This is a genomic window from Candidatus Aminicenantes bacterium (assembly GCA_026393855.1).
Classification (GTDB): Bacteria; Acidobacteriota; Aminicenantia; order Aminicenantales; family UBA4085; genus UBA4085.
Genome location: JAPKZJ010000037.1, coordinates 1 through 41533, shown reverse-complemented (window position 1 = coordinate 41533; position 41533 = coordinate 1). Strand labels below are relative to the sequence as shown.

At 63.4% G+C, this 41533-nt stretch carries 41 protein-coding genes and 1 tRNA gene; 12 read left to right on the top strand and 30 right to left on the bottom strand.

The genetic code is table 11. The features are described from left to right. The coding region (locus tag NTZ26_04960; GenBank protein MCX6559845.1) for a M14 family metallopeptidase at positions 1 to 1718 on the bottom strand (1718 nt) is incomplete at its 3' end. 193 nt (positions 1719 to 1911) lie between these two features. Between NTZ26_04960 and NTZ26_04955 the strand changes: the two genes are divergently transcribed. Further along, complete coding sequence (locus NTZ26_04955) at positions 1912 to 2097, top strand: hypothetical protein (GenBank protein ID MCX6559844.1); 186 nt, start codon at positions 1912 to 1914, stop codon at positions 2095 to 2097. A gap of 154 nt (positions 2098 to 2251) precedes the next feature. Here the strand turns inward: NTZ26_04955 and ispF are convergent, their stop codons facing one another. From ispF to NTZ26_04885, 14 genes are all read right to left on the bottom strand, one after another. Then, positions 2252 to 2767: a 2-C-methyl-D-erythritol 2,4-cyclodiphosphate synthase gene (ispF, locus tag NTZ26_04950; protein MCX6559843.1), complete on the bottom strand. Its 516-nt coding sequence runs from the start codon at positions 2765 to 2767 to the stop codon at positions 2252 to 2254. Between the two features lie 174 nt (positions 2768 to 2941). After that, positions 2942 to 3607: a 2-C-methyl-D-erythritol 4-phosphate cytidylyltransferase gene (ispD, locus tag NTZ26_04945; GenBank protein ID MCX6559842.1), complete on the bottom strand. Its 666-nt coding sequence runs from the start codon at positions 3605 to 3607 to the stop codon at positions 2942 to 2944. Between the two features lie 2 nt (positions 3608 to 3609). Further along, the gene (locus NTZ26_04940; GenBank protein ID MCX6559841.1) at positions 3610 to 4596 is read right to left on the bottom strand and encodes a TRAM domain-containing protein; all 987 of its coding nucleotides are present in this window, start codon (positions 4594 to 4596) and stop codon (positions 3610 to 3612) included. Positions 4597 to 4638: 42 nt separating this feature from the next. After that, a complete protein-coding gene (radA, locus tag NTZ26_04935) occupies positions 4639 to 6003 on the bottom strand; it encodes a DNA repair protein RadA (protein ID MCX6559840.1) in 1365 nt (454 codons plus the stop codon). 3 nt (positions 6004 to 6006) lie between these two features. Further along, positions 6007 to 7410 (bottom strand): replicative DNA helicase, encoded by a 1404-nt coding sequence (dnaB, locus tag NTZ26_04930; GenBank protein ID MCX6559839.1) that lies wholly within the window; start codon positions 7408 to 7410, stop codon positions 6007 to 6009. Between the two features lie 86 nt (positions 7411 to 7496). Continuing rightward, positions 7497 to 8075 (bottom strand): 50S ribosomal protein L9, encoded by a 579-nt coding sequence (gene rplI, locus NTZ26_04925; protein ID MCX6559838.1) that lies wholly within the window; start codon positions 8073 to 8075, stop codon positions 7497 to 7499. A gap of 11 nt (positions 8076 to 8086) precedes the next feature. Beyond that, positions 8087 to 8377, bottom strand: coding sequence for a 30S ribosomal protein S18 (gene rpsR, locus NTZ26_04920; GenBank protein ID MCX6559837.1), 291 nt, complete (start codon positions 8375 to 8377; stop codon positions 8087 to 8089). 1 nt (position 8378) lies between these two features. Then, positions 8379 to 8777: a 30S ribosomal protein S6 gene (gene rpsF / locus NTZ26_04915; protein ID MCX6559836.1), complete on the bottom strand. Its 399-nt coding sequence runs from the start codon at positions 8775 to 8777 to the stop codon at positions 8379 to 8381. Between the two features lie 78 nt (positions 8778 to 8855). Continuing rightward, complete coding sequence (gene pth / locus NTZ26_04910; protein MCX6559835.1) at positions 8856 to 9413, bottom strand: aminoacyl-tRNA hydrolase; 558 nt, start codon at positions 9411 to 9413, stop codon at positions 8856 to 8858. Positions 9414 to 9416: 3 nt separating this feature from the next. Continuing rightward, entirely contained in the window at positions 9417 to 10091 is a 675-nt protein-coding gene (locus NTZ26_04905; protein MCX6559834.1) for a 50S ribosomal protein L25, read from the bottom strand. A 12-nt stretch (positions 10092 to 10103) separates the two neighbouring features. Further along, on the bottom strand, positions 10104 to 11033 hold the full coding sequence (locus tag NTZ26_04900) for a ribose-phosphate pyrophosphokinase (protein ID MCX6559833.1): 930 nt from the start codon (positions 11031 to 11033) through the stop codon (positions 10104 to 10106). 42 nt (positions 11034 to 11075) lie between these two features. Continuing rightward, positions 11076 to 11147: transfer RNA gene (locus NTZ26_04895), tRNA-Gln, on the bottom strand. A gap of 855 nt (positions 11148 to 12002) precedes the next feature. Further along, positions 12003 to 12680, bottom strand: coding sequence for a hypothetical protein (locus tag NTZ26_04890; protein ID MCX6559832.1), 678 nt, complete (start codon positions 12678 to 12680; stop codon positions 12003 to 12005). 29 nt (positions 12681 to 12709) lie between these two features. Continuing rightward, complete coding sequence (locus NTZ26_04885; GenBank protein MCX6559831.1) at positions 12710 to 12997, bottom strand: hypothetical protein; 288 nt, start codon at positions 12995 to 12997, stop codon at positions 12710 to 12712. Positions 12998 to 13723: 726 nt separating this feature from the next. Between NTZ26_04885 and amrB the strand changes: the two genes are divergently transcribed. The 5 genes from amrB to NTZ26_04860 all read left to right on the top strand — a co-directional run bounded on the left by amrB (position 13724) and on the right by NTZ26_04860 (position 19424). Further along, positions 13724 to 15214, top strand: a complete 1491-nt coding sequence (gene amrB / locus NTZ26_04880; protein ID MCX6559830.1) for an AmmeMemoRadiSam system protein B — start codon at positions 13724 to 13726, stop codon at positions 15212 to 15214. Between the two features lie 69 nt (positions 15215 to 15283). Beyond that, positions 15284 to 15682, top strand: coding sequence for a zinc ribbon domain-containing protein (locus NTZ26_04875; GenBank protein ID MCX6559829.1), 399 nt, complete (start codon positions 15284 to 15286; stop codon positions 15680 to 15682). A 19-nt stretch (positions 15683 to 15701) separates the two neighbouring features. Continuing rightward, on the top strand, positions 15702 to 16712 hold the full coding sequence (gene waaF / locus NTZ26_04870; protein MCX6559828.1) for a lipopolysaccharide heptosyltransferase II: 1011 nt from the start codon (positions 15702 to 15704) through the stop codon (positions 16710 to 16712). A 7-nt stretch (positions 16713 to 16719) separates the two neighbouring features. Beyond that, a complete protein-coding gene (gmhB, locus tag NTZ26_04865; protein MCX6559827.1) occupies positions 16720 to 17304 on the top strand; it encodes a D-glycero-beta-D-manno-heptose 1,7-bisphosphate 7-phosphatase in 585 nt (194 codons plus the stop codon). After that, a complete protein-coding gene (locus NTZ26_04860) occupies positions 17268 to 19424 on the top strand; it encodes a bifunctional (p)ppGpp synthetase/guanosine-3',5'-bis(diphosphate) 3'-pyrophosphohydrolase (GenBank protein MCX6559826.1) in 2157 nt (718 codons plus the stop codon). The genes gmhB and NTZ26_04860 overlap by 37 nt, the downstream gene beginning before the upstream one ends. A gap of 15 nt (positions 19425 to 19439) precedes the next feature. Here the strand turns inward: NTZ26_04860 and rpmB are convergent, their stop codons facing one another. Next, positions 19440 to 19631: a 50S ribosomal protein L28 gene (rpmB, locus tag NTZ26_04855; GenBank protein MCX6559825.1), complete on the bottom strand. Its 192-nt coding sequence runs from the start codon at positions 19629 to 19631 to the stop codon at positions 19440 to 19442. A gap of 76 nt (positions 19632 to 19707) precedes the next feature. Continuing rightward, a complete protein-coding gene (locus tag NTZ26_04850) occupies positions 19708 to 20625 on the bottom strand; it encodes a bifunctional 5,10-methylenetetrahydrofolate dehydrogenase/5,10-methenyltetrahydrofolate cyclohydrolase (protein MCX6559824.1) in 918 nt (305 codons plus the stop codon). A gap of 948 nt (positions 20626 to 21573) precedes the next feature. Between NTZ26_04850 and NTZ26_04845 the strand changes: the two genes are divergently transcribed. From NTZ26_04845 to dnaN, 5 genes are all read left to right on the top strand, one after another. Further along, positions 21574 to 21951, top strand: coding sequence for a tetratricopeptide repeat protein (locus tag NTZ26_04845; GenBank protein MCX6559823.1), 378 nt, complete (start codon positions 21574 to 21576; stop codon positions 21949 to 21951). After that, complete coding sequence (locus tag NTZ26_04840; protein ID MCX6559822.1) at positions 21938 to 22597, top strand: hypothetical protein; 660 nt, start codon at positions 21938 to 21940, stop codon at positions 22595 to 22597. The genes NTZ26_04845 and NTZ26_04840 overlap by 14 nt, the downstream gene beginning before the upstream one ends. Positions 22598 to 22607: 10 nt before the next feature. Continuing rightward, complete coding sequence (locus NTZ26_04835) at positions 22608 to 25568, top strand: BamA/TamA family outer membrane protein (GenBank protein ID MCX6559821.1); 2961 nt, start codon at positions 22608 to 22610, stop codon at positions 25566 to 25568. Between the two features lie 350 nt (positions 25569 to 25918). After that, the gene (gene dnaA / locus NTZ26_04830; GenBank protein ID MCX6559820.1) at positions 25919 to 27244 is read left to right on the top strand and encodes a chromosomal replication initiator protein DnaA; all 1326 of its coding nucleotides are present in this window, start codon (positions 25919 to 25921) and stop codon (positions 27242 to 27244) included. Between the two features lie 129 nt (positions 27245 to 27373). After that, positions 27374 to 28474 carry a DNA polymerase III subunit beta gene (gene dnaN / locus NTZ26_04825; protein MCX6559819.1) on the top strand — a complete coding sequence of 367 codons (1101 nt, stop codon included), beginning with the start codon at positions 27374 to 27376 and terminating at the stop codon, positions 28472 to 28474. Between the two features lie 439 nt (positions 28475 to 28913). Here dnaN and NTZ26_04820 read toward each other — a convergent pair whose 3' ends face one another. From NTZ26_04820 to NTZ26_04760, 13 genes are all read right to left on the bottom strand, one after another. Then, positions 28914 to 29417: a hydrogenase 3 maturation endopeptidase HyCI gene (locus tag NTZ26_04820; GenBank protein MCX6559818.1), complete on the bottom strand. Its 504-nt coding sequence runs from the start codon at positions 29415 to 29417 to the stop codon at positions 28914 to 28916. Positions 29418 to 29678: 261 nt separating this feature from the next. Beyond that, a complete protein-coding gene (locus NTZ26_04815; protein ID MCX6559817.1) occupies positions 29679 to 31184 on the bottom strand; it encodes an alpha/beta hydrolase in 1506 nt (501 codons plus the stop codon). A 129-nt stretch (positions 31185 to 31313) separates the two neighbouring features. Next, positions 31314 to 31754, bottom strand: a complete 441-nt coding sequence (locus tag NTZ26_04810; GenBank protein ID MCX6559816.1) for a 4Fe-4S dicluster domain-containing protein — start codon at positions 31752 to 31754, stop codon at positions 31314 to 31316. After that, entirely contained in the window at positions 31751 to 32722 is a 972-nt protein-coding gene (locus NTZ26_04805; protein MCX6559815.1) for an NADH-quinone oxidoreductase subunit H, read from the bottom strand. Before NTZ26_04805 ends, NTZ26_04810 begins: the two co-directional genes overlap by 4 nt. After that, entirely contained in the window at positions 32710 to 33909 is a 1200-nt protein-coding gene (locus NTZ26_04800) for a nickel-dependent hydrogenase large subunit (GenBank protein ID MCX6559814.1), read from the bottom strand. The genes NTZ26_04805 and NTZ26_04800 overlap by 13 nt, the downstream gene beginning before the upstream one ends. Continuing rightward, positions 33906 to 34379 carry an NADH-quinone oxidoreductase subunit C gene (locus tag NTZ26_04795; GenBank protein MCX6559813.1) on the bottom strand — a complete coding sequence of 158 codons (474 nt, stop codon included), beginning with the start codon at positions 34377 to 34379 and terminating at the stop codon, positions 33906 to 33908. The genes NTZ26_04800 and NTZ26_04795 overlap by 4 nt, the downstream gene beginning before the upstream one ends. A gap of 10 nt (positions 34380 to 34389) precedes the next feature. Beyond that, on the bottom strand, positions 34390 to 34809 hold the full coding sequence (locus NTZ26_04790; GenBank protein MCX6559812.1) for an NADH-quinone oxidoreductase subunit B family protein: 420 nt from the start codon (positions 34807 to 34809) through the stop codon (positions 34390 to 34392). 12 nt (positions 34810 to 34821) lie between these two features. Further along, positions 34822 to 35154, bottom strand: coding sequence for a hypothetical protein (locus tag NTZ26_04785; GenBank protein ID MCX6559811.1), 333 nt, complete (start codon positions 35152 to 35154; stop codon positions 34822 to 34824). A gap of 4 nt (positions 35155 to 35158) precedes the next feature. Continuing rightward, positions 35159 to 35467 carry an NADH-quinone oxidoreductase subunit K gene (locus NTZ26_04780; protein ID MCX6559810.1) on the bottom strand — a complete coding sequence of 103 codons (309 nt, stop codon included), beginning with the start codon at positions 35465 to 35467 and terminating at the stop codon, positions 35159 to 35161. Then, complete coding sequence (locus NTZ26_04775; GenBank protein ID MCX6559809.1) at positions 35460 to 35942, bottom strand: NADH-quinone oxidoreductase subunit J; 483 nt, start codon at positions 35940 to 35942, stop codon at positions 35460 to 35462. Before NTZ26_04775 ends, NTZ26_04780 begins: the two co-directional genes overlap by 8 nt. 2 nt (positions 35943 to 35944) lie before the next feature. Further along, on the bottom strand, positions 35945 to 37405 hold the full coding sequence (locus NTZ26_04770) for an NADH-quinone oxidoreductase subunit M (protein MCX6559808.1): 1461 nt from the start codon (positions 37403 to 37405) through the stop codon (positions 35945 to 35947). Positions 37406 to 37432: 27 nt separating this feature from the next. Beyond that, complete coding sequence (locus NTZ26_04765; protein MCX6559807.1) at positions 37433 to 39292, bottom strand: proton-conducting transporter membrane subunit; 1860 nt, start codon at positions 39290 to 39292, stop codon at positions 37433 to 37435. An 8-nt stretch (positions 39293 to 39300) separates the two neighbouring features. Further along, positions 39301 to 40590, bottom strand: a complete 1290-nt coding sequence (locus tag NTZ26_04760) for an NADH-quinone oxidoreductase subunit L (protein ID MCX6559806.1) — start codon at positions 40588 to 40590, stop codon at positions 39301 to 39303. A gap of 736 nt (positions 40591 to 41326) precedes the next feature. Between NTZ26_04760 and NTZ26_04755 the strand changes: the two genes are divergently transcribed. After that, positions 41327 to 41533, top strand: a 207-nt coding sequence (locus NTZ26_04755; protein MCX6559805.1) for a hypothetical protein, incomplete at its 3' end; no start/stop codon positions are given.

The window sequence follows — 41533 nt, the reverse complement described above, 5'->3', positions numbered from 1 at the left end:
ACGGCAACGCTGTCCGGCCGCACGATCTTGACCCGATCGGCCATCTTAAGGGCGGTCGGCAGATACCCCTGATTGGCCACCGTTACGGTCAGCTCGAAGACGTCCTTTTCTTTCTTGAGCGGCTTGAGCCCGCCCCCCATGACCTTGAGCAGGGGCAGGGATTTGTACATAAACAGGTTGAACTTGGCTTCCTTGACGATCCAATCCTCGAGCAGCTCCACGGGCGGGTTCTGGCTCCAGAACTTGGGGTTGAAGCCGCCGATTTCGACCTCGCCCAGAACGGGATGGTTGAACTTGGTCCAGGGCTTGAAATAGCGGCCGCCGAGCGTTTCGTCGATGAACCGGAGCTGTTCGAGGGTCGTGACCCGGCCGTCGCCGTCGTAATCCTGCAAACGGCCTCCGTTCCAAAGCTCGTCGCCGTACCATACGGCGCCGTAATAGAGATAGCCGAAATCGGGCGAATGGCCGAAGAGGGGAGACCCTCGAGGGGGCTCGGGCTCCTCGCCGGCCGCGGCGCCGGGCCGGCCGCCCATCCCGCCGCCGCGCTCGCCGCCGGTGGAGTAGTCGAAGTAGGTGTCGCCGGCCCGGGAGTAGCCGGTCAGCTTCTTGCCTTCCTGATCGAAGAACTTATAGATCTTCAGATCCTCGGGGAACATAGCCTCGTCCATTTTGCTCGTGGACGGCCCGTGCAGAAGCATCGGCACGCTCGTATCCATGGTCTGAACGACCGAGACATTGGGGTGCTCGAGGAGGAATAGGACGACATAGCGCGTCTCCACCTCGGACAGCGGGTAGTCCCCGGCCCCGCCCTGCGTCCAGCCGCGGCCGGTCAGGTCCAGGCCGGGCATGGGCCGCCAGTTCTCGGGATAGTTGCGGTGCAAGTCCAGGCCGCCGATGCCGTCTTCGTTGACCCGGCCGTCGCCGTCGTTGTCGATCCCCTCGCTCTGGACGATATAGTCACCCTTGCCGTCGGTGGCCCGGATCATGGCCCGGCCGCTCTTGTCGGCCGGATCGATGATCATCGTGCCCTTGCCCGGCTCGACCTTTTTGCGGACCTGCAGGATGAACCCATCGCCGTCGAGGTCCTCGGGCGGGTCTTCGTCCAGCAGTCCGTCGCGGTCGTCATCATAAGGCTTGACGGTGCTGCGCAGGGACTGGGCCGTCTGAAGGTAGAGCTCGGATCCGTCGGGGTTGTTTTTGACCCTGACATAGAGGGCCCGGGTGTCCACCAGCGCGGTGATTTCGGGGTCCTTGCCGTATTGGGTCAGGACGTGGTGGGCCAGCCAGAGGGCGGACTCGGCCGCCGTGACTTCGCCCGAATGGCGGTTGCCCTCGACGAACATGGCCGGCTTGTCGGTGTCCTTGCCGGTCGCCTTGTTGGTGATCGTGATCTGCCAGATGTCGCGCCCTTCGAAGCTTTTGCCGACCGAGTAGAGATCAACCAAGCCCGGGTAGTCCTTGGCCCATTGCTGCAGGAAGGCCGTGATCTCGTCGTAAGTATGGTAGTGGAGAAAGTCCATCGTCCCCGGCGTCTTGGGCTTGACGAAGACATAGTTGGCCCTGGGGAAGAAGCTGGCCCCGTGGCGGACGCCGCCGACGATGTAGGCGTTCGTCGGCTTCGGTTCGAAGCCGCCCCGCGGGAAGTCCTGGCCGGCGGCGGACAACAGGACGAGCCCGCACAAGGCCCCGAAAGCGACGGCGCGGAATGAAGTTTTCATGGGGGAAACGCTCCTTTCTCGAAGGCTGCCCGGAGCATACTCCGCCACTGCGCGCGAAGTCAATTCAGGCCCGGAATCGGCGCGGTGAAGCCCTGATCCCTTTTCCCTATCGGATCGCTCGTAAAAATAATTGGAACCTTTTTGCGAGATCCATCGTCTTAAATAATGGAAACGATAAATAAGGAGAAAAACAATGAAAGCCATACAGAAACTCGGGATCTTCGCCGCGGCCCTGGTGCTGAGCCTGATCGGGTTCAGCCTGATCGCGTCGCCGTCCGTAGGCATGCTGCAGATCGGCAAGCAGGCCGGTAACGAGATCATCGCCAACTACCTGCAAAAGATCGAAGCCCCGCCCGTGTTCATCACCGTCCGCGGCTAAGATCGAGGCAAGTCTTTGAAGAATCGTTCGGAGAGCCGGGAAGAGAGGGTGGTCATCGAAACGGCGGTCCTGTCAAGGATGGACCGAGACCCAGACCAAAACACCGCGCGTTCGGCCCGCCCCATTCCCATCCGATAGAACCCCCAGGAAGGCTCTATGAGATCTTCCTGGGGGATTTTTTTTGCCCGCCGGGGGATAGAAGCGCCACGGCCCAGCAGGCGATGGCGCCGCCGCGACCGATGAGCCCGGTCGCCTCGTTGGTCTTGGCTTTGATCCCCAGCCGGTCCGGCCGGATCCCGAGCCGCGGACAGAGCGCGGCCTTGATGGCCGCGACATGTGGTCCGATTTTCGGCCGCTCGGCCACGACCACCACGTCCACGTGGCGGACGGCCAACCGGCGCTTCTTCAGCCCGGCCATGACGGCATCCAGCAACTCGAGGCTGCGGGCGCCTTTATAGCGCACGTCGGTGTCCGGAAACAGCGTCCCGATGTCGCCTTGGCCCGCGGCCCCCAGCAGGGCGTCGATGACGGCGTGGATGAGGGCGTCGCCGTCGGAATGCCCCAACAAGCCCCGGTCATGCGGGATCTCGACGCCGCCTAAGAAGAGCGGGCGCCCTTTGACCAGTCGGTGTAAATCGTATCCCAGCCCGATCCTAGTGTCCCGTCTCATGAAGATAACTCCCATGATCGCCCTGGAGACGGGACACTTCCAGGGGGGAGACAAGCTCCCCCCTCGGCGCTGCGCTGACCCCCTGAGGGAGGCTTCGCCGCCCCCCTCATACTCCCCAGCGGTTGTGCGTCTTCCAAGTTCAGATTCATCTCAACGAATTTCCGGGACGCACAACTAGCGTCCAAGGAAGGCCTCCGCCGCGGTCAGGTCCAACGGGGACGTGATCTTGAGGTTGCGGAGATCGCCGGGGACGATCATGACCGGCAGGCCCAGCCGTTCGAGCAGCGACGCCTCGTCCGTGCCGGAGACCCCGGCCTCCCGGGCCGCGTCCAAAGCCCGCAGGAGCAGCCCTGCCGCAAAGCCCTGCGGCGTCTGGACCCGAACCAGCCGGTCGCGCTCGATCGTGCGGACGATGCGCCCGGATTCGACTTCCTTGACGGTATCCTCGAGCGGAAGTCCGGGCACGGCGGCGCCGAAGGCCCGGGCGCCTTCCAGAACCCGTTCGATGAGGTCCTGGGTCACGAGCGGCCGAGCCCCGTCGTGGATCAAGACGATGTCGTCGTCCTTGAGCTTGAGGGCGGCTACTCCGTTGGCCACCGAATCCTGGCGGCGCTCCCCTCCGCGCACGACGGCGGTGACCTTGGCGTAGCGGGAAGCGTCCTTGGCCCCTTGGGCCGCCTCACCCAGGACGAGGACGACGGCGTCGACATGCGGGCTGGCATCGAAGGCGGCCAGGCTCCAATCCAGGACCGGACGGCCCCGCAGCGGCGCAAACTGCTTGAGCCCGCCGAAGCGACGTCCTTCGCCGGCAGCGACGATCACGGCCGCGACCCGGCTCATGCTCAGCGGTCCTCGTTGTAGCGGCCGAAGATCATCTTGCCCACCGTGGTTTGCAGGACCGAAGTGACGGTGATGTCGATGGTCTGGCCGATCCAGCGGCGGGAGTTGTCGACCACGACCATCGTCCCGTCATCCAGGTAGGCGACGCCCTGGTCCTTCTCCTTGCCTTCCTTGATCAGGAAAACTCTCATTTGCTCGCCGGGCAGGACGACGGGCTTGAGGGAATTGGCCAGCTCGTTGGTATTGAGGACGGCCAGGCCGTGCAGCCGGGCCACCTTGTTCAGGTTGACATCGTTGGTCACGATCTTGCCGTCCATCTGCTTGGCCAGCTCGATCAGCTTGGAGTCCACGTCGCGCACTTCGGGGAAGTCGAGCTCCGTGATCATGACCGAAACGGTCTTGGACTTTTGGAGGTGGTCCAGGATGTCTAGGCCGCGCCGGCCGCGCTGGCGTTTGAGCCCATCGGCCGAGTCGGCCACAAGCTGGAGCTCCTTGAGCACGAACTGGGGCACAACCAGGGTGCCCTCGATGAACCCGGTGTCGCAAAGGTCGGCGATGCGGCCGTCGATGATGACGCTGGTGTCCAGAATCTTGTAGACGCGGCCGACGCTCTTTTCCCGGAAGAAGCGGAAGAGGTAGGCCGGGTCCAGCCATTCGGACTTCCGCGTCCCGGTCAGAAATCCGATGTACGGCATGATCAGGAGAAAGAGAATCCGCAGGAAGCGGGCCGAGGAAGCGTCCGTCGCGACAGTGGCGGCCACCGTCCCCAAGCCCCAGCCCAGGGCGACGCCGGCGAAAGTCCCCACGGTCGAGCCCCAGATGATCTTAAAGGGCGTCTTGCGGATGAGGGTCTCGAGATAAATGATCACCCCGGCCAGCAGGAGGCCGACCGCGGCCGCCAGCCGCGGAGCGAGGCCGAACGGGGGGACGAAGTAGCCCGCCGCCGCGGCTAAAAGAAGGATGAACAAGCGGAAGATCAGGATGCCCATGGACCGGCCTCTTCAAGGATGATGAGTGCGGACTCCATTATATTACAAAACGAGATCGACGGCCTTGCGGACGGAGGGGACTCCGATCAGCCGGACGTCGGGCAGGCTTTCCTTTTCCAGGCCGGGGAGGTTGCCCTGCGGCAGGATCACCGTATCGAACCCCAGGGCGGCGGCTTCGCGGACCCGGGCCGCGGCTTGGCCCACGGAGCGGACCTCGCCGCTCAGGCCGACCTCGCCGAACGCGGCCAAGCCGGGCGGGGCGGGGCGGTTCTTGAGGCCGGAGACGACGGACAGGACGATCCCCAGATCGGCCGCCGGCTCCTCGATCGTGACACCGCCGGCCACGTTGAGGTAGATGTCTTCGCCGGCGAAGCTGTAGCCCAGCTTCTTCTCCACCACCGCCAACAGCATGGCCGTCCGGAAATGGTCCAGCCCGACCGACATCCGGCGGGGGTTGCCGGCGAACAGGGTCGAGGAAACGAGCGACTGCACCTCGATCAGCAGCGGGCGCGAGCCCTTGATGGTGGCGACGACGACGCTGCCGGGTTCGTTGGCCGGACGCTCCTTGAGGAAGAAGGCCGAAGGGTTGGGGATGGGCTGCAGCCCGGCCGAGGTCATCTCAAAGATGGCCAGCTCGGAGACCGGGCCGAAGCGGTTCTTGAGGGCCCGCAGGACCCGGTGGCTGTGGTCGCGCTCGCCCTCGAACAGCAGGACGACGTCGACCATGTGCTCGAGCGACTTGGGTCCGGCCAGGGCGCCTTCCTTCGTGATATGCCCGATTAAGAAGGCGGCGACGCCGTTCCTCTTGGCGTACCGGAAGACCTGGTTGGCGACCTCGCGGACCTGGCTGATCGTGCCGGGGCTGGAACTGAGCTTGGAGGAATAGACGGTCTGGATCGAGTCCACCACCAAGACCTGCGGCCGCAGCCGCTCGGCCTGGGCCAGGATCCGCTCCAGGCCGGTCTCGGCCAGGAGGAAGAGCGCGTCGCCGGGCGCGCCCAGGCGGTCGCCCCGCAGCTTGATCTGCTCCAGCGATTCCTCGCCGGAGACGTAGAGGACGGTCTCGCCCCGGCCGGCAAAGTCGCCTGATATCTGCAGGAGGAGGGTCGACTTGCCGATCCCCGGCTCGCCGCCGATCAGCACCAGCGATCCCATAACGACCCCGCCGCCCAGAACCTTGTTGAACTCCTCCATCCCGACCCGGACCCGCGGCTTGCGGGCCGCTTTGATGTCCTTGTAGGCGACCGGCTCGGCCGGGGCGAAAGCGGCTTCTTCGGCAACGGCCGGGCTCTCGACCAGCTCTTCGACCAGGGTGTTCCATTCGCCGCAGGACGGGCAACGGCCCATCCACTTGGGGGTCTGGGCGCCGCAGGACTGACAGATGAAGACGGCCTTGGGCTTGGCCACGGCTCACTCTTCGTCGCCGGACCGGGACCTCTGGATGAGGGCCCGCACGGCGGCCTGGTCGGTGCTCTCGAACTTGGCGAACTTGTCGCGGAAGGCGACGTAGATCGAATCAGTCGGGCCGTTGCGCTGCTTGGCCACGTCGATCTCGGCGATTCCCTTCCAGGTGTCGTCCTTGAGCCGGTCCTCCTTGGAAAGATACCGCTCCTTGCGGTAGATGAACATGACCACATCGGCGTCCTGCTCCAGGGCGCCCGACTCGCGCAGGTCCGAGAGCTGGGGCTTGGGCTCCTTGCGGCCCTTCTCCGGGGCCCGGCTGAGCTGGGAGATGCCGACGACGGGGATGTGCAGCTCCTTGGCCAGCTCCTTGAGGGAGCGGGAGATGTTGGCCATCTCCTGGTTGCGGTTCTCGAACCGGTCGCCGGCCCGCATCAGCTGGATGTAGTCCAGGAAAACGATGTCCAGATGATGCTCCAGCTTCAGTCGGCGCGCCTTGGCCTTCATCTCGGTCAGCGACAGGCCGGGCGTCTCGTCGATGTAGATGCGGGCCCGCGACAGCGACTCGGCGCTCAGCCGCAGGCGCTCCATCTCGACGTCGTTGACGAATCCGGAGCGGGCCTCCCGGATGTCCACCTCCGCGTCGGCGCAGAGCATGCGCATGGCCAGGGATTCCTTGGACATTTCCATGGAGAAGAAACCGACCGCGTAGTTGGTCTTCAGTCCGACGTGCTGAGAGATGTTCAGGCACAGAGCGGTCTTGCCCATGGAGGGCCGGGCCGCGACGATGATCATCTCGGACGGCTGAAAGCCCAGGGTCAACCGGTCCAAGTCGGGAAATCCGGTCGGCACCCCGGTCACGGCGTTGTTTTTGCCGCGGTGCTCCTCGATGATCTTGAGGGCCGGCTCGGCGATTTCGCGAAGCGGGATGAAGCCCTGCTTGATCCGCTGCTCGGAAGCGTCAATGATGGCCGCCTGGGCCTCGCCCAGGAGGTCGTCGGGGTCCATCTTCTCCTCGTAGCCGGCCTGGATGATGCGGGCCGAGGCGAAGATGAGCCGGCGGAGGACGGCCTTTTCCTTGATGACCCGGGCGTAGTATTCGACGTTGAGGCTGCGCGGGACGCCGTCCACGAGCGAGCCGATGTAGGCCGCCCCGCCGACCTCGTCCAGGAGGCCGGCCCGGCGAAGCTCCTCGTTCAGGCTGAGCAGCTCCACCCCAACGTGTTTCTCGATCAGGACGATGATGGCGCCCAGGATCTTTTTGTGGGCGTCTTTATAGAAATCGTCGAGGCTGATGATCGATAGGACGACGTTCAGGTTTTCGTTGGCCACCAGGATGGCGCCCAGGACCGTCCGCTCGGCTTCGGGGCTGTGGGGCGGCGTCTTCTTCAAGAACATCAGGTCGAGTTCCACGCGCCCCTCCTTCCGTCCATGCGGAGATGAAAGCCCCGCCGCCATCGCCATCGCCGTTGGCGGCGATGGCGATGGGGACTGATGTCTTAGACTTCGGTTTCCGGCTTTTCGACCGGCTCGGGCTTGGCGGCCGGCTCGGTCGCGGATTCGCCCTCTTCGACCGTCTTCGCCGGTCGATTGGGGCTCATCGGGGCGACGGCAGAGCCTGCCGGCGCCTCTTCCTCTTCCTTGACGACTTGGACTTTGATCTCGGCCCGATCGTCGTGGTAGATCTTGATCGGGACGGCGTAGTTGCCCAGCCGTTTGAGCGGCTCGTCGAGGACGATCTTCTTCTTGTCGATGTCGAAGCCCAGCTTGTCCAGGGCGTCCTTGAGGTCGGACGCACTGACCGATCCGAAAATGTGGTCCTTTTCGCCGGCCTTCCGGGCGAAGGTCAGGGTCACTTGGTTGAGCTTCTTGATCAGGTCCTGGAAGCTCGAGCGCTCGACCTCGACTTTCTTCTTCAGCGAAGCCTTCTCGATGTCGATCATCTTCAGGTTGGAGGCGGTGACCTCCAGAGCCAGCTTGCGGGGGATCAGGTAATTGCGGCCGTAGCCGGCGGCGACATTCAAGATGTCGCCCTTGTGGCCGACGTTCTCCACGTCCTGCTTCAGGATGACCTTCATGGGGCTCTCCCTCAGCTCTCGACGTAGGGCAGCAGCGCCAGGTGGCGGGCCCGCTTGATGGCCTCGGCCAGCTTGCGCTGGTGGAAGGAGCAGGTCCCGGTGACACGCCGGGGGGAGATCTTGCCGCGGTCGGGGATGTACTTCTTCAGGATATCAGCCGATTTGTAGTCGATGAACTTGACGTTCCGCTGACAGAACCGGCAGAACTTTTTCTTGGGGGGGAAGAACTTCTTGTAGCCGCCGCGCTCCTGGCGGTCGGGCCGCTCGTCGCGGCGATCTCGGGGTCCGCTGGATTCAGCCATCTTACGCCTCCTCGCGTTTCTTGTCCGCCGGGGCCTCGGCGGCGGCGTCCGGGGCCGGGGCTTCGCCCGGCTTGGGCTTGCTGTGGGGCTTCTTCTTGCGGCGCATGTTCTGCTGCGTCTCCTTGATCAGGGTCAGGTAGCGCAGAACCGTGTCCATCTGGCGGAACCGCCGGGCCAGCTCGGCCGGGATGTCGGGGCCGCCCTCGTAGTGGAAGAAGAAGTAGTAGGCGTCGTGGAACTTGCCCAGGGCATAGGCCGTCCGGCGCTTGCCCCACTTGTCCACCTTGGCCATCTTGCCCTGACGCTGGGCGATGACGTCGGCCATCTGGGTGACGATGGCCTCGGCCTCCTCTTCGGTCAATTGGGGGGAGAGGAGGAACCCCGTCTCGTACTGTCTCATCGCGTTCTCCTTATGGTTTAGCAGCCCTCACTCTTACGGTGAGGACAAGGAGGGGGATTTTTAGGTCCCCTCGTGCATTCAATTATAATCGTTCATGGCCTTGTCGATATTCCCGGCCAGGACCAGGTCGAGAGCCTCCACGGCCCGGTCCAGGGCTTCGTCGAACGCTTTCCGCTCGTCCTTGCGAAAGGGCGCCAGGACGAAGCGGACGATGTCGGCGCCGGCCGGAGCCGGCCCGATGCCCAGCCGCAGCCGGGGAAACCCGGTCGTGCCCAGGCAGGCCGTGACGGAGGCCATACCCTTGTGCGTCCCGGGGCTGCCTTCGCGGCGGACCCGGATCTGGCCGAGCGGGATGTCGACGTCGTCGTAGGCCACCAGCAGGCGGTCCGGAGCGACCGGTCCGCCGCAGACGATGGCCTGGGCCGACTGGCCGCTGTCGTTCATGAAGGTCTGGGGCAGGGCCAGCAAGACCCGCTCGCCGCCGCGCCGGCCCTCGCCGGTCTTGGCCAGAAAGCGGTTCTTCTTCAGGCGCACGTCCCACTCCTCGGCCGCCCGCTTGACCAGCAGAAAGCCGGCATTATGCCGCGTCTCCGCGTAGCGACGGCCCGGATTCCCCAGGCCCACGACGGCCCACAAAGGTCACCCCTTCTCCTCTTCCTTGCCCTTCTCGGCCCGTTCCTTCTTGATGACCTCGGGCTCGGCCGCGGCGGCCTCCGCACCTTCGACACCCTCTTCGACCACAGGGGCCTCCACTTTCTCCTCGTGCGGCACCTGGACCAGGGCGATGACCACGCCCGGCTCGGTGATGAGCTTGATGCCTTCGGGCAGGGCCACCTCGGACGCCTTGAGCGACTGGTGGATGTGAAGCTCCGAGACGTCGACGGCGAGATGCTCGGGGATAAGGGCCGGCAGACACTCGACGGTCAACTCGCGGGTCATGAAGTCGATGAACCCGCCCTCGGTCTTGACGCCGAAGGCCTCGCCGACGAGCTCGATCGGGACCTGGACCCGGATGATCTTGTCCATGGCGATCTGGATCAGATCGGCATGCAGAACCTCGTCCGTGGTCGAGTCGATCTGAACGTCCTTGATCATGACGTCCCGCTCCTCGGTCCCCACGGCGATCCGGAACAGGGTGTTCAAGCCCAGCTCGGACTTGAGGATCTGGATGACGTCCTTCTTGCTCAGGACGAGCGGCAGGCTGGCAACCCCCGCACCGTAGAGGATGGCGGGAAGCTTGCCGGACTGCCGGATGCGGTAAGACGCGTTCTTGCCGAAAGCGTCGCGTTTTTCGCTGGGGATGACCAGGCTCATGGATTTTTCTCCTTAGTCGAACAGTGAGCTCACGGAGCTGCGCTCGTTGATCCGCCGGATGGCTTCGCCGAAGAGCTCGGCCACCGACAGGGTCCGTATCTTGGGACAGCCCTTGCTGGCTTCGTTGAGGGGGATGGTGTTGGTGACGATCAGCTGCTCGATGGGCGAGGCCATCAGCCGCTCGACGGCCGGGCCCGAGAGGACGGGGTGGGTGGCGCAGGCCAAGACCCGCTTAGCCCCCGACTTGACCAGGGCTTCGGCCCCCAGGACCAGGGTCCCGGCGGTGTCGACCATGTCGTCGTAGATGACGCAATTCTGGTCCGTGACGTCGCCGATGACGTTGAACACCTCGGCCACGTTGGGGCGGGGACGGCGCTTGTCGATGATGGCCAGCTTGGCCCCCAGCTTCTTGGCGAAATGCTTGGCCCGGCCCACGCCGCCGGCATCGGGGGAGACGACGGTCAGCTCGCCCAGCCCCAGGCTGAGCAGATGCCGGGTCAGGACGGGGACGCTGGTCAGGTTGTCCACGGGGATGGAAAAGAAACCCTGAATCTGGGGCGAGTGCAGGTCCATGGCCAGCAGGCGGTCGGCGCCGGCCGCTTCCAGCAGGTCGGCCATCAACCGGGCCGAGATGGGCACCCGGGGTCGGTCCTTCCAATCCTGGCGGGCGTAGGCGTAATACGGCATGACCGCCGTGATCCGCTCGGCCGAGGCCCGCTTGAAGGCGTCGATCATCAGAAACAGCTCCATCATGTGGGCGTTGGCCGGATGGCAGCCGCTCTGGATGATGAAGATGTCTTCGCCGCGCACGTTCTCGTCGATGTAGTAGTGGATCTCGCCGTCGCTGAAGCGCTCCAGGACGCTGTTGCCCAGGAACTTCTTGCCGTACTGGGCGATCTCCTGCGCCAGGGGGAGGTTGGAGCTCCCGGCAAAGATCTTCATGGTCCTTCCTTTATCGTCGAATTCAGCACTTATCGCCTGGTTCTGGGGCGGGAGGATTCGAACCCCCGAATGGCGGGTCCAAAGCCCGCTGCCTTACCACTTGGCGACACCCCAGCCTCGATGTCCGGCCAGCCTTGCTCCCGGGTCACGGTTTCCAGAAGGACAAAACGGCTCGGCCCGGAAGCCGCGGCCAGGCAATCGCCGGCCGCGCTCCGGTCGCGGAACACTCCGTACACCGCCGAGCCCGATCCCGTCACCAGGGACAATTCGGCGCCCCGGGCCTGGAAAAACCGCTTTATCTCTTGGAGCTGAGGATAAAAGCGAAAGATCGTCCCCTCGAGTTCGTTCTCGAGAGAGGCGATCTCTCCGGTCTCGAAAAAGCGGCTTATTCTACTGTTTTCAGGCCTCGAAGTCAATGACGGGGCGGGGGGCTCGAGAGCGCGGTAGATGAGAGGGGTCGGGACGGGGAAATCGGGGATCGCTAGAACGAGGAAGCGGAGCTCGAGCTCGACCAAGGGCGTCAGCACGTCGCCGATGCCCTCGCCCAGGCACAGCCCCCCGGTGAAGAAGAACGGCACATCCGCTCCGAGCTCACGGCCCAACCCGGCCAGCTCGCCGGGCTCGAGGCCCAGCTCCCAAAGGCGATTGAGTCCGAGAAGCGTCATGGCCGCGTCGCTGCTGCCGCCGGCCAGCCCCCGGCCGGCCGGAATCCGCTTCTCGACCCGGATCGCGGCCCCCCGCGCGGCTCCGGTCCGATGCTGCAGGAGACGGGCCGCCTTGACGATCAGGTTCGTCTCGTCCCAGGGGACTTCGGGATCATCGCCCGCGATCCGCACCTCGGGCCCGGGGATCTCCTCGATCTCCAGGACATCATGCAGGCCGACCCATTGAAACAGGGTCCTTATATCGTGATAGCCGTCGGGCCGGCGGCGCACAACCTCCAAGCCGAGGTTGATCTTGGCGAAGGATTTAATCCTCATCGCGAAGCAGCCTCTCCATCTCGAGCTTCGTCAAGCGGACAAATGAAGGAGGGAGGGACGGCCGGCGGGCCGCAGCGGCGCCCGCCTCGTTCGCGGTCAGGCCGAGCACGGTCAGCGACCCCGAACTGGTCGCGGCCCGGAAGCCGAGCTTGCGCGGGACGGCCGAGCGAGGGAATAGCTCGTCCACACGGAAATCGAAACCGTTCCGGCTGCCCGCGATGACGCAGCCTTGCGCATCGCGCGTCAAGGTCCAGCCGGCGGGACTCCCGGCTCCGTCCGGACCGTCCGGCCAGCGGCCGCTCAGCAGGCCGACCATTTCGGCGACGCTCAACGGAAATCCCAGCCCAGCCTCAAGCACGTCGGCCCTGGCTCCGGTCCAATAGGCTTTTCGGGCCGGGACAACGAGGGTGGCTTCTTCGCCCTCGACGACCACCGAGAAGATCGTCCGGCTCAGGGGGTCAAGGGCTTCCAGGCCGGCCCGCTCCGGCGGGACGAGCAGAAAGACCATCTTGGCCCGGGCCGACGCGCCGCCGCGGGAGTAGCGGATCGAAGCGGATCCCTGGATGGACTCGATTCGTTCGGGAAGGGGGGCCAGCGAGAGACGGCCCGGGCGGCAGGCAACGGCCAGGAGAACGACTGCCGCGCCAATTGCGAATCGGCCTTTCACCGGTCGGTTCCTCTTGCTGCGGCGCGCCGTCAATCGAGCTTGAAGCCGTAGTCCTCGGCTTTGGCTTTGGCTTCGGGAGAGACGTCGGCCCGGGGCGCGCCGGGCTCATCCAGCTTGAACCCGTAATCGCTGGTCTGGATCCGCTTGCGCTTCTCCAGGCGCACGGCCTCGGCCTCGCGCTGCATGCGCTTGCGCCGCAGGATCGGGTAGAAGGGGGATTTGAGCTTCTTCCCGAAACAGGCCATATTGGGGTTGCGGATGAGCAGAAGGATGAAGACCCCGAAAACGATTAATATACCGTAAGTCCCGATGTTCATGATTATTCCTCGCGGCCCGGGCGGCCCTGCAGGGCGCACCGGAGCCTAATTATACATTCGCGGCGCTAGAACCCCGATTTTCAAATCGGGGTCATAAGCGCCGCTCAGTATTAACCCTGCAAATACCCCGGGCTTTAGCCCAGGGCATCGAGCGGGTTTATTATAGGCGGGAAGAAGAGAAAAGGGAAGGCGGCCGCGGGGCCGGATGGGCCAAGGCCGTCAGTCTTCCTGAAACTCCGGGATCTTGCGGCGTTCCTTATCCCGGCCGATCTGGAATCCGATGACAAAGGCCGAGGTCACGACCATTGCGGTAAAGAGGATTCGAAAAAAGTCTTTCATCAGAACTACCCGCGATTATTGTAGCCGATGGCGCAAAAAAGTCAACTAGGAGGGGCTCCGGCGATGGGGGTTCGCTATGCGTAAATATTTGCGCCGTGGCGTCTCGCTTTTCTCGGCGGCTCGGAACTCGCGTTCCGCATTGATCTAACGGTGTTTGTACAGCCCGCTCAGACATCCTCGCCGTCCCGCTTCTTTCCGAGCGGGATACCCGCGAAAAACGAGAACACGCGGCGATATTTCCGCATAAGCGCTCACCCCCATCGCCGGCGCCTTTGTGGAAGGCTTCGTTTAAAGGCAAAACATCGCTTTAAGAAAGAACCCCAACAATAAAAAGTCGGTTTGATTTTTAGCTCGGCGGCTTCTATATTGAAGCCGGAGAACTACCCCATGAGAGTCCTACTGCTGCTGCTGACCGTTCTATTTCTCGTAGCCGGATTCGCCTTGGCCCAAGGCGTCCGCAAGCCCGTCTGGGCGGGCCAGTTCTATGACGCCGACGGCGAGCGCCTGGGACGGCAGATCGACGGCTTCCTGGCCGCCGCCGCCCCGGCCCACCCGGCCGGCCCGATCCGGGCCCTTATCGTGCCCCATGCCGGCTATGTCTATTCCGGCCGCATTGCCGCCCTCGGCTACAAGCTCGTCCAAAGCGCAGACTTCGAAACGGTGGTCATCCTCGGGCCGACGCATCGAGTCGACTTCCGGGGCGCCTCGATCTGGCCCGACGGCGCTTTCGAAACACCGCTTGGCTCGGCCGCAGTGGATGCCGAGGCCGCCGCCGCCCTGGCCAAGGCTACCGGATTCCGGTTCGTCCCTGAAGCCCATGCCGAGGAGCACTCGGTCGAGGTCCAAGTGCCGTTCATCCAGCGGGTCTTGCCGAAGGCCCGGATTGTGCCCATCGTCCTGGGTCGGCCCGATGAAGCAACGATGCGGACGCTGGCCTCGGCCCTGGCCGGGCTGGCCAAGTCCCGCAGGATCCTAGTCGTCGCCTCCACCGATATGTCCCATTTTCTGAACAAAAAGAAAGCCGCTGCCGAGGACGCCGCGACGATCGATCTGGTCCGCAGCCGCCAAACATCCGCCCTCCTGCGCCTGGTCGAGAGAGGGGAGAATATACTCTGCGGCGGAGCGGGCGTTCTGACGGCGCTCTATTACGCCGAACGCCTGGGGTCGCCGACCGTCGACATCCTCGCCCGCGCCGACTCAACCGAGGGCGGAGGCCCCGACGACCGCGTCGTCGGGTATTTCGCGGCCGCGATTTCGGTCCCGCCCGCTGGCGCGGATCAGGCCGGCAAAGAGGGAGCGGCCGTGTCGGGACGCTCGGCCAAGGAAGGGGAGCAAGCGGCTTCCTTGACGGACGAGCAGAAAAAAGAGCTTCTGGCCCTGGCCCGCCGGACCTTGGAATCGTTCCTGCGCGACGGTTCGCTCCCGTCCCTGCCGACCGCGAGCCCGCTCTACGCCGAGCCGCGTGGGGCTTTCGTCACCCTGACGAAGAACGGGGCGCTTCGAGGCTGCATCGGCTACATCGAGGCCGTTATGCCGCTGGCCCAGGCCGTCCGGCAGTGCGCCGTCTACGCGGCCACGGAAGACCCCCGCTTCCCGCGGGTCGCGGCCCGCGAGGTCAAGGATCTGAAGATCGAGATCTCAGTCCTGACTCCGGCCCGCCGGATCGACGACCCCAAGCTGGTCGAAGTGGGGAAGCACGGCCTAATCATGTCCCGCGACGGGCGCCGCGGCCTGCTCCTACCCCAGGTGGCCGCCGAATATCACTGGGGACGGGAGGAATTCCTGGGCCAGACCTGCCTCAAAGCTGGGCTGCCGGCCGACGCCTGGAAGAAGGGGGCTGTCATCGAGGTGTTCGAGGCGATCGTCTTCCGAGAGTAACGCTCCCCCAAAATCCTTAGAATTCTGCTATAATATGGGTTCTCTGATAGTTGCGCGAAGGAATCGGCTATGCCCATCTACGAGTATAAATGCGGCGCTTGCGGCCACCGGCTCGAGAAGCTGCAAAAGCTCTCCGATCCGCCCTGCAAGAAATGCCCCCAATGCGGCGGGTCCCTGACCAAGCTCATCTCCTCCCCGGCCATCCAGTTCAAGGGCAACGGCTTCTATATCACCGATTACGCCAAGAAGCACTCTCCCTCGGAGGAGAGAAAAGCCAAGGCGGACGTCGAGGCCAAGCCCGAAGCCAAGTCCGAGGCTAAGTCGGAGAAAAATGCCGAGACGGGCTCCGCCGCCGCCTCGACGAACCCCGATCGATCGGCCAAGCCCGCCGAAAAGGGCGAATTCGCGGCCAAGACCTCCGAGAGCAAGCCCGAAACAAAGACGCCGGCCAAAAAAACCTCGGATTGAGGTCCGGCCCGAAAGCCCTATGAAAATCGTCGTCCGCATCCCCAACTGGGTCGGCGATGCCATCCTCGCTCGCCCCGCCTTGGACAGCTTGGCGGCCCATTTTCCGGGCGCCGATATTGCGGTCGCGGCCGGCGCCGGAGTGCGCGATCTGTTCGGGACGGAGGCGGGCGGTCCCCGCGTTCTGGCCCTCAACGGCGCCAAGACCCGCGGCGAGCTCGTGGCCGCCGCCGAAGCGCTCCGGGCCGAAGCCTTCGACCTCGGCCTTCTATTCACCAATTCCTTCGGCTCGGCTCTCCAGTTCCGGCAAGCCGGCATCCCCGAGCGCTGGGGATACCGGAGAGACGGCCGGGGCTTGCTCCTGACCCGTGGCGTCAAGCCGCCCGATCCCCAGGCCGAGCCGCGCCATCAGATCTATTATTACCTCGATCTCCTGCGGAAGCTGGGCCTCCCGACGATCGAGCCCGAGCTCCGGTTCAGTCTTTCGCCGGCGGAGAAGCAGGCGGCCAAGACGCGGCTCCGCGAGCTGGGAGCCGACGACGGCCGGCCCCTCATCATCCTCAACCCGGGCGCCGCCTACGGGCCGGCCAAGCGCTGGCCGGCGGAGCGGTACGCGGCCCTGGCCGGCCTCTTCGTCCGCGACCGGAACGCCCGCATCCTTCTGACCGGTTCGGCCGACGAGGCTGCCCTGACGGCCGAGATCGCCGCTTCGCTCGACGAGCCGCCGATCGACCTGGCCGGCCGCACGACGCTGCGCGGCTTGTTGGCCCTCATCGGCGAAGCCGCTCTCTTCGTGACCAACGACACGGGACCCATGCACATGGCCAACGCTCTTCGCGTCCCGGTGGTCGCGATCTTCGGCCCGACCGAGCCGAGAGCGACGGCGCCGTTTCACGCCCCGGCCGCCGTGCTCAAGAAGGACGCGCCCTGCGGCCCCTGCCTCTACCGATCCTGCCCCTTCGACCATCGCTGCATGACGGCGATCACGGCCGAAGAGGCGTACCGGGCCGGCCTGGCCTTTCTCCAGGGATAACCCCGCCATGAGCCACCGGGCCGTTTTCCTCGACCGCGACGGAACGATCAACGTGGAGACCGGTTATCCCCGCGATTTTTCCCAGATCACGATCTACCCGGCGAGCTTCACCGCCATCCGCGCCGCCCGCGCGGCCGGGTTCAAGGTTGTCGTGGTGACCAACCAAAGCGGCATCGGCCGCGGCTACCTGGACGAGGCCACCCTGGAACGGCTCCACGCCCGCCTGGCCGAGGCCCTCGCGGCGGGCGGCGCGCCCGTCGACGCGATCTATTACTGTCCCCATCACGAGCAAGCCGGGCTGGGGGCTTACAAGACGGCCTGCGACTGCCGCAAGCCGGCCCCGGGCATGGCCCGGCGGGCCGCTCGCGAGCTCGACCTCGACTTGGCCGGATCCTTCATGATCGGCGACAAGGTCGAGGACGTCCGCTTCGGACTGGCCGCGGGGGTGACGCCGATCCTGGTCCGGACGGGCTACGGCCGCGACAGCGAATCCCGGCTGGCCGGGCTTGGGGTCGTGCCGGCCCACATCGCGGACGGCATCGGGGAGGCCGTCGCATGGGTCCTGGCGCGGGAACGGGCCGCCGGCCGATGATCCGTTTCGACGACATCCTGGACCGGGTCTCCTCCCGCTTGAGCGAGAAGGATATCCTCTTCCTGCAGAAGGCCTATGTCTTCTCGGCCCGAGCCCATAAAGGTCAGGTCCGCCGGTCGGGCGAGCCTTATTTAAGCCATCCCCTCGAAGTCGCCAACCAGTTGGCCGAAATGGGGCTGGACCGCACCACCCTGGCGGCCGGGCTCCTGCACGACGTGCTGGAAGACACCGACGTGACTGCGGACGAGCTGCGGGCGACGTTCGGCAAGGACGTCGCGGCGCTGGTCGAGGGCGTCACCAAGATCGGCCGGGTCGAGGATGTCCCGGCCGAGATCCGCCGGGCCGAGACGATCCGCAAAATCATCCTGGCCATGACCGACGACCTGCGAGTCATTTTCATCAAGCTGGCCGACCGCCTCCACAACCTCCAGACGCTCAAGTTCCTGGCCGAGCCGGCCCAAAAGCGGATCGCGGCCGAAACCCTCGAGATCTATGCTCCGATCGCCAACCGCCTCGGCATGGGCCGGATCAAGGCCGAGCTCGAGGATCTGGCCTTTCGGTATGTCGAGCCCGAGGCCTACTTCCGGATGGCGGCCCTGATCGATCCCCGGCGGAAGACGGCCGAAGCCGAGCTCCGCAAAGTGCGGCGGACTCTCGAGCGGCTGATGAAGGAAAACCGCATTCCGGCCGAGATCGTCTCGCGCATCAAGCGGCCCTACAGCATCCACCGCAAGATGCAGGACAAGCACATCGACTTCCCGCAGGTCTTCGACTTCCTGGCCCTGCGCATCATCACCGATTCGGTCAAGTCCTGCTACGCCGCGCTGGGCATCATCCACCAAAACTGGACCCACCTGCCGCAGCGCTTCCGCGATTTCATCGCCATGCCCAAGCCCAATCTCTACCAGGCCCTGCATACGACCATCATCACCGCCGACAAGCTGAGCTTCGAGATCCAGATCCGAACCCGGGAGATGCATGACCTGGCCGAGAACGGCATCGCCGCCCATTGGCGGTATAAGGAGGGGGATTCCCCAGCCGCGCCCAAAGAGGACAAGCGCCTCCTTTGGCTGCGGGAGATGGCCGAGCTGTTCCGGGACCAAAAGAACCCGCGCGAGTTCATGGAGAGTCTCAAGATCAACCTCATCCCGGAGGAGGTTTATGTCCTGACGCCCAAGGGCCGGGTCGAGGCTCTGCCCGCGGGCGCCTCGGCCCTCGATTTCGCCTTCCGCGTCCACACCGAGATCGGGCTTCACGCCGCCTCCGCACGCATCAACGGCAAACCCGCGCCGCTGAAGACCCTGCTGCGGACGGGCGACATCGTGGAGATCCAGACCGGGCCGGACAAAGGCCCGACCCGGACCTGGCTGAACATGGCCGTCACGTCCGCCGCCCGTCAGCAGATCAAGCGGCGGCTCAACCAATTGGAACAGGGCAAGGCGGTCGTCTTGGGCCGCAAGCTGTGGGACAAAGAGCTCCGCAAATACGACCTGCCGGCGGCGTTTCCGGCGGGCGAGGCGCTGCTCCCGGGGCTGCGGAAAGCGCTCCGGATCGAGACCGGATCGTTCGACTCCTTCTTGGCCATGGTCGGACGGGGAAGATTCGTCGTCAATCGCAAGCTGTTGGAGCGCCTGCTCCCCGCAGGGGCGAATCTGCGGCGCAAACCGGCCTTACCGGCCGAGCCCGAAATCCAAGTCATGGACCGAGCCCACTCCCTCATGCGGTTGGCCCGCTGCTGTTCGCCGGTCAAGGGGGAGCCGATCATCGGCTACATCACGTCCGGCAAAGGCATCACGATCCACGCCAGGCGCTGCGCTCTGGTGACCAAGGAAACCCTGGCCCCCGAGCGTGTCGTCGAAGTGGCTTGGGGAGCAGTGGCCCAGGACCATTACAAGGCTGGTCTGGTCATCCGGTCCATTGATGCACACGGGTTGTTGGCCAAGATCACCGCGGCCATATCGGCCCTCGGCGGAGATATCACCAAGGCCGAAGTGGAAACGACGCCGGATCGCAAAGCCAGAATCCGGGTCGCCCTCCGAATCCGCGACATCCAGGAGCTGCAGTCCATCGAAAAGGCGATATCCGGCATACCGGATGTGCAGTCGGTGGAGCGGGTCTGAAAGAGAAGATCAGGATTAGACGGCTTTCTGGACCTTTCCGGACCTCAGGCAGCGGGTGCAGACCCAGATCTGACGGTTGCCGGAATCGGTCTTGGCCTTCACATGCTGAAGGTTCGGGCTCCATTTCTTGGCCGAAGCCTTGTGAGAATGGCTGACGCTGTGCCCGAAGACGGGGCCTTTACCGCAGATTTCGCATAATTTCGGCATGATCGTTCTCTCTTTTATTAGGGAAAGGGAGCCTCTTTATACCATAGACGGCTATCCGGCCGCAACTTTTTTCCGGTCACAGCTTATGCCGGCGCTTGAAGGCGTCCAAGGTGTTCCGCATCAGCATGGCGATGGTCAGGGGCCCGACGCCGCCGGGGGAGGGGGTCAGCCAGGCTGCTTTGTCGATGACCCGCGGCTGGACGTCGCCGACCCAAGTATAGCCCTTGTCGTCGATCTCCTTCTCGCGCCTGGGATCCTCGCCGAACAATCGCCGGACCAGGGCCTTGTCGCCGATCGCGTTGCTGCCCACATCGATGACGACCGCGCCCTCCTTGACAAACTCCGGGCCGACGAAGCCGGGCTTGCCCATCGCGGCGACGAGAATGTCGGCCCGAGCGCAAACGCCGGGCAGGTCCTTGGTCTTGCTGTGGCAGATGGTGACCGTCCCGTTCTCGTTTGTGATCATGACCGAAAGGGGCTTGCCGACGATCAGGCTGCGGCCGATGACGACGACGTCCTTGCCCTCGATGGCCGTCCCGGTCGAACGGATGAGCTCCAGGCAGCCGCGCGGCGTGCAGGCGCTCAAGCAGGGCTGGTTCTGCAGGAGCAGTCCCAGGCTGATCGGGTGGATGCCGTCCACGTCCTTGCCCGGATCGATCCAAGAGATGACTTCTTGGGTATCATAGCCCTTGGGCAGGGGGAGCTGGACGAGGATGCCGTCCACCCGGTCGTCGGCGTTGAGGCCTTCGATGCGGGCTTTCAGGTCGAGCCGCGAGATACCGGCCGGCAGATACTGGATCTGACCGAAGAGCCCCAAGTTTTGGCAGGCTTTCTCCTTCATCCGCAGGTAGCTTTGCGAGGCCGGGTTGTCGCCGACCAGCACGCCGACGAGGCCTGGCACTTTCCCCGAGGCCTCACGGGCCGCGGCGACTTCGGCCTTGACCTGCTCCCGGATCTTGTCCGCGACGGGCTTCCCTTCCAGCCATTGACCCATGAGTATTCTCCTGCTTCGATTCGGGGCCATTATAATGGGACTTCCTTGCGCAGGGAAGCCTTTTCCGTTTGCCTTCCAAATTGATCGCGAAGGCGAGAATTGAAAGGCTCTTCGCCCAATTCCGGGAAGGGCGGTTCAGGGTCACCGTTGGGGGCAACGGTGCTATGCGCCGTGATCGGATTTCCCGAAATTCTTGATCCGAACAATATCGACGGCGCATTGATCGTCCCGGCCAATCCGCTCGGCGCCTCCAGCGCTTCGCAGTCCTCGTAGGGACGTCGCTTCGATAGTCTCCGCGAGGGCGGAACTCCGCATACTCGATCTCTCGGTCTTGCACGACCTCCCACTCAGTCTCGTTGCCAATGATGGTTGCGTGCTCAAACATCCCTCGGCGCCCGCAGCGCTTCGCAGTCCTCGAAGGGACGTCGCTTCGAAAGTCCCCGCGAGGATTGGCTTCCCTCAGAGAGCTATGGAAAAAGGCGTCGCCCTCGCGGTTTCGCCGTTGGCCGATACCCCAAACCGCCTGGTCTTCCCGAAATTGGGTAAAGATCAAATTATAAAAACTAGGGGACGAAGGGGCTCCCCTGACGGGGGACCCATCATCGGGTTTTCCATCTAACGGCCCACAGCCTGCCACCCCCTCATAGAAACCTTATCCGCTTGACTTGCATCTTATCGGGCAGAAAAAATCAAGAATTAGGGGCGAAGGGGATGCCCCGCCGAAACCCGTTGACGACCGAGCGCGCATGGTCCCTGCCGAATCGGATCAAGGAGCCGATGAGGCGGGGGCGCGAGGGAGGAAATCGGAGCGAACATTCCGCGCTGGGGAATGGAGCGTGTTTCGGGGGGCATCCCCTGAGCCCCCTCTTATTGGCATAGAAGTTGCACATACCCCTATCCTTGACGATGGCCGGGAAAAGCGTTCTAATTGAACCAAGGACGAACGGCATGAAAATGAGATTCGCCGCGGCCCTTGCGGCCGCCCTGCTCCTCGCCGCCTGCGCCTCGGTCCCAACTCCCCTACGCCCCTCCGACCAGCTCCAATTCGGGGTCTGGGCGTCCCAAAACAACCTTTGGGACGAGGCCATCTTCCGCTGGAAGAAGGCCCTCCAGGCCAACCCCCGGTCCGTCGCGGCCCTCAACAACCTGGCCGTGGCCTACGAAAAGAAGGGGTTGTTCAAGGAAGCCCTGGCCGAATACGAAGCCGCCCTCAAAATCGCCCCCAACGATTCCTATGTAAAATCCAATCTGCAGAAATGTAAAGAAAATATCCAGCCCCCGGCCGCTACGGCGGAACCAAAGAAGGCCCCCGATGCGAAAAAATAGCCTCGGCCTCGTCCTTCTGGCCCTCGGCCTGGCGGCCTGTTCGACCGAACGGACCGCCAAAGTGAATCTGGAGGTCCCGGGCGAGCCCGCCCTGAATTGGAGCGCCGTCAAGTCGGTCGTGCTGACCGGCTTTTTCACTGAAAAAGAAGTCAAGGGCCTCGACCTCAACAAGGCCCTGATCGAATATTTCCGCGACGCGCTTAAGCCTCGTCTCCACGCCGCCGTCACGGAGAAGCCCATCGCTTGGCCTTCCGCCGCCGCGCTCGAGTCGCGGGACTTCTGGAAGGGGGCGGCCGCGGGGCCGGACCGGACCCTCATCCTGACGGGCAAGGCGGCCTTCAGCCAGGAAGCACGAAAAGCCCTGATGGACGGCGAGCGGCGGGAGATCGACGAAGGCCCCTTCAAGCCGATCAGTCCCTGGTCGGAGCAGAAGTCGTTTGCCGTGACGCTCGATTTGGCCCTGATCGATCCCGTCTCGGGAGCGGTCGTCTTCCGCAAGGAATACAAGGACGCCGTATCCACCGACAATGCCCGCCAGACGGCCGAGTTCGCCCTCTACGATCTCATGGGCCGGATCCAGCCCCGCTTGTTCCGCGCCCTTTTCGGGGCCGAGCGGGCTCAAGACCGGTACCTCCTGTTGAGATAAGGAGCCCCTCATGATCCGGCGCGCCTCCGCCCTCCTCGCCCTGGCCGGGCTTCTCCTCCTGGCCGTCCCCGCCGCCGCGCAGTTCATGTATTTCCCTTATTACGGGAAAAACAAGATCAACTACGAGAAGTTCGCCTGGAAATCTTACGCCACCGAGCATTTCAAGGTCTTCTTCTACGCCGATGAACCGGGGTTGCTGAAGAACGTCGTCGATACGGCCGAGAGCGCCTATCGCAAGGTCAGCGCCGACCTCAAGCACCAGCTGTCGGACCCCGTGCCGCTTCTCTACTACACCACGGTGACCGACTTCGAACAGTCCAACGTGTTCCAGATCTCGGAAGGGGTTCTGGGAGTCTCCGAGCCGGTCCTGTTCCGGATCGGCATTCACGGCGACATGCCTCTCAACGAGCTGCAGGAGCTCATCACCCACGAGCTGACTCACGTCTTCGAGTTCGACATCCTCTGGGGCAACCAGGGCGGGGCGCTCACGGCCCTCTCCCAGCCGCCGCTATGGACCTTCGAGGGCTTGTCCGAATACACCACCGACCGTTGGTCGTCCTGGTCCACCTTGATTCTTCGCGACGCCGTGCTCAACGACCGCATCCCGGAGCTCAACGAAGCCGGCGACCTGGTCCAGCGCTACCCGCTGCCGCGCGATCCGGCCTACGACTTCGGGCATGCCATCTACGAGTTCCTGGTCGAAAAATACGGCTCAGGGGCCATCCGCGATCTGTGGCAATCCCTCAAGGGCGGCGCCCTGCTCAGCCGGCGGGATCCATTCCAAAGAGCTTTCCGGCTTTCCGCCCGCCTGTTCGGTCAGGAGTTCAAGCGCTATCTGCGGGCCCGGTTCAAGGACTACTTCACCCGCGAGAATCCGGAGGACTACAGCGTCCCGTTGGGCCCCGAATTCCCGATGAACCCCTACTACTTCGCCTTTTCCCAGGCCTTATCGCCGTCGGGCGACCTGGTGGCCACCATCACCTACAACGCCCAAGCCTCGGATATGGACATCGTCCTGCTGTCGGCCAAGGACGGGCGCGTCCTGAAGAACATCACCAAGGGCTACACGACCGACTACGAATACATCAAATACGACATCGATCCCACCAACGGCCCGGCCCTGGCCTGGTCCCCGGAGGGAGACCGGATCGCCTTCTTCGCCCGGGACGGCCGCCGGCACAGCTTGTTCCTCATCTCCCCAGTCACGGGCCAGACCCTGAAGACCATCCGGCTCACGGTCGACCAGCCGGCCGGCCCCCGCTTCCTCCCGGACGGCAAGTCGCTCATCTTCGCCGCCTTCCATAAGGGCATCCACGACCTCTTCCGGCTCGATCTCGAGACGGGAGCCCTGACCCCGCTGACCAACGATCCGCTCTACGAGAAAGCGCCGGCCATCTCGCCGGACGGGCGCACGCTCGTCTACAGCATCCGGACGGGGACGGTGGACAAGCTCTTCCTCTCGCCGCTCACCGATCTGGCGACGAAGACCCAGCTGACGTTCGGCCGCGACAACACGGTCTGCCCCAGCTTTTCGCCCGACGGCCAGACCGTCTTTTTCGCCGGCGACGCGCGCGGGGCCTTCAACGTCTACTCGCTGAGCCTGACGACGGGGGAGATCCGGCGCCACACCGACGTCCGGACCGGCAACTTCTTCCCGGCCCCCCTCCCCTCCGAGCCCGGCCGGATGATCTTCGCCTCCTTCAATAAAGGCGCCTTCCAGCTCTTCAAGGCCGAGGCGGCCGGAGCCGTGGAAAGCACCGTGACCTTCGCCCCGGTCGCGGCCGGCGCGCCGTTCGAGCGGTTCGCCCCGGCCCTGAATTTCACGATCGACGCCGCCAAGATCGAGCCGCACAGCGGCATCGGCCGTTTGTATGTCACGTCGCGCCCGCCGGTCGCGGCCGTCGTCTCGACGGACGGCTCCATCTACGGCGGCGCCACCATCGGCTTTTCGGACATCATGGGCAACCACCAGTTCTCGGTCTCCGCCTACCAGGTCCGCGAGTTCCGCTCGATGGCCGCCACCTATCTCAACCAGACCGGCCGCCTCCAGAGCGCGTTCAGCGTCTTCCAGTACAGCTACTACTATTACCCCAATATGTACTATTACGACCCCTCGCTGTGGCAGTACGTCACCTATGCCGACGCGACCGCGGTGCGGCGCATCACGGGGGCCCAGTTCCTTGTTTACTATCCGTTCAGCCTCTATGTTCGGGCCGAAGCGGGCCTCGGCTTCTTCCACTATGAAGAAGAGATGATGGACACGTACAGCATCGGTCTCTATTCCAACGCCTCCGGGTTCGGCTTCATCAACGGGACCATCGCCTCGGCCAGCCTGTCGCTGACCGGCGAGACGACGCGCTTCCAGGCCTACGGTCCGGCCTCGGGATACACTTTCCGATTCTCGGTCAGCCAGGCTTTGCCGCTGGCCGAGAAGCTCATCCGCAACACCACCGTCTCCGGCGACATCCGCAAGTATCTTGACTTCGGTTCGGACATCCTGCTGGCGCTGCGCCTGCAGGGCCATGCCTGCTGGGGCCGCGATCCGTTCCTGTTCTATTTCGGCGGCAACAACGAGGTCCGGTCGGCCTACTATTACAGCCTGACCGCGACCGAGTACTGGATCGGCAACGCGGAATTCCGCTTCCCCCTCATCGGCGTCGCCCAGACCATCCTCGGCAACATCGGCCCCATCCGCGGCGTCGTCTTCTTCGACGTCTCTCGCTCGCGCTACCCCGGCTATCCGGCCGAGTTCTATATTTACGACGAGACCTACACGGAAGGGGACATCCCGTACTACCGCGTGGCCCAGGCCCTGGGCTCGTTCGGATACGGCCTGGAGGCCTTCCTCTTCGGCTTCCCGCTGCATATCGAATGGGTCAAGCAATTGCAGTGGCCGGACTTCTCCAAGCCCTACAAGTTCAGCGGACTCGGCTCCTATGTCCTGAAATTCTGGATCGGCTTCGACTTTTAAAGGGTTTTCCCGGATTTCCCCGGTGCGGGCCCGATTTGAGGCCCCAAATTCGGGCCTTCGGCCTGCTCGGCAAGGCGCCGAATCGAGTTTTCCTCAAGCCCGGCGCGTCCGGCGCGGAAGCTGCCGCAAAGAGCCCGCCGCTTCCTTCCACGACCTTCCCTAGAGGATCAATAAGAATTAATTAATTGTTTTATATACAACACCTTATGAAATATAAAAACAAATTAAAAAAGTCCTTGAATTAACAAAATCGGTTTGCTATCATGAGCAGGCTAATTCCCCCCGGCAAGCGGGATAACTAATTTCCACAGTTGTGGAAAAATCTGTGGAAAAATATCAGCAACAAGATCATGTCAGACAAGACCAACCCGTGGCTCCAGGTCCTTCTCGAGGTCCAAAAAACGGTCGACGCGAACAGCTTTGAGACCTGGTTCGACCCGACCTCATTCATCGGACAAGACGGCGACAGCCTCTATGTCAAAGTGCCCAACGCATACTTCAAGGACTGGCTGTCCTTCCACTATTCAGCCTTGATCAACGAGATCGGCAAGGTGGTCCTCGGCAAATCGATCGAAGTGAAGTACATCTTCGACGACGCGACCTTCTCGTTCAAGCGGAATTCGCCCGACGAGCGCCGGACCAAGTTCGGGAACCTCCTCAACCCCAACCTGAACCCCAACTATTCCTTCGACGCCTTCGTCGTCGGCAACTGCAACCAGTTCGCCCACGCCGCGGCCCTGGCCGTGTCCAAGAACCCGGCCCGTTCATACAACCCGCTCTATCTCTACGGCGGCTCGGGTCTCGGCAAGACCCACCTCATGAACGCCATCGGCCACGCCTCGCTCCAGAACGACCCGCGGCTGAAGATCCTCTACATCACCACCGAAAAGTTCATGAACGACCTAGTCAACCATCTCCAGTACGGCAAGATCCTGGATTTCCGGCAGAAGTATCGATCCATCGACGTCCTGATTATGGACGATATCCATACGCTCGGCGGCAAGGATCGGACCAAGGAAGAGTTCTTCCATACCTTCAACCATCTCTACGACAGCCAGAAGCAGATCGTCATCTCCAGCGACTGCCCGCCGAAGGAGATCGCCGGGCTGGAGGAGCGGTTCCGATCCCGGTTCGAATGGGGCCTGATCGCCGACCTCAAGCCGCCGGATATCGAGACCCGCATCGCCATCATCAATAAAAAAGCCGAACAGGAAAATGTCGTCCTGCCGGAAAGCGTCGCCTTGTTCATCGCCGACAAGGTCCATTCCAACGTCCGGGAGCTGGAGGGATATCTGCGCCGGGTCGTCGCCTACGCCTCCCTCAAGGGCGAGCCGATCGATATCGACCTGGCCCGCGAATCGCTCAAGGATCTCCTGGATTCGACCTCCCGCGTCGTCAACGTCGACAAGATCCAAAAGCTCGTCTGCCACACCTACAAGATCAAGCCGGCCCAGCTCAAGGCCAAGAACAACTCACCCAAAGTCTCTTTCCCCCGTCAGATAGCCATGTATTTGACCAAGGAGCTGACGGACGCCTCCCTGCCTGAGATCGGCAAGAAATTCGGTGGAAAACACCACACCACCGTCCTGCACAGCATCCGCAAGATCGAGAAGATGCGCCAGGACAATCCCGAATTCGACAAGGAAATCAACAGCCTGATCGGGTTCATGCAATAATGAAATGCGGGACTTACGCCGGTTAGTCACATTTGCAATTGATTTTATTCTTCTTCTTGATTAATCTGGAATGGTTAGGAAAGAATAAGACGCTCGCGTTTTGAGGAAATCTCCGAGGAAGGTGAGGATATGCAATTCACGATCCGCAAAGAAGCCATCCTGGACGAGCTTCAGCTGCTGCAAGGCATTGTCGAGAAGCGCAATACGATGCCGATCCTGGCCAACGTTTTGATCCAGGCGGCCGAAGGCTTGGTCGAGCTGACCGGGACGGACCTGGAAGTCGGCCTGCGCACCCATGTCGAAGCCCAGGTCGAAGAGCCCGGTGCGGTGACGATCTCGGGCAAGAAGATCTTCGAGATCGTCAAATCCCTTCCGGACGGCGAAGCCGTCACCTTCAAAGAAGACCGGGACCTGATGATGAGGGTCACGGCCGGCGAGAGCGAATTCAAGGTCATGTGCCTGCCCAAAGACGATTATCCCCAGGTGCCGGATCCCAAGTTCGAGACGAAGATCGCTTTCCCCGTGGATGCCTTCCAGGACATGATCGATCGCGTTTTCTTCGCTATCGCTCAAGAACAGCGCTATTACTTGAACGGCGCCCTGATGGTCATCAAAGCCAAATCGCTCGAACTGATCAGCACGGACGGCCACCGCCTGTCCTATTGCCAGCGGCAGATTCCGGATCTGCAGCCGGCCAAAGAGCTTCGGGTGATCGTAGCCAAAAAGACCCTCAACGAACTCCGCAAGTTCGGGGAGGGAATGATCGAGTTCGACATGGACGAGAACAACCTCTTTTTCCGCAGCGGCGCGCGGACGCTTATTTCCCGCGTCATCGAGAGCAAATTCCCCAATTTCGAAGCCGTCATCCCCAAGGACAACCCCAACCACGCGCTTTTGCCCCGAGCCGCCTTCACCGACGCCATTCGGCGCGTTTCCCTGCTCTCGGCCGAACGTTCACGCGGCATCAAGTTCACCTTCGAGAAGAACCGCATCCGCCTCTTCTCCTCCAATCCGGAAATGGGCGAGGCTCGCGACAAGCTCGACGTCGAGTACAAAGGCGCCGGGATCGAGATCGGTTTCAATTCCCAATACATCCTCGACTTCCTGACGACGGTCGGCGGGGACAAGATCCGCTTCGAGCTCAAGGATGAGAACAGCGCCGCGCTGCTGAAGCCCGAGGGCGAGGATGGACTCAAGAGCCTGTATGTCCTCATGCCGATGAAGATTTAATAAATAGGGGGACAGTATACGTAATCCCCTCTTTACCTGCGGGAGCTAGCGCTAAAGGTCCATTCTTAATTCCCGGGGAGGGCGGTTCGGGGTGCCGTCCCGGCGGCTTCGGGCTCTTTTCGTCTTTTCCCACAGCTCTCCTCGGCGCCTGCAAAGCCAGGTTCCCTTAGAGAGTTGTGGAAAAAGACGCCGCCCTCGCAATTTCGCCCTCGCGGGGACCGTTGAAGCAATCGTCCCGTCGAGGACCGCGCAAAGCCTGGCCGTTGGCCGGTCTTGCTGCGTTGTTCTCTCGTCGCTATCACGGCTGTAGAAAGAACTGTTCACGCGGCATGATACCGTTGCCCCCAACGGTGCACTTCGAACCGCTTTTCTCCCCGGGACTGGATAAAGAGCAAAGAGACTGACGCTTATTTATAGGCCAACTTTTATTCGGCTATATCTACGATGTTTTTCCAAAGCACAAGGACAACTCCGAGACAATCTCGTCCACGGCCTGACGGACTTCCGGGCTCATGGGGGAGCCGAGCTCAAGAGATGACGGCTCGATGCCTAAGACGATGACCTGCGAGTCGATGCTTTCTTCCAGATAACGAACGAGATACAGAAGCGAAATCGTATGGGTCGAGACGCCCTCGTCGGCGATCTTCTCCCGTTCGACGATGAAGATCGTTCCAGGAGTGCGTCCGCCGATCGCGGCGTCGATAATAATCGTCAATTCCGGCCCGAAACGGCGGATCCGGCCGGTCTGGCTTTCCGGAGTTTCTCGGCCGTCGATGATGAGGACCGTCTCGTTCGAGCGCTCGGCCTGCCGCCTTCGAAGTGCGGCCGCGCAGGCGGGGCCAGCGCCGTCATCCCCTTTATCCGGATTGCCCGCAGCGAGGACGACGACCTTGTTGGCGGCACGGATGGCCTCTTCCAGGATTTTCCGCCATGTCGAGCTCATCGGGGTCCAGTCTAGCGCAGACCCCGGCTCGAGACAATAAACCCGCTCGATACCCCGGGCTTTGCAGTCCTCAACCGCGAAGCGGATGAGGGCGGGCTAAAGCCCGGGGTATTAACAGGGTTCATACTGAGCGGCGCTTATATCCCCGATTTGAAAAAGCGGAGTTTTGCGCCGCGAATGTATCAGGCCAAGGAAGGGGGGAATTGTTTCGTCCTGATGAAAAAGACGCCTCGGAGGAGCGTTTGCGATTCGGGCCAGCCGTTAGTTCGGTGGGGGCTCCTCCCAGGAGATCCGAAAAGCCGGGCGTTCGGCCGCTTTCCCCGGCTCAGGCGTCCGGGAAGGAACCGCTAGGAATTCGCGCATGATTCTGGCCGCTTCGGGATGCCCGAACAAGGGGGCGTGTGAAAATCCGGCGAATTCGATGAGACGGGCGTTCGGAAGATGGCCGGCGGTTTGGTGGGCCCATTTCGTCGGCGTGTCGGGGTCGAACTCGCCGGCGGCGATCAGGGTCGGGACGAAGCTCCGCACCGGCCTGTTTTCGGCCTCGGCGGGATGGCCTCTCGGCCACGCCCGTTGCGCGCCCCAGGGGATCTGGGGCTGGATAAACCGGGCCAGCTCGGGCGGCAGCCCGGAGGGGCGGAGAACCTTCTTGGGATCCATAAACGGAAGCTCCTCGTTGCACCAAACCGAGATCCTCATGCCCCAGGCCGTTCCCTGCGTGGAGCCCAAATAGGTTTTGGCCAAGGGGGCGAGACGGGCGTATTCACCCCGGCAGGCCGCGTCGATGATCAGGGGAAGCCTGGGCACAACCGAAGAGTCTTCCAGCCCGTTATAAACGCAATTCATGATCCCGACGCCGTCCAAGGTCACGGCGAGGGGCTTGGCCTCCGATGGATTCGTCGTTTCGATCTCGATCGGATGCCGGTTGGCTTCGGCCAATAAACGGAAGAACCGCTCGCGCAGGTCCGGAAATCGCTCTCGCAGCCTCTCGTCCTCGCGGCAGACCGCGAAGACGCTGTTGAGAGCAACCAGGATATTGGCCGGCGTCTCTTCGTCGCAATTGGCCTCGAGGGGCAGGACGGAATCGAGAATGACCGCGCGCACCCCTTCCGGATGATCGCGCAGGATCGTCAGAATCAACTTGGTGCCGTAGGAGACGCCGTAGAGATTCCAGGCCTCGATCCCCAACAGCCGCCGAAGCTCGGCGATATCGGCCGCGCTCTCCTTGGTGGTATAGCCTGTCGGGTCGATGCCGGATTCCTTCAGCGACCGGGCGGCCGCGCTCAGCGCCGCCTTCACCACCAGGGGATCCGGATCTCCGTTGAGCCGCGCTCCCCAGCCTGACCGGAGGGCGCGGTCGATTTCCGGGCCCATCAAGGCCGGCTCGGCAAACCTGTTTCCGCGCTGCTCGAGGAGGATGATGTCCCGATCGTCGCGAAGCGGAGAGCGGCTGAAAAAGCCGGTCCGGGAGAGGGTGCTTCCGCCGGGCCCTCCCGCCGTGAAGAAGACCGGGTCCGGCCGCGGCGAGGCGCTCCGGCTTTTCAGGATGAGGAATGGGAGTCGAATGGTCCGGCCGGAGCGCGGCGTCTCCCTCCGTTCGGGAACGATCAAGTAACCGGTCCTGGCGTCCGGACGCGGCTCGGCGAAAGGGGCCGGGAGGGGGGCCCATTCGATGCGGGGCCCGTCGGGCGGGGCCTGTCTTTCCGCAGCGATAAGCATGGGCAGGATGAGCAAAACGGTGCCGATGAAGACGCGGGTCCGAATCATGAGAACCTCCCGGCCGGAATCGGTCTCCTTTCAGATAGACCGTCCGGCAACGGAAAGGTTGCATCGGGTGCGTCGAGGGCAAAAAAAAGGGGGAACGGTTTTCCGTTCCCCTGGATCGGCAAACGCGGCTTAAAGCTTGGCCGGTTCGGGCTTGATGACGGTCGGCACGGCGGCAGAGCCCGCCGGCTTCTTCGGCAGGGCTCGGGTGTAGACGTATTGCATCTTCAGGTTGTGGCGGTCGAAGTCGGCCAGCTCGTAGAGGTGATCCATCTCCATGGCCTTGACCGGGGTGGTCGGGCAGGAGTCCACGCACTGCGCGCAATGGATGCAGCGGTCGTTGTGGATGATCATCTGGAATTTCTTTTCTTCCTTGGAGAGCTCCTCGATCTCGATGGCCTCGGCCGGGCAATCCCGCTCGCAGGCCCGGCAGGCGATGCACAAATCGGGGTGGAGGAACGGCGTGCCGCGGAAGCCCGGCGGGACTTCGAGCTTCTGGAAGGGGTAGTCGACCGTGTTCGGTTTCTTGAATAGGGACCGGATCAGCTCGGGAAGGAAAATGCCTAATTTCATAACACCAATCCCTTGACCAGGATGACGATCAGGAGCTGAAGGACGGCCAGCGGAGCCAGGTATTTCCAGGCCACCGTGACCACCTGGTCGACCCGGAGGCGGGACGTCGTCGCCCGCATCAGCGTCAGCAGGAAGATGACGAACAGGGTCTTGAGGATGAACTGGATGAAGCCCAGGATGAGGCCGCCCCCGAACCCGCCCATAAAGACGGCCGCGACCAGGCCGGCCGAGACGACCATCTCGATGTCGGTCATCAGCCGGAAGAGGGCCAGCTTCTTGCCCGAGTACTCGGTGAAGGTGCCGCCGACGATCTCGGTCTCGGCGTGCGGGATATCGAAGGGCGTCCGCTCCAGCTTGGCCTGAACGCAGACCAGGGCGACCCCGAAGCCGATGATGTTGACAAGCAGGAGGTACGGCCGGTGCTGATAGAAGGCCGCGATCTCGACCAGGCGCCACGATCCGGCCAGCATGGCCGGGCCCAGCACGGCCAGGAAGAGAGGCACCTCGTACCCGAAAAGCATGGTCAGGACGCGGGTGCCGCCGATGATCGAAAAGGCGTTGGTCGAAGCCCAGCCGGCCAGGAAGAAGATCAGGGTCGGAAGGCTCAGCAGATAGAGCAGGATGATGAGGTCGCCCGAGAAGGAGTTGAAGGTGGAGGCACCGGGTTGGGAATGCCAGACCGGGAGAAGTATTCCGGCGGTCAGGACGATAGCCAGGCCGACGACCGGCAGCCAGGTGAACAGGGCCTTGTCGGCCCGGTCCGGGACGATGTCCTCTTTGGCCAGCAGCTTGAAGAAGTCGGCCACCGGTTGGAGCACGCCGCCGCGGCCGGTATGGGTGGGGCCCATGCGGTTCTGGAGGCGGGCGTAGATCTTCCGGTCGAACCATTCGCAGAAGGTGGCATAGACGAACAGGAAGAGAAGACCGGGGTAGACGACCAGGTAGAAGAGGGTTTTCACAGCGGCCATGGCCCGTTCCTTTTGTCCGAGTGGGCGGCGCGGCTCGCGGCCAGCCGCCGCAGGTCGCTGAAGCGGACGATCCGCTCCTCGCCCGTCCGGGCGTCGACCAGCTCGGCCGTCCGCTCCGCGCAGCAGATGCAGGGGTCGATGGCGGCGAAAATGAGCGGGATGTCGGCGATGAAGCCGTGGCGCAGCATCTCCACCGTGGCCGGGTAGTTGGCCAGGGTCGGGGCCCGAACCTTGAGCCGCTCCGGCTTGTCGGTGCCGTTGGACTTGATGTAGTGGATGTTCTCGCCCCGCGGCGCCTCGTAGCGGCTGACGACTTCGCCCGGCTTGGCCCGCCGGGGGGACTTGACGGCGATCGGCCCGTCGGGCAGGTTGCGGACGACGAACTCGGCGATCTTGTACGACTCGAAGAGCTCCTTGATCCGGACGACCGCCCGGCCCAGCACGTCGCATGAGTCGGCCGTGGCGACGTCGAACTCCACGTCGTTGTAGAAAGCGTGCGGGTCGTCCTTACGGACGTCGCGGGCGACGCCGGAGGCCCGGGCCACCGGGCCGACAGCGCAGAGGTCCATGACCTGCTGCTTGGACAGCATGCCGACGCCGGCCAGGCGTCCGACGAAAGTCGGCTCGCCGGCCCCGATCTTGAGGTAGTATTCGCTCCGCTCCTTGAGGATTTTCAAGCCCTCCAGGATCTTGGCCTTCTGGATCTCGTCCAGGTCGCGCCGGACTCCGCCCAGGGTGTTGATGGCGTAATGGACCCGGTTGCCCGAGATCATCTCCAGGAGGTCCATGACAACCTCACGGTCCCGCCAGGTGTACATGAAGAACGAGTCGAACCCGGCTTCGTGGCCGGCGACACCGAGCCAGAGCAGGTGGCTGTGGACGCGCTCGAGCTCCGAGACGAGGTATCTGAGGTATAGGCCCCTCTTCGGGGGCTCGATCTCCAGCAGCTTTTCCGCTCCCTGGACGAAGCAGGTGGCGTGGGAGTGCGAGCAGATGCCGCAGATGCGCTCGGTCAGGTAGATGTTCTGGATCCAGGTCTTCTCCTCGGCCAGCTTCTCCATGCCGCGGTGGTTGTAGCCGAGGCGGAGATCGGCGTCCTTGATGACCTCGCCCTCGACGGTCATGCGCAGGCTGATCGGCTCCTTGAGGGCGGGGTGTTGGGGACCGATCGGGATTTGGAACTTCATGCCTTGCCTCCGGGGATGATTTCCTTCGGCCGCTCGAATTTCCAGTCCTTCCGCAGCGGGAAGTTGTTCTCCGGCCAGCCGTCGGGCATGAGCAGGTTGCGGGGGTCCGGGATGTCGTCGACGACGATCCCGAACATGTCCTGCAGTTCGCGCTCGTAAAGGATGGCGCCGGGGATGACGATACAGATCGACGGGAGGTGCGGCTCGGCCTTGGGGATGGCGGTCCGGACGGTGATCGAGCCGGCCGTGTCGCCGAAGTGGTAAAGGATCTCGTAGACGTCGCCCTTGTCGACCCCGCTGATGGTGGACAGGTACCACTGGTCGAGCCCGGTCTTGAGGGCCTCGATAGAGGCGCGCAAATCGCCCGGGGCGACGGTCAGGAAGACCCGGTGGGGCGCCGGGTTGGCGCTCTCGATCAGGCGGGCGCCCAGGAGGGCCTTGGCTTTATCGATCTTTTCGGCGTCGGTCATGCGGGCCTCCTCACAGTTTTCCCAGGAGCTTGACGACGCCGTCCAGGATGGCGTCGGGCCGGGCCGGGCATCCGGGGACGTAGACGTCCACCGGGATGACCTGGTCCAGGCCGCCCATGATGTTGTAGGCGCCGCGGTAGACGCAGCCGGACATGGCGCAGGCGCCCACGGCGACGACGAATTTGGGGTCCGGGGTCTGCTCGTAGATGCGGATGATCCGGTCCTTGAGCTGGCGGGTGACGGGACCGGTGGCGATGATGACGTCGGCGTGCCGCGGAGTGGCCTTGAGCAGGACCCCGAAGCGCTCGACGTCGAAGCGCGGCGTCAGTGCGGCCACGACCTCGATGTCGCAGGCGTTGCAGGCGCCGGAGTTCAGGTGCAGGATCCAGGGCGATTTGATCCTGGACCAGCGGGTCAGTTTCTTCAGCATGGCGGCTCCTTGTCAGTCCCGGGTCACGAGGGCCATGATGGACAGGAAGATCACGGCCAGGTAGAGGGCCGCGAAGAGGACGATCTTGCCGGACGGGACGGTGGCCAGGACAAGAGCCGCCACGTGCATGATGGTGAAGAACAGGGCGACGAAGAAGAACGTCCGGTAGCCGAACTGGATCTTGGTCCCGGGCATGTCCTCGCCACAGGCGTAGCTGGTGAGCTTGCCGCCGACCTTGTTCATCTTGGGCGCCATGCGGCGGCCGAGCCGGTAAAGAAGGAGGGCCGCCGCCAGGAAAAGGACGAAGGCGACGGGCGGGGAAAGCAGAATGTCGATGCCGTTCATGGCGTTATCCTTTGAGCTGGGTCAGCTTGCGGACATCCAGGCTCTTGGTGTGCCGGTTGATGTTAACGATCAGGGCCAGGGCCGTCGCCACCAAGCAGACCTCGACCACGATGAAGGTGATGACCAGGCTCTGGGCCAGCAGGATGTTGCCCTTGGCGAACCCGGTGGCCAGAAGGGCCAGGCTGACGCCCTTGCCGATGACTTCGATGCCGATGAACAGCTTGATCAAGTTGCGCATCGTCAGCAGGGCGTAAAGGCCGATGCCGACCAGGCCTGCGGCGAAGAACAGATACAGAAGCCAATGACTATTCATCTTTGTCCCTCTTTCGGAACAGGGCCAGGACGGCGAAGACGCCGGACAGGATGACCGCCAGCTGGCCGACCAGGTCGAACGTCCGCTGCTTCCAGAGGACGTCGCCGAAGGCGCCCGACTCGGGCCCCGCCGGCAGGGTCGCGATCTTGGCCGTCAGCCCCTTCATGACCAGGGCGTCGACGGCGATGAAGACGATGAAGAAGATCGGGAAGATCCACAGGGCCGTGCGGGACTCCTGGACTTCGCCGTCGGTCTTGGTCAGGGCGATGGTCAGGATAAAGAGCACGGTGATCAGCCCGGCCACGACCGAGATCTCGAAGACGCCGGCGAAGGGGGCGCTCATCCGGAAAAAGACGATGCCCAGCAGGAGGCTGGACACGGCCAGGGCGACGGCCGCCTTGATCAGGTCCTTGGCCAGGATGGCCAGGGCGGCGGCCAGAACCAGCCCGACGAGAAGGGCGATATCGAGTGCCATGGTTACATCCCCATTCCCTTGGCCAGCCCGTCGGCGGCGGGCTGGATCCAGGTCGAGACGACCGAGGAGAAGAAGAGGCCCAACGCCAGGCAGAGGACGGCCAAAATAACGGTGGCCGCCGACATCCAGAAGGGCGCTTCCTTGACCTCCGCCCAGCGCGCGTTGAGCTTGCCGAAGAAGGCTTTGCGCTGGATGATCAGGTAGTACCACAGGGTCAGGACGCTGGCCAGGACGGCGATGACGGCCAGGGCCGGCTGGCGGGCCTGGACGAGGGCCATGATGATCAGCAGCTTGCTCCAGAATCCGCCCAGCGGCGGCACGCCGGAGATCGACAGCGAGCCGATCAGGTTGGTCGTCGCCGTGATCGGCATGCGCTTGGCCAGGCCGCCCATCTCATCCAGGTCGCGGGTGCCGGTGGCCTGCTGGACCGAGCCGCTGTTCAGGAACAGCAGGCTCTTGGCCACGGCGTGGTTGAGCAGGTGGAACAGGCCGCCGGCGATGCCCAGCGGCGTGCCGATGCCGAGGCCCAGGACGACATAGCCGACCTGGCTGATCGAGGAGTAGGCCAGCATCCGCTTCATGTCTTTTTGGGCCAGGGCCAGCAAGGCGGCGACGACGATCGAAACCGCGCCCAGCCACATCAAAACCTCGCTCAGGGCCGGGGTCAGGCCGAAGACGTGGAAGAAGACGCGGGTCATGGCGTACACGCCCGAGACCTTGATCAGCAGGCCCGACAGGATGGCCGAGATCGGGGCCGGGGCCGAAGGGTGGGCGTCCGGCAGCCAGGCGTGGAACGGAACCAGGGCGGCCTTGAGCCCGAAGCCCAGCAGGAACAGGGCCGAGGCGATCCCGGCCGCGATTTTATCGTCCAGCCGGCGCAGGCCCTCGCCGACGGCGGCGAAGCTCAAGCTGCCGGTCAGCCCGAACAGGAGGGCGATGGCCAACAGGACCGCGGCCGAGGCGACGACCGAGAGCATCAGGTACTTGAAGGCCGCCTCGAGCTCGGCGTGCTCGCGGCCGAAGGCCACCAGCGCGTAGGAAGCCACCGCGGCGACCTCCATGAAGATGTAGATCTGGAAGAGGTCGGTCACTAGAACCAGTCCGTTCATCCCGACGATCATCATCAGGAGCAGGGCGTAGTAGTTGGCCTTGGAACCGTAGTGCTCCATGTAGCTGATCGAATAGAGGCCGACGCAGGCGCTGACGAGGGCGATCACGGTCAGCAAAAAGAGGCTGAAGCCGTCGACGGCGATCTGGATGCCCAGCGGCTCGCCGAACCAAGTGAAGGTCTGGCGGAGCGCCCCGCCGGCGAGAAGCGGGCGGGCGCCCGTCACGGCGTAGGCGAACAGGAAGAGGAAGACGCCGTTGGCCAGCACGTCGGGCAGGACCTTCTTGGAGACCTTCCCGACGAGCGGCAGAACCGCGGCGACGATGAGGGGCAAACCGATATAAAGGAAAATCAAAGGTCCTCCTCTCTCTCCGTCAAGTCGTTACGAGACCAGAACACTGATGACCGCGGCCAGGACCAGGAGGCCGCCCAGGCACCAGGCCAGATAGGTGGCATAGCGTCCGTTGTGGGCCTTGCTGAGCAGTCCGCTCATCGCTCCGCCGACCGAGGTGACGGCCTTCTCGTAGACGAAGTCGATGGGCCGGTCGATGCCCCGGAATAGGACGAGCGACAAGCCGCGCAGGAAGACGACGCCTTGCTCGTAGAGGTCGAAGACGCGATTTTCGGCCCAGGCGTAGATGGTCTTGAGAACGGGCGCCTTGTGGATCGGTTCCGAGGCCAGGTAGGGTTTTTTGCCGCCCTTCTTCCAGCCGTAGGCGTGGAGCAGGAAGGCCAGCAGCAGGCAGCCCATGGAGATCCCGGCCACCGGGGTGAAAACGTCCAGGGCGTGCGAGGTGAAGTCGACGGACTCGCCCGCCTCGACGTGGCCGTCGAGGATCGGGCCGATGAACGTATTTAAGGGCAGCTTGTTGAAGACGCCGAAGGTGATGCAGAGCAGGGCCAGGATGAGGATCGGCAGGACGATGGCGATCGGGCTTTCCTTGATTTTCGCTACCGGCCGCTCTTCGCTCGGCTTGCCGAAGAACACCGAGTGCCCGGCTTTGAGGAACGAGGCGAAGGTGAAGATCGCCCCCAGCCAGGCGGCGACGGCGAACACGGTGTAGCCTGTCTCCAGGGCGCCGTGGAAGACCATCTCCTTGGAGACGAAGCCGTTGAGCGGCCAGACGCCGGAGATGGCCAGGGCGCAGACGGTGAACCCGGCCGCGGTCAGCGGCATGGCCTTGGCCAGCCCGCCGAGCTTCTTCATCTCGGTCGTCCCGCAGCGATGTTCGACCGAGCCGGCGCTGAGGAACAGGCCGCACTTGTACATGGCGTGGTTGATCATATGAAAGAGGCCGCCGGCGATCCCGACCGCGACCCCCGTGCCGAGGCCCAGGATCATGTAGCCGACCTGGCTGACGGCGTGGTAGGACAGCAGCCGCTTGAAGTCCTTCTGGATGAGGGCCATCATGACGGCCAGGACGATGGTCGCCGCGCCGACCGTCATCATCAGCAGGGACATGGCGCCGCCCTTCTCGATCTTGAACACGTCCAGGGTCAGCCGGGCCAGCAGGTAGATCCCCAGCAGCTTCTCGAAGGCCGCCGGCATGAAGGCCATGAAGGTCACCGGGGCGTCGATGGCGGCGTCGGGGATCCAGGTGTGAAAAGGCATGACCCCGGCTTTGCCGGCGGCGCCGATCATCATCAGGATGAAGGCGGCGGCGTAGACGCCGGTCGGATGGACCGAGATCTGGGAGATCGTCAGCGTCCCCGTCTTGGCCCACAGAATGCCGATGCCCATGATCAGGCAGAAGTCGCAAAAGCCGCTGATGATGAAGGCCTTCATGGCGGTCCGATGGGCATCTTTGCCGCCGATGGCGATCAGGCCGTAGAGGGTCACCAGCAGGCCTTCCCAGAAGAAGACCAGGGGGACAAAGTTGTCGGATAGGACGGCCCCGTTGGCCAGGGCGGCCGACAGGAGGACCAGGGCGTAGTAGAGCCGGACCTGCGGGTGAGCCTTCATCTTGGCCGTCGAGTAGACGACGATCAGGACGAGGAAACCGGCCAGGCCGAGCAGGATGAACGAGGAGAAGTGGAACAGCCGCAGCTCAAAGGCGATGCCGTCGCCCAGCCAGCCGGGGCGCCATTCGAGCGTCTTCTGGCCGAAGAGCTGGATGGCAAAGACAAGCGAGGCGGCCGAGGCGGCCAGGGCCAGGAGCTCCCGCAGAACCTTGACCCGCGAAGGGATGAGGGCCAGCAGGACGGCGGCCAGGGCCGGCACGAGGATGGTCCAGAAAAGCATTGTGGGGTTCATCGCAGCCACCAGCTGATATGGGTGGTCGCGGCCGTCGTCAGCTTGGCCGGCCAGGATATGAGCAGGCCGGAGACGAGCGACAGGACGGCCAGGAGCCCGACCACGAAGACCATGGAGAAGGTCTTCTCGGGGGCCGCGACCTTGGCTTCGCCCATGAAGATCAGGGCGAAGGTCCGCAGGAGGTAGTACATGGTCAGAACGGCGGTGAAGAGGGCGATCGCGGCGACCGGGATCATACCGGCCTTGACGGTGCCCATGATGACCATGAACTTGGAGAAGAAGCCGCCGAACGGCGGGATGCCGATGACGGAGAAGGAGCAGAGCAGGAAGGCCGCCGCCGTGACCGGCATGGTCTTGATGAGGCCGCCCATCTCGCGGATGTCACGCTTGTGGGTGGCGTGGATCACAATCCCGGCGCAGAGGAAGAGCCCGGCCTTGGCCAGGCCGTGCATCAGGATGAACAGCAGCGAGCCGTTGACCCCGATCGTGTTGGCTACGGAGAAGCCCAGGAAGATATAGCCGATCTGGGAGACCGTGGAGTAGGCCAGGATGCGCTTGATGTCGGTCTCGACGGTGGCCGCGCCGGCCGCGATCAGGCTGGAGACGACGACGATGATCGGCAGGGCTTCGGGCCAGGAGCCGGGCAAGCGGAAGCCGTACAGGAACAACCGGGCGAAGGCGTAGACGCCGATCTTGACCAGCACGGCGGCATGGAGCAGGGCCGTGACCGTAGTCGGGGCGACGCCGGCATCGGGCAGCCAGGAGTGGAGCGGCACGGTGGCCGACTTGGAGAACAGCCCGAACAGGATCAGCAGGACCGCGCTCCCCGGGATGATGGCCCCCCGCATGGCCGTCAGATCGAAGGTGCCGGTCTGGCCGTAAATCTGGATGAAGCCCAGCAGCATGACCACGGCGCCGAAGAAGGTGATCAGGAAGGCTTTATCGGCCTTCCTGACGTGCTCCTTCAATCGGTAGAAACCGATCAGCCGCCAGCAGCAGACGGCGATGATCTCCCAGAACAAGTACAGGAAGATCAGATTGCCCGAGTACACCAGCCCCATCATCGACCCGATGAAGAGCAGGACCATCAGGAAGTATTCGTTCTGGTTCTCCTCGTGCCGGATGTACCCCAGGGAGTACACGATGATCAGAAAGCCGATGAACGAGGAGACGATGGACATGAAGATCGACAGGGGGTCGATCACCAGGATGAAGTCCAGCCCGAGAACGAACTCCTTCCGGACGATGGTCTCGCCGCCGCCGAGCGCGGTCTTGATCAGGAGCATCGGCAGGAACGCCGTGGCGCCGCCTAAAAGGACGGACCACGCCGCGGGATCGTCAACGAGCCAATGATCGGGACAAAGACCGTGAGCAGGGTGATTGTCTCAATGTTCATTGGAGGATGGTCAATATACTTTTTCGGCCCGGATTTTGTCAAGGGTTTTCACAGGCTTTTCACCGCTTATCCTCAATATTTTCACAGACATTTACTCAAGAGGGGGCTCGGGGTGTGGGGTTCGCTCTGGCGGAAATTTTTGCGTCGTGGCGTCTCGTTTTTCTCGGCGGCTCGGAACTCGCGTCCCGCATCGATTTTACGGTCTTTGTACGGCCCACTCAGACATCCTCGCCGTTCGGCCTCTTTTCGGGCCGAATCCCCTCGAAAAACGAGAACACGCAACGAATTTTCCGCATCGGCGCTCACCCTCACACCCCTCGCCCCAGAGAAAGAGCTTCTCGGAATGCTCGATACCGCCACTTTCTTTTAATCTTCGCCCAAGCCCGGGGAAATCAGGGTGGTTCGGGGTGTCGGCCAACGGCGAAATTGCGAGAAGACGCCGAAGCCGTCCTCGCGAGGATTGTTGAAGCAATTATCCTGGCGAGGGCTATCAAAGTATTGCCGGGACGGCACTCCGAACCACCCTCCTCGGGATTGGGCAAGAACCTGATAAACAGAAGTAGGTATTTTGACAAAACCGGTGAAAAAGAGGATAAAAGGGGCAACTTCTGACGGAAGGAGCGCGAATGAGCATCGAAATCCGGGAAGTCGCCTCGAAAAAGGATTTCAAGACGTTCCTCTACCTGCCCGAAAAGCTCAACGCCGGACGGCCCTATTGGGTCCATCCCGTTCTGATGGACGACCGGAAATACTTCAATCCCAAGAAAAACAAGGCTTTCGGCTACTGCGACGTGATCATGCTCCTGGCCTTCAAGGGCGGCCAGGCGGTCGGG

What these genes read in the sequence shown, in the direction of transcription:
- NTZ26_04940 (MCX6559841.1), bottom strand. Translation starts at nt 4,596, where the DNA reads ATGGGCATCCTGATCTTCCGCTTGTTCATCCTTCTTTTAGCCGCGGCG.
- NTZ26_04765 (MCX6559807.1), bottom strand. Translation starts at nt 39,292, where the DNA reads ATGCTTTTCTGGACCATCCTCGTGCCGGCCCTGGCCGCCGTCCTGCTG.
- rplI (MCX6559838.1), bottom strand. Translation starts at nt 8,075, where the DNA reads ATGAAGGTCATCCTGAAGCAGGACGTGGAGAACGTCGGCCACAAGGGC.
- NTZ26_04810 (MCX6559816.1), bottom strand. Translation starts at nt 31,754, where the DNA reads ATGAAATTAGGCATTTTCCTTCCCGAGCTGATCCGGTCCCTATTCAAG.
- amrB (MCX6559830.1), top strand. Translation starts at nt 13,724, where the DNA reads ATGAGAGTCCTACTGCTGCTGCTGACCGTTCTATTTCTCGTAGCCGGA.
- NTZ26_04815 (MCX6559817.1), bottom strand. Translation starts at nt 31,184, where the DNA reads ATGATTCGGACCCGCGTCTTCATCGGCACCGTTTTGCTCATCCTGCCC.
- rpmB (MCX6559825.1), bottom strand. Translation starts at nt 19,631, where the DNA reads ATGCCGAAATTATGCGAAATCTGCGGTAAAGGCCCCGTCTTCGGGCAC.
- dnaN (MCX6559819.1), top strand. Translation starts at nt 27,374, where the DNA reads ATGCAATTCACGATCCGCAAAGAAGCCATCCTGGACGAGCTTCAGCTG.
- ispD (MCX6559842.1), bottom strand. Translation starts at nt 3,607, where the DNA reads ATGAGCCGGGTCGCGGCCGTGATCGTCGCTGCCGGCGAAGGACGTCGC.
- ispF (MCX6559843.1), bottom strand. Translation starts at nt 2,767, where the DNA reads ATGAGACGGGACACTAGGATCGGGCTGGGATACGATTTACACCGACTG.
- NTZ26_04775 (MCX6559809.1), bottom strand. Translation starts at nt 35,942, where the DNA reads ATGGCACTCGATATCGCCCTTCTCGTCGGGCTGGTTCTGGCCGCCGCC.
- NTZ26_04860 (MCX6559826.1), top strand. Translation starts at nt 17,268, where the DNA reads ATGGGTCCTGGCGCGGGAACGGGCCGCCGGCCGATGATCCGTTTCGAC.
- NTZ26_04760 (MCX6559806.1), bottom strand. Translation starts at nt 40,590, where the DNA reads ATGCTCCTGATCAAGACCGCGCTCGGCGGCGGCGAGACCATCGTCCGG.
- rpsR (MCX6559837.1), bottom strand. Translation starts at nt 8,377, where the DNA reads ATGGCTGAATCCAGCGGACCCCGAGATCGCCGCGACGAGCGGCCCGAC.
- NTZ26_04790 (MCX6559812.1), bottom strand. Translation starts at nt 34,809, where the DNA reads ATGCTGAAGAAACTGACCCGCTGGTCCAGGATCAAATCGCCCTGGATC.
- NTZ26_04785 (MCX6559811.1), bottom strand. Translation starts at nt 35,154, where the DNA reads ATGAACGGCATCGACATTCTGCTTTCCCCGCCCGTCGCCTTCGTCCTT.
- NTZ26_04800 (MCX6559814.1), bottom strand. Translation starts at nt 33,909, where the DNA reads ATGAAGTTCCAAATCCCGATCGGTCCCCAACACCCCGCCCTCAAGGAG.
- NTZ26_04850 (MCX6559824.1), bottom strand. Translation starts at nt 20,625, where the DNA reads ATGGGTCAATGGCTGGAAGGGAAGCCCGTCGCGGACAAGATCCGGGAG.
- NTZ26_04820 (MCX6559818.1), bottom strand. Translation starts at nt 29,417, where the DNA reads ATGAGCTCGACATGGCGGAAAATCCTGGAAGAGGCCATCCGTGCCGCC.
- rpsF (MCX6559836.1), bottom strand. Translation starts at nt 8,777, where the DNA reads ATGAGACAGTACGAGACGGGGTTCCTCCTCTCCCCCCAATTGACCGAA.
- NTZ26_04780 (MCX6559810.1), bottom strand. Translation starts at nt 35,467, where the DNA reads ATGAATAGTCATTGGCTTCTGTATCTGTTCTTCGCCGCAGGCCTGGTC.
- NTZ26_04795 (MCX6559813.1), bottom strand. Translation starts at nt 34,379, where the DNA reads ATGACCGACGCCGAAAAGATCGATAAAGCCAAGGCCCTCCTGGGCGCC.
- NTZ26_04805 (MCX6559815.1), bottom strand. Translation starts at nt 32,722, where the DNA reads ATGGCCGCTGTGAAAACCCTCTTCTACCTGGTCGTCTACCCCGGTCTT.
- NTZ26_04885 (MCX6559831.1), bottom strand. Translation starts at nt 12,997, where the DNA reads ATGAACATCGGGACTTACGGTATATTAATCGTTTTCGGGGTCTTCATC.
- dnaA (MCX6559820.1), top strand. Translation starts at nt 25,919, where the DNA reads ATGTCAGACAAGACCAACCCGTGGCTCCAGGTCCTTCTCGAGGTCCAA.
- NTZ26_04835 (MCX6559821.1), top strand. Translation starts at nt 22,608, where the DNA reads ATGATCCGGCGCGCCTCCGCCCTCCTCGCCCTGGCCGGGCTTCTCCTC.
- waaF (MCX6559828.1), top strand. Translation starts at nt 15,702, where the DNA reads ATGAAAATCGTCGTCCGCATCCCCAACTGGGTCGGCGATGCCATCCTC.
- NTZ26_04840 (MCX6559822.1), top strand. Translation starts at nt 21,938, where the DNA reads ATGCGAAAAAATAGCCTCGGCCTCGTCCTTCTGGCCCTCGGCCTGGCG.
- gmhB (MCX6559827.1), top strand. Translation starts at nt 16,720, where the DNA reads ATGAGCCACCGGGCCGTTTTCCTCGACCGCGACGGAACGATCAACGTG.
- NTZ26_04845 (MCX6559823.1), top strand. Translation starts at nt 21,574, where the DNA reads ATGAAAATGAGATTCGCCGCGGCCCTTGCGGCCGCCCTGCTCCTCGCC.
- NTZ26_04955 (MCX6559844.1), top strand. Translation starts at nt 1,912, where the DNA reads ATGAAAGCCATACAGAAACTCGGGATCTTCGCCGCGGCCCTGGTGCTG.
- NTZ26_04875 (MCX6559829.1), top strand. Translation starts at nt 15,284, where the DNA reads ATGCCCATCTACGAGTATAAATGCGGCGCTTGCGGCCACCGGCTCGAG.
- NTZ26_04905 (MCX6559834.1), bottom strand. Translation starts at nt 10,091, where the DNA reads ATGAGCCTGGTCATCCCCAGCGAAAAACGCGACGCTTTCGGCAAGAAC.
- NTZ26_04900 (MCX6559833.1), bottom strand. Translation starts at nt 11,033, where the DNA reads ATGAAGATCTTTGCCGGGAGCTCCAACCTCCCCCTGGCGCAGGAGATC.